This is a genomic window from Ruegeria arenilitoris, assembly GCF_013032445.1.
Taxonomy (GTDB): Bacteria; Pseudomonadota; Alphaproteobacteria; order Rhodobacterales; family Rhodobacteraceae; genus Ruegeria; species Ruegeria arenilitoris_F.
In genome coordinates, this window is the sequence record NZ_WQCA01000009.1 from 111,987 (window position 1) to 167,645 (window position 55,659).

General features: G+C 59.1%; 59 protein-coding genes (2 of these 59 running past the window's edge). 29 read left to right on the top strand and 30 right to left on the bottom strand.

Annotated features, from left to right (window positions below; translation table 11 throughout):
- The 5 genes from argH to GOW98_RS14635 all read left to right on the top strand — a co-directional run.
- Nucleotides 1–346: the end of an argininosuccinate lyase gene (argH, locus tag GOW98_RS14615; protein ID WP_170333308.1), read on the top strand. 1,043 nt of this gene lie to the left of the window's left edge; only the last 346 of its 1,389 coding nucleotides appear in the window; its start codon lies off the left edge, out of view; it ends in the stop codon at nt 344–346.
- Nucleotides 346–528 (top strand): argininosuccinate lyase, encoded by a 183-nt coding sequence (locus GOW98_RS14620; RefSeq protein ID WP_170333310.1) that lies wholly within the window; start codon nt 346–348, stop codon nt 526–528. Before argH ends, GOW98_RS14620 begins: the two co-directional genes overlap by 1 nt.
- 80 nt (nt 529–608) lie before the next feature.
- Entirely contained in the window at nt 609–758 is a 150-nt protein-coding gene (locus tag GOW98_RS14625; protein ID WP_170333313.1) for a hypothetical protein, read from the top strand.
- A gap of 65 nt (nt 759–823) precedes the next feature.
- Entirely contained in the window at nt 824–2,089 is a 1,266-nt protein-coding gene (gene lysA, locus GOW98_RS14630) for a diaminopimelate decarboxylase (RefSeq protein ID WP_170333316.1), read from the top strand.
- 36 nt (nt 2,090–2,125) lie between these two features.
- Nucleotides 2,126–4,663: a TIGR02302 family protein gene (locus tag GOW98_RS14635; RefSeq protein WP_367646853.1), complete on the top strand. Its 2,538-nt coding sequence runs from the start codon at nt 2,126–2,128 to the stop codon at nt 4,661–4,663.
- Between the two features lie 18 nt (nt 4,664–4,681).
- Here the strand turns inward: GOW98_RS14635 and GOW98_RS14640 are convergent, their stop codons facing one another.
- Complete coding sequence (locus GOW98_RS14640) at nt 4,682–5,485, bottom strand: zinc-ribbon domain-containing protein (protein ID WP_170333319.1); 804 nt, start codon at nt 5,483–5,485, stop codon at nt 4,682–4,684.
- 183 nt (nt 5,486–5,668) lie between these two features.
- On the opposite strand from GOW98_RS14640, the gene GOW98_RS14645 reads away from it, so the two are divergent.
- From GOW98_RS14645 to GOW98_RS14660, 4 genes are read left to right on the top strand one after another with little or no spacing between them, the layout of a single operon-like run.
- Nucleotides 5,669–6,346 carry a cell division ATP-binding protein FtsE gene (locus GOW98_RS14645; RefSeq protein WP_170333321.1) on the top strand — a complete coding sequence of 226 codons (678 nt, stop codon included), beginning with the start codon at nt 5,669–5,671 and terminating at the stop codon, nt 6,344–6,346.
- On the top strand, nt 6,343–7,242 hold the full coding sequence (locus GOW98_RS14650) for a cell division protein FtsX (RefSeq protein WP_170333324.1): 900 nt from the start codon (nt 6,343–6,345) through the stop codon (nt 7,240–7,242). The genes GOW98_RS14645 and GOW98_RS14650 overlap by 4 nt, the downstream gene beginning before the upstream one ends.
- Entirely contained in the window at nt 7,242–7,982 is a 741-nt protein-coding gene (locus GOW98_RS14655; protein WP_170333327.1) for a lysophospholipid acyltransferase family protein, read from the top strand. Before GOW98_RS14650 ends, GOW98_RS14655 begins: the two co-directional genes overlap by 1 nt.
- Nucleotides 7,969–8,574 carry a pyridoxamine 5'-phosphate oxidase family protein gene (locus GOW98_RS14660; RefSeq protein WP_170333330.1) on the top strand — a complete coding sequence of 202 codons (606 nt, stop codon included), beginning with the start codon at nt 7,969–7,971 and terminating at the stop codon, nt 8,572–8,574. Before GOW98_RS14655 ends, GOW98_RS14660 begins: the two co-directional genes overlap by 14 nt.
- Nucleotides 8,575–8,583: 9 nt before the next feature.
- Here the strand turns inward: GOW98_RS14660 and GOW98_RS14665 are convergent, their stop codons facing one another.
- Entirely contained in the window at nt 8,584–9,177 is a 594-nt protein-coding gene (locus GOW98_RS14665) for an NAD(P)H-dependent oxidoreductase (RefSeq protein ID WP_170333333.1), read from the bottom strand.
- Between the two features lie 100 nt (nt 9,178–9,277).
- Here GOW98_RS14665 and GOW98_RS14670 point away from each other — a divergent pair, with 100 nt between their 5' ends.
- Nucleotides 9,278–9,856, top strand: a complete 579-nt coding sequence (locus GOW98_RS14670; protein ID WP_170333335.1) for a TetR/AcrR family transcriptional regulator — start codon at nt 9,278–9,280, stop codon at nt 9,854–9,856.
- Between the two features lie 21 nt (nt 9,857–9,877).
- On the opposite strand, the gene lpdA is transcribed toward GOW98_RS14670, so the two are convergent.
- The 9 genes from lpdA to mdh form a co-directional block, all read right to left on the bottom strand.
- A complete protein-coding gene (lpdA, locus tag GOW98_RS14675) occupies nt 9,878–11,266 on the bottom strand; it encodes a dihydrolipoyl dehydrogenase (RefSeq protein WP_170333337.1) in 1,389 nt (462 codons plus the stop codon).
- A gap of 73 nt (nt 11,267–11,339) precedes the next feature.
- Nucleotides 11,340–11,609, bottom strand: a complete 270-nt coding sequence (locus GOW98_RS14680) for a hypothetical protein (protein ID WP_170333339.1) — start codon at nt 11,607–11,609, stop codon at nt 11,340–11,342.
- Nucleotides 11,610–11,611: 2 nt separating this feature from the next.
- On the bottom strand, nt 11,612–13,111 hold the full coding sequence (odhB, locus tag GOW98_RS14685) for a 2-oxoglutarate dehydrogenase complex dihydrolipoyllysine-residue succinyltransferase (RefSeq protein ID WP_170333341.1): 1,500 nt from the start codon (nt 13,109–13,111) through the stop codon (nt 11,612–11,614).
- Between the two features lie 3 nt (nt 13,112–13,114).
- A complete protein-coding gene (locus GOW98_RS14690) occupies nt 13,115–16,072 on the bottom strand; it encodes a 2-oxoglutarate dehydrogenase E1 component (protein ID WP_170333342.1) in 2,958 nt (985 codons plus the stop codon).
- Nucleotides 16,069–16,611 (bottom strand): DUF805 domain-containing protein, encoded by a 543-nt coding sequence (locus GOW98_RS14695; RefSeq protein ID WP_170333344.1) that lies wholly within the window; start codon nt 16,609–16,611, stop codon nt 16,069–16,071. Before GOW98_RS14695 ends, GOW98_RS14690 begins: the two co-directional genes overlap by 4 nt.
- Nucleotides 16,608–17,348, bottom strand: coding sequence for a hypothetical protein (locus GOW98_RS14700; protein ID WP_170333346.1), 741 nt, complete (start codon nt 17,346–17,348; stop codon nt 16,608–16,610). The genes GOW98_RS14695 and GOW98_RS14700 overlap by 4 nt, the downstream gene beginning before the upstream one ends.
- Nucleotides 17,349–18,230, bottom strand: coding sequence for a succinate--CoA ligase subunit alpha (gene sucD / locus GOW98_RS14705; protein ID WP_170333348.1), 882 nt, complete (start codon nt 18,228–18,230; stop codon nt 17,349–17,351). It lies immediately after the preceding gene.
- A gap of 85 nt (nt 18,231–18,315) precedes the next feature.
- Complete coding sequence (sucC, locus tag GOW98_RS14710; RefSeq protein ID WP_170333350.1) at nt 18,316–19,509, bottom strand: ADP-forming succinate--CoA ligase subunit beta; 1,194 nt, start codon at nt 19,507–19,509, stop codon at nt 18,316–18,318.
- A 324-nt stretch (nt 19,510–19,833) separates the two neighbouring features.
- Nucleotides 19,834–20,796 (bottom strand): malate dehydrogenase, encoded by a 963-nt coding sequence (gene mdh, locus GOW98_RS14715; protein WP_170333352.1) that lies wholly within the window; start codon nt 20,794–20,796, stop codon nt 19,834–19,836.
- A gap of 161 nt (nt 20,797–20,957) precedes the next feature.
- On the opposite strand from mdh, the gene GOW98_RS14720 reads away from it, so the two are divergent.
- Nucleotides 20,958–21,713 carry a sulfite exporter TauE/SafE family protein gene (locus GOW98_RS14720; RefSeq protein WP_170333355.1) on the top strand — a complete coding sequence of 252 codons (756 nt, stop codon included), beginning with the start codon at nt 20,958–20,960 and terminating at the stop codon, nt 21,711–21,713.
- On the opposite strand, the gene GOW98_RS14725 is transcribed toward GOW98_RS14720, so the two are convergent.
- On the bottom strand, nt 21,710–22,009 hold the full coding sequence (locus GOW98_RS14725) for a hypothetical protein (protein ID WP_170333357.1): 300 nt from the start codon (nt 22,007–22,009) through the stop codon (nt 21,710–21,712). The genes GOW98_RS14720 and GOW98_RS14725 overlap by 4 nt on opposite strands.
- Before the next feature lie 169 nt (nt 22,010–22,178).
- On the opposite strand from GOW98_RS14725, the gene GOW98_RS14730 reads away from it, so the two are divergent.
- The 10 genes from GOW98_RS14730 (at nt 22,179) to GOW98_RS14775 (ending at nt 29,452) form a co-directional block, all read left to right on the top strand.
- On the top strand, nt 22,179–23,036 hold the full coding sequence (locus GOW98_RS14730; RefSeq protein ID WP_170333359.1) for an HpcH/HpaI aldolase/citrate lyase family protein: 858 nt from the start codon (nt 22,179–22,181) through the stop codon (nt 23,034–23,036).
- Between the two features lie 6 nt (nt 23,037–23,042).
- Nucleotides 23,043–23,597 (top strand): NnrU family protein, encoded by a 555-nt coding sequence (locus GOW98_RS14735; protein WP_170333361.1) that lies wholly within the window; start codon nt 23,043–23,045, stop codon nt 23,595–23,597.
- A 12-nt stretch (nt 23,598–23,609) separates the two neighbouring features.
- Nucleotides 23,610–23,816 (top strand): DUF1737 domain-containing protein, encoded by a 207-nt coding sequence (locus GOW98_RS14740; RefSeq protein ID WP_170333363.1) that lies wholly within the window; start codon nt 23,610–23,612, stop codon nt 23,814–23,816.
- Nucleotides 23,816–24,844, top strand: a complete 1,029-nt coding sequence (locus GOW98_RS14745) for a MaoC family dehydratase (RefSeq protein WP_170333365.1) — start codon at nt 23,816–23,818, stop codon at nt 24,842–24,844. The genes GOW98_RS14740 and GOW98_RS14745 overlap by 1 nt, the downstream gene beginning before the upstream one ends.
- A gap of 55 nt (nt 24,845–24,899) precedes the next feature.
- Nucleotides 24,900–25,562 carry a DUF1194 domain-containing protein gene (locus GOW98_RS14750; protein ID WP_170333367.1) on the top strand — a complete coding sequence of 221 codons (663 nt, stop codon included), beginning with the start codon at nt 24,900–24,902 and terminating at the stop codon, nt 25,560–25,562.
- Nucleotides 25,563–25,775: 213 nt separating this feature from the next.
- On the top strand, nt 25,776–26,159 hold the full coding sequence (sdhC, locus tag GOW98_RS14755; RefSeq protein WP_170333370.1) for a succinate dehydrogenase, cytochrome b556 subunit: 384 nt from the start codon (nt 25,776–25,778) through the stop codon (nt 26,157–26,159).
- Nucleotides 26,160–26,170: 11 nt separating this feature from the next.
- Nucleotides 26,171–26,542, top strand: a complete 372-nt coding sequence (locus GOW98_RS14760) for a succinate dehydrogenase, hydrophobic membrane anchor protein (protein WP_170333372.1) — start codon at nt 26,171–26,173, stop codon at nt 26,540–26,542.
- A 25-nt stretch (nt 26,543–26,567) separates the two neighbouring features.
- The gene (gene sdhA, locus GOW98_RS14765) at nt 26,568–28,376 is read left to right on the top strand and encodes a succinate dehydrogenase flavoprotein subunit (protein ID WP_170333374.1); all 1,809 of its coding nucleotides are present in this window, start codon (nt 26,568–26,570) and stop codon (nt 28,374–28,376) included.
- Between the two features lie 12 nt (nt 28,377–28,388).
- On the top strand, nt 28,389–29,168 hold the full coding sequence (locus tag GOW98_RS14770; protein ID WP_170333376.1) for a succinate dehydrogenase iron-sulfur subunit: 780 nt from the start codon (nt 28,389–28,391) through the stop codon (nt 29,166–29,168).
- A gap of 137 nt (nt 29,169–29,305) precedes the next feature.
- Nucleotides 29,306–29,452: a hypothetical protein gene (locus tag GOW98_RS14775; protein ID WP_170333378.1), complete on the top strand. Its 147-nt coding sequence runs from the start codon at nt 29,306–29,308 to the stop codon at nt 29,450–29,452.
- Nucleotides 29,453–29,714: 262 nt separating this feature from the next.
- On the opposite strand, the gene deoD is transcribed toward GOW98_RS14775, so the two are convergent.
- The 3 genes from deoD to GOW98_RS14790 form a co-directional block, all read right to left on the bottom strand.
- The gene (gene deoD / locus GOW98_RS14780) at nt 29,715–30,428 is read right to left on the bottom strand and encodes a purine-nucleoside phosphorylase (protein WP_170333379.1); all 714 of its coding nucleotides are present in this window, start codon (nt 30,426–30,428) and stop codon (nt 29,715–29,717) included.
- Nucleotides 30,429–30,444: 16 nt separating this feature from the next.
- Nucleotides 30,445–30,762 carry an H-NS histone family protein gene (locus GOW98_RS14785; protein ID WP_170333381.1) on the bottom strand — a complete coding sequence of 106 codons (318 nt, stop codon included), beginning with the start codon at nt 30,760–30,762 and terminating at the stop codon, nt 30,445–30,447.
- A 124-nt stretch (nt 30,763–30,886) separates the two neighbouring features.
- Nucleotides 30,887–32,854, bottom strand: coding sequence for a protein meaA (locus GOW98_RS14790; RefSeq protein ID WP_170333383.1), 1,968 nt, complete (start codon nt 32,852–32,854; stop codon nt 30,887–30,889).
- A gap of 144 nt (nt 32,855–32,998) precedes the next feature.
- Here GOW98_RS14790 and GOW98_RS14795 point away from each other — a divergent pair, with 144 nt between their 5' ends.
- The 7 genes from GOW98_RS14795 (at nt 32,999) to GOW98_RS14825 (ending at nt 39,912) form a co-directional block, all read left to right on the top strand.
- Entirely contained in the window at nt 32,999–34,387 is a 1,389-nt protein-coding gene (locus tag GOW98_RS14795) for a 1-acyl-sn-glycerol-3-phosphate acyltransferase (RefSeq protein WP_170333385.1), read from the top strand.
- 114 nt (nt 34,388–34,501) lie between these two features.
- Complete coding sequence (gene ccrA, locus GOW98_RS14800; protein WP_170333386.1) at nt 34,502–35,788, top strand: crotonyl-CoA carboxylase/reductase; 1,287 nt, start codon at nt 34,502–34,504, stop codon at nt 35,786–35,788.
- A gap of 206 nt (nt 35,789–35,994) precedes the next feature.
- Nucleotides 35,995–36,213: a hypothetical protein gene (locus GOW98_RS14805; RefSeq protein WP_170333078.1), complete on the top strand. Its 219-nt coding sequence runs from the start codon at nt 35,995–35,997 to the stop codon at nt 36,211–36,213.
- Nucleotides 36,152–36,871 carry a helix-turn-helix transcriptional regulator gene (locus GOW98_RS14810; protein WP_170333388.1) on the top strand — a complete coding sequence of 240 codons (720 nt, stop codon included), beginning with the start codon at nt 36,152–36,154 and terminating at the stop codon, nt 36,869–36,871. The genes GOW98_RS14805 and GOW98_RS14810 overlap by 62 nt, the downstream gene beginning before the upstream one ends.
- An 84-nt stretch (nt 36,872–36,955) precedes the next feature.
- Complete coding sequence (locus GOW98_RS14815; protein ID WP_170333390.1) at nt 36,956–37,594, top strand: acyl-homoserine-lactone synthase; 639 nt, start codon at nt 36,956–36,958, stop codon at nt 37,592–37,594.
- A gap of 60 nt (nt 37,595–37,654) precedes the next feature.
- A complete protein-coding gene (locus GOW98_RS14820; RefSeq protein ID WP_170333392.1) occupies nt 37,655–39,187 on the top strand; it encodes an ATP-dependent DNA helicase in 1,533 nt (510 codons plus the stop codon).
- Entirely contained in the window at nt 39,184–39,912 is a 729-nt protein-coding gene (locus GOW98_RS14825; RefSeq protein WP_170333394.1) for an SDR family oxidoreductase, read from the top strand. Before GOW98_RS14820 ends, GOW98_RS14825 begins: the two co-directional genes overlap by 4 nt.
- Before the next feature lie 3 nt (nt 39,913–39,915).
- Here GOW98_RS14825 and GOW98_RS14830 read toward each other — a convergent pair whose 3' ends face one another.
- The 13 genes from GOW98_RS14830 to trpS form a co-directional block, all read right to left on the bottom strand.
- Complete coding sequence (locus GOW98_RS14830; protein ID WP_170333396.1) at nt 39,916–40,683, bottom strand: TIGR02186 family protein; 768 nt, start codon at nt 40,681–40,683, stop codon at nt 39,916–39,918.
- A 2-nt stretch (nt 40,684–40,685) separates the two neighbouring features.
- Entirely contained in the window at nt 40,686–41,606 is a 921-nt protein-coding gene (locus GOW98_RS14835) for a sulfite exporter TauE/SafE family protein (RefSeq protein ID WP_170333398.1), read from the bottom strand.
- A gap of 344 nt (nt 41,607–41,950) precedes the next feature.
- Nucleotides 41,951–42,961 carry an ABC transporter permease gene (locus GOW98_RS14840; RefSeq protein ID WP_170333400.1) on the bottom strand — a complete coding sequence of 337 codons (1,011 nt, stop codon included), beginning with the start codon at nt 42,959–42,961 and terminating at the stop codon, nt 41,951–41,953.
- The gene (locus tag GOW98_RS14845) at nt 42,961–44,055 is read right to left on the bottom strand and encodes an ABC transporter permease (RefSeq protein ID WP_170333402.1); all 1,095 of its coding nucleotides are present in this window, start codon (nt 44,053–44,055) and stop codon (nt 42,961–42,963) included. The genes GOW98_RS14840 and GOW98_RS14845 overlap by 1 nt, the downstream gene beginning before the upstream one ends.
- Nucleotide 44,056: 1 nt before the next feature.
- Entirely contained in the window at nt 44,057–45,586 is a 1,530-nt protein-coding gene (locus GOW98_RS14850) for an ABC transporter ATP-binding protein (RefSeq protein ID WP_170333405.1), read from the bottom strand.
- Between the two features lie 85 nt (nt 45,587–45,671).
- Nucleotides 45,672–46,670 (bottom strand): BMP family lipoprotein, encoded by a 999-nt coding sequence (locus GOW98_RS14855; protein WP_170333407.1) that lies wholly within the window; start codon nt 46,668–46,670, stop codon nt 45,672–45,674.
- 159 nt (nt 46,671–46,829) lie between these two features.
- On the bottom strand, nt 46,830–47,243 hold the full coding sequence (locus GOW98_RS14860; RefSeq protein ID WP_170333409.1) for a GNAT family N-acetyltransferase: 414 nt from the start codon (nt 47,241–47,243) through the stop codon (nt 46,830–46,832).
- Entirely contained in the window at nt 47,240–47,824 is a 585-nt protein-coding gene (tsaB, locus tag GOW98_RS14865) for a tRNA (adenosine(37)-N6)-threonylcarbamoyltransferase complex dimerization subunit type 1 TsaB (RefSeq protein WP_170333411.1), read from the bottom strand. The genes GOW98_RS14860 and tsaB overlap by 4 nt, the downstream gene beginning before the upstream one ends.
- Nucleotides 47,814–48,377 carry a NifU family protein gene (locus GOW98_RS14870; RefSeq protein WP_170333413.1) on the bottom strand — a complete coding sequence of 188 codons (564 nt, stop codon included), beginning with the start codon at nt 48,375–48,377 and terminating at the stop codon, nt 47,814–47,816. Before GOW98_RS14870 ends, tsaB begins: the two co-directional genes overlap by 11 nt.
- A 69-nt stretch (nt 48,378–48,446) precedes the next feature.
- The gene (locus GOW98_RS14875) at nt 48,447–49,040 is read right to left on the bottom strand and encodes a 2-hydroxychromene-2-carboxylate isomerase (RefSeq protein ID WP_170333415.1); all 594 of its coding nucleotides are present in this window, start codon (nt 49,038–49,040) and stop codon (nt 48,447–48,449) included.
- Nucleotides 49,041–49,049: 9 nt separating this feature from the next.
- Nucleotides 49,050–49,505 (bottom strand): universal stress protein, encoded by a 456-nt coding sequence (locus tag GOW98_RS14880; protein WP_170333417.1) that lies wholly within the window; start codon nt 49,503–49,505, stop codon nt 49,050–49,052.
- 61 nt (nt 49,506–49,566) lie between these two features.
- On the bottom strand, nt 49,567–50,430 hold the full coding sequence (locus GOW98_RS14885) for a branched-chain amino acid aminotransferase (RefSeq protein WP_170333419.1): 864 nt from the start codon (nt 50,428–50,430) through the stop codon (nt 49,567–49,569).
- A 59-nt stretch (nt 50,431–50,489) separates the two neighbouring features.
- On the bottom strand, nt 50,490–51,518 hold the full coding sequence (gene trpS, locus GOW98_RS14890; RefSeq protein WP_170333421.1) for a tryptophan--tRNA ligase: 1,029 nt from the start codon (nt 51,516–51,518) through the stop codon (nt 50,490–50,492).
- A gap of 86 nt (nt 51,519–51,604) precedes the next feature.
- Between trpS and GOW98_RS14895 the strand changes: the two genes are divergently transcribed.
- Nucleotides 51,605–52,291: a rhomboid family intramembrane serine protease gene (locus GOW98_RS14895; RefSeq protein WP_170333422.1), complete on the top strand. Its 687-nt coding sequence runs from the start codon at nt 51,605–51,607 to the stop codon at nt 52,289–52,291.
- On the opposite strand, the gene murJ is transcribed toward GOW98_RS14895, so the two are convergent.
- Together murJ and GOW98_RS14905 are read right to left on the bottom strand one after the other, a co-directional pair.
- Nucleotides 52,292–53,833, bottom strand: a complete 1,542-nt coding sequence (gene murJ / locus GOW98_RS14900; protein WP_170333424.1) for a murein biosynthesis integral membrane protein MurJ — start codon at nt 53,831–53,833, stop codon at nt 52,292–52,294. It abuts the gene before it with no gap.
- Nucleotides 53,830–55,659 carry the 3' portion of a [protein-PII] uridylyltransferase gene (locus tag GOW98_RS14905; protein ID WP_170333426.1) on the bottom strand. It continues 990 nt past the right edge of the window, so only the last 1,830 of its 2,820 coding nucleotides appear in the window; its start codon lies off the right edge, out of view; its stop codon occupies nt 53,830–53,832. The genes murJ and GOW98_RS14905 overlap by 4 nt, the downstream gene beginning before the upstream one ends.

Genomic DNA, 55,659 nt, shown 5'->3' on the forward strand with positions numbered 1-55,659 from the left:
AGGCATGGTCAAGGACATGACCGCCAACCGGGATAGTCTTGCCGCAGCTGCCGGTTCGGGCTTCTCGACCGCGACCGATCTGGCCGACTGGCTGGTGCGCGTGTTGGGCCTGCCGTTCCGCGATGCACACCATGTCACCGGGTCGCTGGTGGCAATGGCGGAAACCCAAGGTTGCGATCTGCCTGATCTCACGCTTGAGGACATGCAGTCGGTGCATGCAGATATCACTAATGACGTCTATTCTGTCCTTACCGTTGAAAACTCGGTAAACTCGCGCCAGTCCTACGGCGGTACGGCACCCGATCAGGTGCGTGCCCAGATCAAGCGATGGAAGGAGATGGCGTGATGCAAACACTACGTGTGATCCTGTTGATCGCGGCCGGGTTTGTGCTGGCCGCCTGCGGTGCTGATGGGGAACCAATACAGCCAACCGCCAGCTTGGGAGTCGGCGTTGGGTCGAGCGGCACACATGTTGGCGGCGGCGTCGGATTCTGGCGCGGCGGACTGGGCGTTTATCTGGGTGTTTGATCACTTTGCAATCAGCCTGCCGCATTTTTTATGCGGATTTCATAACCTGCCTTGAGCCGTACAATTCATAAGTCGACACCATGAAGTTTTTTGGCCTGATCCTTTCCTTAGCTGTTCTTGCGGCTTGCGATCCTTCCTACAAACCCCGCCCTGAGCCTCAGGCGAATTCGGGCGGGTCGGGCATTTCCATATCGGGCTACGGACGGGTCGGCGTGTCGACGACCAAGTGACGGAATTTACCCGACAGTGTGGAATCCATTGATCCGCTGGGCGGTTTTGGTCTAAGCGCGCAGTCATGGATCACTTTCTCTACCGCGACGGCGCGCTTTACGCCGAGGATGTACCAGTTTCCGAGATCGCAGCCGCGGTCGGAACCCCTTTCTACGTCTATTCAACGGCGACGCTGTTGCGGCATTTCAAGCTGTTTGATGACGCGCTCGAGGGTACGGATCATCTTGTCTGCTATGCGATGAAGGCCGCTAGCAACCAGGCGATACTGAGGACGCTGGCGCAGGCGGGCGCGGGGATGGATGTGGTCTCGGGCGGGGAATACCTGCGTGCCAAGGCCGCAGGAGTGCCCGGCGACAAGATCGTGTTCTCGGGCGTTGGTAAAACGGCAGATGAAATTCGCACCGCGCTGACCGGCGGCATCCGCCAGTTCAACGTCGAATCCGAGCCCGAGATGGAAGTGATCAACGCCATTGCTCTTGAGCTGGGTGTCGTTGCGCCGATCACTGTACGAGTAAACCCGGATGTGGATGCCAAAACCCACGCCAAGATCGCTACCGGCAAGTCAGAAAACAAGTTCGGCATCCCCATCGCCCGCGCATCCGAGGTTTATGCCCACGCCGCCACCCTGCCGGGGTTGGAGGTGATCGGCATCGACGTCCATATCGGTTCGCAATTGACCGAGCTTGAGCCGTTCGAACTGGCCTATACCAAGGTCGCCGAGCTGACCGAGCAGCTGCGCGCCGAAGGCCATAACATCCGCCGCCTCGATCTGGGCGGTGGCTTGGGCATTCCCTACACCCGCGCCAACGACGCGCCGCCGCTGCCGGTGGAATATGGCGCGCTGATCAAGAAGACTCTGGGCCATTTGGGTTGCGAGATCGAGATAGAGCCCGGCCGCCTGATCGCGGGCAATGCCGGTCTGATGGTCAGCAAGGTGATCTATGTGAAATCCGGTGAGGGCCGCGATTTCCTGATCCTCGACGGGGCCATGAACGACCTGATCCGCCCCGCGATGTACGAGGCGCACCACGATATCGTCGCTGTTCAAGAGCCCGAACCAGGCGTCGAACAGCAGCCCTACGATATTGTCGGCCCTGTCTGTGAAACCGGCGATACATTTGCCAAACAGCGCAACATGCCACCGCTTATGGCTAGTGATCTGGTCGCCTTCCGCAGCGCCGGGGCCTATGGTGCGGTGATGTCGAGCGAATACAACACCCGGCCCCTGATCCCCGAGGTTCTGGTGCATGGGGATCAATTTGCCGTAATTCGTGAACGGCCAACCTTTGACGAAATCATAAACCGCGATACCATACCCGAGTGGCTCTGACGCGATGACCGTGCGGGCCTGCTCAGGAGGCCCGCCTTGACCGCAAGACCGAACCTGCCGATCCCAAGATTTTCCCTGTGGCTGACGCATGCAGGGATGCTGGCCGAGCAGGTTTTACGCGCGTTTTGGCCGTTTTTCTCGGGTTTCATGGCCATTTTGGCCGTTTTGATGCTGGGGTTGCAAGACCATGTTCCGGTCGAACTGGTCTGGATCTTGGGCGCGTTGGCCCTTTTGGGGCTGCTTGCGACGCTGATCTTTGGCGTAAGGCGATTCCATCTGCCGTCACGGGCCGAGGCGTTGATGCGGCTGGATGCCTCACTGTCTGGCCGTCCGATTCAGGCGCTGATAGATGAACAGGCCATCGGCGCGATGGATGCGGATTCGGTTGCGCTTTGGCACGCGCACCAGACCCGTATGGCACAGCGGGCGGCGCAGGCCGATCCGGTCAAGCCTGATCTGCGGCTGGCTGACCGCGACCCCTATGCCCTGCGCTATTCTGCACTGCTGGCTCTGGTGATCGCATGCCTGTTCGGCTCGTTCTGGCGTATCGGGTCGGTGGCCGAAATGGCGCCGGGCGCAGCGATCGCAGGGCAGGGGCCCAGCTGGGAGGGTTGGGTCGAGCCGCCGCGTTACACCGGCCTGCCGACGCTCTATCTGGCGGATCAATCCGATCCGACGCTTTTTGTCCCTCAGGGCAGCCGCATTACCCTGCGGTTTTATGGCGAGGTCGGCGCCCATAGCCTGACGGAAACAACTACGCCCTTGGGCACTCAGAACGCGACTGAGCCGGAACAGGAATTTGTCGTCGAACGTTCGGGGCAGATGAAGATTGCGGGCCCGTCCGGGCGCGACTGGGCGCTGGACGTGGTTCAGGATACCGCGCCCAGCATTGGTGTCGCGGATGTGGCCGAGGCCGAGGCGGGCGGGCAGATGAAGCTGCCCTTTGCTGCCAGTGACGACTATGGCGTAGTGTCCGGCACCGCTACGATTGATCTGGACCTTGCTTCGGTAGATCGCCGCTATGGCCTGACCATAGCACCCGAGGCACGCGAGGTAATTGAGGTTGAACTGCCGATGCCGATCGCTGGCGACCGGGCCGATTTCACTGAGGATCTGATCGAAGATTTCTCGCAGCATCCCTGGGCGCATCTGCCGGTGACAATCACCCTGACAGCGCGGGATGCCGCAGACCAGGAAAGCCAGTCGGAATCCTATATGACCAAGCTGCCCGCGCGCAGGTTCTTTGATCCGCTGGCGGCTGCGGTGATCGAACAGCGCCGCGATTTGCTATGGTCGCGGGACAACGCGCCGCGGGTTGCCCAGTTACTGCGCGCGGTTTCGCACCTGCCCGAGGGGTTCTTCCGCTCGGATACCGCTTATCTGCGCCTGCGTGTCACTTTGCGTCGGCTTGAGGCACTCACTGAGTACGACCTTAAGCCCAAACAGCAGGAAGAGATCGCGCAAGCCCTGTGGGATCTGGCGGTCATTATCGAAGAGGGTACGCTGGCCGATGCACTTGAACGGATGCGCCGGGCGCAGGAGCGCCTGTCAGAGGCGATGAAGAACGGCGCCTCGGACGAGGAGATTGCTGAGCTGATGCAGGAGCTGCGCGAGGCGACGCAGGATTACATGCGTCAGTTGCAACGTCTGGCGCAGGAAAGCGGCGAGTTTGACGAAAACCAGCAGGGCCAGAACGGCGAGACCATGCAGATGACGCAGGACGACCTGCAACGGATGATGGACCGCATTCAGGAGCTGATGGAACAGGGCCGCATGGCCGAGGCGCAGCAGGCGTTGGAAGAGTTCCAGCAGATGATGGAAAACATGCGCGTCACTCAAGGTCAGGGTCAGGGCCAGCAATCCGAAGGCCAGCAGGCCATGGAGGGGTTGGCCGAAACCCTGCGCGAACAGCAGGGACTCAGCGATCAGGCTTTCCGTGATCTGCAGGAACAGTTCAACCCCGGTGCACAAGCAGGGGAAAGCCAGGGCAATGAGGGTCGCAGCGGCGGTCAGGGCCGGGGGCAAAGCCATGAAGGCCAGGGCGGACGCGGTTCGGATCAAGATGGCGGCAGCCAACAGGGTCAGGGATCACTGGCTGACCGCCAGCAAGCGTTGCGTGACGAATTGGGCCGTCAGCAGCAGAACCTACCCGGTGCGGGTACGCAGGAAGGCGAGGATGCGCGCGAGGCGCTGGGCCGTGCGGGCCGAGCCATGGACGAAGCCGAAGAGGCATTGCGCGGCGATGATCTGGCCGAAGCCATTGATCGCCAGTCGGAAGCTATGGAAGCGCTGCGCGAAGGTATGCGGTCTTTGGGCGAGGCATTGGCCCAGAACCAACAAAACCAGCCCGGTCAGGGGTCGCAGGAAGGCGACATGCAAGCCAATAACCGCGATCCTCTGGGCCGCAGTCCGGGGGCGAACGGGACAATCTCAACCGATGAAAGTCTGTTGCAGGGCGAAGATGTCTATCGCCGCGCCCGTGAATTGCTGGACGAAATCCGCCGTCGTACCGGTGAGACGGACCGACCTCAGATCGAGCTGGAATACCTCAAGCGGCTGCTGGAGCGGTTCTAGCCTAGCTTCGTAACGGTGTCAGTTCTGCGCCGTACCCGCGGTCTGCGCCTCTAGCCACAACCGGGCCTGATCCACCATCGTTACATAAGGTTCCAGGATTGGGTCTGCCTGTGGGACGGCCTCACTGATCTGTTGTGCGTTTCCATAGATCAATATCAGGACAACCCCGATAATCACGATCAAAGAAAACCCACGCATGAACCCACCTGATTTGCGCGGGGCAGTGTCCTCTGCCGCGGTTACGTCGCTGCGCAGGCTGGAATTGATCGCTTCGACATCCGGCAACGCTTCCTTCTGACCCGCATCTTCTGCGGTTTCTGTTGCCGTCAACTCTTTATCAGCGCGTTCCGGGGCGGGTTCGGGTGGGGTATCCAGCGCCAGATCGGGTTGAGTCTCAAGGCTACTGCTTTCCTGAGCGCGCAGATCAGCCTCTCGGGCGGCTTCTTCCTGAAGGATGCTGGCAACCGCCGGATCGACGCTACCGGTCGCGGCAGGCTCTTCGGGTTCGGGCACAACCTCGGGCTCTGGTGCAGCCGTGGGTTCGGGCGTGGGCTCAGGTTCTGGCGCGGACCTGGGCTTGATGTCTACCTTCACTTCGGTGGTGGATGCAGCCGCCGGCTCGGCAGGTGTGGGGTCGGGTTCTGCTGCGGCGGGTGAGTCTTCAGCAACTGGTACGGTCGTCGCGGGCGCGGCTTCGCCTGAGTACTTGGGTTGAAACCAGGTGTTCTCGCAGTTTGAACACTGAACGTCGCGGCCTTCTTCCGGAATGACCTCGTCTGGCACCTCATATTGGGCGCTGCAATTCGGACACGTAAGACGCATGCTGCCTCCTGGTCGGGACTTCGACCTGATAATTGTTTTTTGAGCGATGATATTCAGTTAAGACCTGACCGCAAAGGGTGTTTTCCGTTTCGCAGCATAAATGTCACCAATTCGACCCGGTGCAGGCATTGAAACCACAACCGCGCTCGGGCAAGAAGGGCGGCAACTAAAACGGGGGCCCTTGTGATCGAGCTGGAAAATGTCAGCTACACCTATGGTGGTGGTGAATTGCTGAGCAATGTGTCCCTGCAGCTGCAACCGGGATCGTTTCACTTTTTGACCGGCCCATCGGGTGCAGGCAAGACCACACTGCTCAAGCTATGCTACGGTGCGCTACTGCCCACGTCCGGGCAGCTGAGTGCTTTCGACCAGGACGTGGCTCGGCTGGATCGGGACCAGATGGCCTTGTTGCGTCGCCGGATCGGGGTTGTGTATCAGGACTGCCGGTTTCTTGATCACATGACCGTAGTGGAAAACGTGGCTCTGCCGTTGATGGTGTCAGGACAGGCTGAAACTGCGAAGCGAGAAGACCTGAGCGAATTGCTGTCATGGGTGGGGCTGGGCGCCCGGTTGGATGCCCACCCGCCGGAATTGTCGGGTGGTGAACGACAGCGCGCCGCTCTTGCCCGTGCGGTTATCCTATCACCCGATGTGGTTTTGGCCGATGAACCGACTGGTAACGTGGATTGGGAAATGTCCCAGCGCCTGCTGCGCCTGTTGGTCGAGTTGAACAGGATGGGCAAGACCGTGCTGATCGCCACTCATGACCTGAGCTTGATCCGTGCTGCCAAAAGTCAGGTGCAGGCCCGTGTGCTGAGAATTTCACAGCGTCAGGTCCAGCTTGCGGGGGCAGATCTATGAGCAAGGGGATGATCCGCAACCTGTTACGACGGGATGCCCGCGCTGATCGGGTCGTACCGCCCACTGGCTATACCGCCCATCTGACCCTGTTCGTGTCCGGCGCGATGGGCTTTCTGGCGGTTTTCGCGTTGGCCCTATCTTTGGCTTCGGGACGGCTGGCTGATCGCTGGGCGACGGAACTGGCGGGGACCGCTACTTTGCGCGTTAACGCTCCTGCCGACCAGTTGGCAGCCCAAACCGAAGCCGCTTTGACTGTTCTGAGCCAAACCCCCGGCGTCGCCTCGGCCCGCGCGTTGACGACCGAGGAGCAGGCCGCGCTGCTGTCCCCGTGGTTCGGCCCTGATCTGCCGCTGGACTCGCTGCCCATACCACAGCTGATCGAGATCATCGAAGGCGAGCCCGGGCTGGACGCCACCGGCCTGCGCCTGCGCCTTGGGGCCGAAGTGCCGGGTGCCGTACTGGACGACCACACCCGTTGGCGCGAGCCGCTGGTGGATGCAGCCATGTCGTTGCGTCGGTTGGGTTGGGTTTCGATCCTGCTGATTGGTGGAGCGACTGCGGCCATGATCACACTCGCTGCCAACGCGTCGCTGGCGGCCAACGCCCAAATCATTGAGGTGCTTCGTCTGGTAGGTGCCCGCGACAGCTTTATTGCCAGGGCCTTTGTGCGACGCTTTACCTATCGCGCCTTTTTTGGTGCTGTGGTCGGCGTTTTGCTGGGCATGACGGGCGTGCTGCTGTTGCCTGAAGCCTCAACCGAGGGCGGTTTTCTGACAGGTCTTGGGTTTCAAGGGATAGGTTGGATATTACCTGTGTTAATCCCTCTGCTTGGCGCAACCGTTGCTTTTTTGGCCACCTGGACCGCCGCCAGTCGTAAATTGAAGGAGCTTTCGTGATGTCCACAGCGTTTCAATGGGTCCGTTCGCTGATTTTCATGATCGTGATTTACGCTTGGATGCTGGTCCTGGGCATCGTGTTTGCCCCTTATGCATTGTTCGCCAAAAGTGGCGCGCTGCGGGCCTGCAAGACCTATGCCCGCACAACCATGTGGCTGGCCCGCTGGATGGTGGGCATTCGCACCGAGGTCCGTGGAGCCGTGCCCACGGGTGAGGTTGTGGTTGGAGCCAAGCACCAATCCTTTCTCGATATCATCATAATTTTCGATGCGGTGCCCCACGGCAAGTTCATCATGAAGAGAGAACTGCTCTGGACGCCGATCATCGGCATGTATGCGCGGCGACTTGGCTGTATCCCGGTCGATCGTGGTAAAAAGGGCGCTGCGGTAGCCAAGATGGTCAAGGACGTCTCGAAGGAATTCACCGAACCCGGTCAGCTGGTTATCTACCCGCAGGGCACCCGTGTCGCGCCGGGGGTGCACATTCCCTACAAGGTGGGCACAGCGGTTTTGTATGAAGGGCTTGGGTTCCCCTGCATTCCGGTGGCGACCAATGCCGGCGTCTTCTGGCCGCGCACAGGCGTTCTGCGCAAACCCGGTCTGGCGATTGTCGATTTTCTCGATCCGATCGAACCGGGAGTCGGGCGCAGGGATTTCCTGCGGCGGCTGGAAGACGTGATCGAAACGCGGTCTGATGCATTGATGAAAGAAGTGGGGTTTGACCCGGATGGAGTTCATTGAAGATATCGAAACGCTCGAAGGGCTGTATGGCACGCCCGCAGCGCCCTCGCTGCGCAAGGTGGCTCATAGCCTGACACCGCTGTACCGCAAATGGATCATGGCTTCGCGGCTTTGCATTCTGAGTACGGTCGGCCCCGAAGGGACCGATGGCAGCCCGCGCGGCGACGATGGCCCGGTCGTTCTCGAGCTTGATCCTAACACGCTGGCCTTGCCGGACTGGCGTGGCAACAACCGGTTGGATTCCCTGCGTAATATCGTGCGTGATCCGCGTGTGGCGCTGATGTTTCTGGTGCCGGGTTCCAACAACGTTGTCCGCGTAAACGGACAGGCGCGACTAACGGCAGATTCTGCCCTGCGTGCCCGGTTCGAAAAGAACGGAAAACAACCCGCAACTGTTGCCGTCATCGAAATTTCTGAGATCTACACGCAATGCGCCCGCGCGATGATGCGGGCGCGGACGTGGAGCGTGGGCGATGAAAGCGCCGACCTGCCCACTATTGGCGAGATTTTGGCGGAAGTTAGCGAGGGAGATGAAGGTGGCGCGCGCTACGACTCTGAATGGGGTGCACGCGCCGCAAGAACGATGTGGTGAACACGACCACTAGATCGCTGCCGCGCCAATTTTTGCAACTTTAGAATTCCAGCGCTCAACACTGCCGGGCTTTGGATAGCTGGCACCTGCGAAATAGGTGAAACGGGTTGGCTTGAATCCGACAAAGCCCAGAATCTGGTCGCGGACCTGTCGAATAAGTGCCTGCCGATATATCAGCCGCATGAACCAACCCGGCGTGTCAGAGGTAAGGATGACACGTGCCGTACGTCCGGTCAGCATTGGGGCGGGGAATCCAATCTTGGTCGTGTTCCGTGTGTCGAACGTTCGACCCGGAATGAATACCCGGTCAATCAAACCTTTCAGCTTTGCCGGAAGTCCGCCCCACCACATCGGTGTTGTCAGTACAAGGTGCTCGCTCCATTCGATATCTTGAAGCACCTGTTCCAGTACGGGTTCCAACGGTTTGAAGTCGTGGTAATTGCCCTGACCGAAGTCGTGATCGAATTGCAAATCGCTCAGGTGAACCATCCGGACATCGTGTCCACGCTCTTGGGCGGCGTCTTTGTAAGTTTGAGCAAAAGTTCGGGACAAGCTGCTTTCTGCAGGGTGTCCGTCAAGGATGAGGATTTTCTTGCGCTGCATCGAGATTCTCCAAAAATGACTGCGGTCATTTTATAGAGTTAAAAAGTGACCGCGGTCAATAAAAATTTGACCACGGTCAAAACCTGTGCAATCTGGGCTAATGCAAAAGACAGTTCAAAAACGCACGCTAAAGACGCGAGCTCGCCTGATCACAGCCTCTGAAGAAGTCGCAAAAGAATGTGGTTACGAAGCTTTAAGGGTAGAGCAAGTTGTTCAGGCCGCTGGTGTAGCGAAAGGTACTTTCTTCGCGCATTTTCGCGACAAAGATGCGTTGATGGAAATCCTGATGGCGGAAAAGCTGAATGCTTGTTTGGATCAGGCCGAAGCAGGAAGCTCCCCGAAAACAGTAGCAGAGATCATCCATGCGCTGGAACCGGTTCACAGTTTCATGACATCCGAACGATACGTGTTTGACTTGCTGATCAGGTATTCAGGTGCGACGGCCATCTCAGAAATAGGACCGGTCGCCTATTGTTTTGAGCGGTATTTTCGCGTTGTGATGTTGTGGCTCGATGATGCGCACGTCCGCAAGGATGTCTCAACGGACCTTTTGGCCGAAGGCGTGCAGGCCTTTGCGATCCAAGCTATGTCACTGAAGTTCTGCGCGCTGCATTCCGCACAGACATTCACGGATAGGCTGGAAGTGTATCTGGATGCTTGGTTGACCCCGGTCGCATGATCCCAACCGGGGTCGGTTTCTTTAACTGTGGATCGGACCGTCGCCACAGGCCAGCGCGGCCTCGCGCACCGCTTCGGAATATGTCGGGTGGGCGTGGCAGGTCAGGGCTAGATCCTCGGCTGAGGCACCGAATTCCATCGCGACGCAGACCTCGTGGATCAGGTCACCCGCTGCCGGGCCAATAATGTGGCAGCCCAGAATGCGGTCGGTTTCCTTGTCGGCCAGAATCTTGACGAACCCGTCGGCAGCAAAGTTCGCCTTGGCGCGGCCATTGCCCATGAACATGAACTTGCCGACCTTGTAAGCGCGATCTGCGGCCTTGAGCGTTTCTTCGGTCTCGCCGACATTCGCCACTTCGGGCCATGTATAGATCACGCCCGGGATGACGCCATAGTTTACGTGGCCATGCTTGCCCGCGACCTGCTCGGCGGCGGCCATGCCTTCATCCTCGGCCTTGTGGGCCAGCATCGGGCCTTCGGTGACGTCACCGATGGCATAGATGCCCGGCACGTTGGTCTGCCAGTCGGCGCCAACTTTGATCTGACCGCGCGGGGTCATTTCAACGCCCAGAGCCTCAAGCCCCAGCCCGTCTGAGAATGGCTTACGGCCGGTGGCAACCAGAACGGTGTCGGCGTCGATAACGTGTTCACTGTCATCCTTGCGCAGCTTGTAGGTGACCTTGGCCTTGGTCTTGGTGGCTTCGGTCTTTTGAACCGCCGCACCCATGACGAACTTCAGGCCCTGCTTTTTCAGGATACGCTGGAAGGTCTTCTGCACCTCGGGGTCCATGCCCGGAGTAATCACGTCGAGGAATTCGATGACGGTGACCTCGGCCCCCAGACGTTGATAGACCGAGCCCAGTTCCAGACCGATCACACCCGCACCGATGACAACCATCTTTTTCGGAATCTTGCCCAGTGACAGCGCACCGGTCGAGGTTACGACGACCTTTTCATCGACCTCAACACCCGGCAACGACGCTGGCTCGGACCCCGATGCGATGATGATGTTTTTGGCAGAGTGAATCTCATCGCCCACCTTCACCTGACCGGCAGCCGGGATCGAGCCCCAACCCTTGAGCCAGTCGATCTTGTTCTTCTTGAACAGGAACTCGATGCCCTTGGTGTTGCCCTCGATGGTTTCTTCCTTGTAGGCCTGCATCTGTTTCCAATCGACCGAGGGGCTTTTGCCCTTCAGGCCCATCTTGGCAAAGTTATGCTCGGCCTCATGCAGTTGATGGCTGGCGTGCAACAGAGCCTTGGACGGGATGCAGCCTACGTTCAGACAGGTGCCGCCCAGGGTTTCACGCCCTTCGACAACAGCGGTTTTCAGGCCCAGCTGGGCGCAGCGGATGGCGCAGACATAGCCGCCGGGGCCGGCGCCGATTACGATGACGTCATAGTTTGCCATTATACTCTCCTAAGTCGACCGGATTGACCGGTGGCTGCATGATCCGGTGTGACCGGAACATGCGGTGCGTTCTTCAAACCGGTTCCAGCAGCTTGATCGTGATATGCGCAATGCCGCCGCGTTCGTGGTGCATCGCCAGCTCTTCGGATCCGAAAAAGGCCCGCGCCTTGTCCAGGTTCGTGACCTCGAACATGGCGATGGCGTGATCTGCCTGATCCGGGTCACGCCAGACATGCAGGTCGCGGATGCCCGCAGCCTTGCGCATCGGCTTGTCCTCGCGGAATACTTTCAGCCAGGCGTCGAAATCGGCCACATCGGCCTGCCACAATACATGCGTTGCCATCATTACAGATCCATCAGCAGTCGGCGCGGATCTTCCAGCGCCTCTTTCACACGAACAAGGAAAGTCACCGCACCCTTGCCGTCAACGATCCGGTGGTCATAGGACAGCGCCAGATACATCATCGGACGGATCACGACCTGACCGTTGATCGCCATAGGGCGGTCCTGGATCTTGTGCATGCCCAGAATACCCGACTGCGGGGGGTTCAGGATCGGCGACGACATCAGCGAGCCATAAACACCACCGTTCGAGATGGTGAAGGTGCCGCCCTGCATTTCGGCCATCGAAAGTTTGCCGTCACGGGCGCGCTTGCCTTTTTCGGCGATGGCTTTCTCGATCGCTGCGAAGGACATGCTGTCGGCATCGCGGATGACCGGAACCACCAGACCAGTGGGCGTACCGGCAGCAACGCCCATGTGGACGAAGTTCTTGTAGACGATGTCGGTGCCGTCGATCTCGGCGTTCACCTCGGGCACTTCTTTCAGCGCGTGGCAGCAGGCCTTGGTGAAGAAGGACATAAAGCCCAGACGCACGCCGTGCTTCTTCTCGAACTGCTCTTTGTACTGGTTGCGCAGGGCCATCACTTCGGTCATGTCCACCTCGTTATAGGTGGTCAGCATGGCGGCGGTGTTCTGGCTGTCTTTCAAGCGCTTGGCGATGGTCTGGCGCAGGCGGGTCATCTTGACTCGTTCCTCGCGTGCCGAATCCTCGGCGGCCACAGGCGCGCGCGGTGCAGGCGCAGGGGCCGCAGCCGGAGCCGCAGCGGTTGCCACCGCACGGGCCACGTCCTCTTTCATGATGCGGCCATCGCGACCGGTGCCGGTGACCTGGCCAGCGGACAGACCAGCCTCGGCCATCGCTTTTTCGGCCGACGGCGCATTGGCCACGTCTTTGCCTGCGGTGGCGGCTGCCGGAGCGGCGGCTGCGGCCGGAGCAGCGGCAGGGGCGGCAACGGCGCCTGCTCCCGAGATCACCGCCAACTTGGCCGAGGCATTCACCGTGGCCCCTTCCGGAGCTACGATTTCTGCCAGAACGCCAGCGGCCGGGGCAGGAACCTCGACGGACACTTTGTCGGTTTCAAGCTCGCACAGCATTTCATCCTGTGCGACGGCATCGCCTACCTGTTTGAACCAGGTGGATACGGTGGCTTCGGTAACCGACTCGCCCAGGGTGGGCACCATCACATCAACGCTGCCTGCGCCTGCGGCCGGGGCGGCCTCGGATGCGGGGGCAGCAGTTGGCGCGGGGGCCGGGGTTGCACCTTCGCCTGCGGCAATGGTCGCCAGCAGGGCATCAACGCCAACGGTTTCACCTTCTGCGGCCACGATTTCACCCATCACGCCTGCTGCCGGCGCGGGGACTTCGACGGTTACCTTGTCAGTTTCAAGCTCACAGAGCATCTCATCCACGGCCACGGCATCACCGGGTTTCTTGAACCAGGTCGCAACGGTGGCTTCGGTGACGGATTCGCCAAGCGTGGGAACACGAACTTCAATGGTCATCGTTTACTTTCCTTCGATGCTCAGCGCTTCGTTCACGAGCGCTTCTTGTTGGGCTTTGTGTTGGCTGGCCAGACCCGTCGCAGGCGAAGCCGAGGTGGCGCGACCGACATAACGGGGCCGTGTGTGCTTGGCCTTGATGCGGGTCAGGACCCATTCGATATTGGGTTCGATAAAGGTCCAGGCACCCTGGTTCTTGGGCTCTTCCTGACACCAGATGATCTCGGCACCCTTGAAGCGCTCAAGCTCAGCGATCAGCGAATGCGCCGGGAACGGGTAGTATTGCTCGATCCGCATCAGGTAGACATCGTCGATGCCACGCGCGTCACGCTCTTCCAACAGGTCGTAGTAGACCTTGCCGGAACACATCACGACACGCTTGATCTTGTCGTCCTTGACCAGCTTGGTCTCGGAATTGCCCTGCTGCGCATCATCCCACAGCACCCGGTGGAAGCTGGAGCCGGTGGTGAACTCTTCGGCCTTGCTGACGGCCAGCTTGTGGCGCAGCAGCGACTTCGGCGTCACTAGGATCAGCGGCTTGCGGAAGGTGCGGTGCAACTGACGGCGCAGGATGTGGAAGTAGTTCGCAGGCGTAGTGCAGTTCGCCACGATCCAGTTGTCCTGACCGCACATTTGCAGGAAGCGTTCCAGACGCGCCGAGCTGTGTTCCGGACCTTGGCCTTCGAACCCGTGCGGCAGCAGACAGACCAGACCGGACATCCGCAGCCATTTGCTTTCGCCCGAACTGATAAACTGGTCGAACATGATCTGCGCGCCGTTGGCGAAGTCACCGAACTGGGCCTCCCACAGGGTCAGCGCGTTGGGTTCGGCCAGCGAATAGCCGTATTCGAAACCCAGCACCGCGTATTCCGACAGCATCGAGTCGATCACTTCGTATTTCGACTGACCGGCGCGGATGTTGTTCAGCGGATAGTACCGTTCTTCGCTTTCCTGGTGGACAAAGCCCGAGTGACGCTGGCTGAACGTGCCGCGTGTCGCGTCCTGACCGGACAGGCGAACCGGGAAACCTTCAGTCAGCAGCGATCCAAAGGCCAGTGCTTCACCGGTGGCCCAGTCAAAGCCCTTGCCGCTGTCGAACATCTGTTTCTTGTGGTCCAGAAGACGGCCCACGGTCTTGTGCAGGGCAATATCCTCAGGCGCGTGGGTCAGCGCATTGCCGATCTCGGCCATGGTTTCCGGCGCGATCGCGGTTTCGCCGCGCACGTATTCTTCTTTGTTCTTGTCCAGATGAGACCAGCGCCCGTCCAGCCAGTCGGCCTTGTTGGGCTTATAGTCCTTGCCGGCGTCGAACTCATCGTTCAGATGCGCCTGGAAGGCGGCTTTCATGTCCTCGATCTCACCCTCGGGGATCAGACCATCCTTGACCAGTCGTTCGGTGTACAACGACAGGGTGGTCTTATGCGTCTTGATTTTCTTGTACATGATCGGGTTGGTGAACATGGGCTCGTCGCCCTCGTTGTGACCAAACCGGCGGTAGCAGAAGATGTCGATGACCACGTCCTTGTGGAACTTCTGGCGGAACTCGGTTGCGACCTTGGCGGCATGCACTACGGCCTCGGGGTCGTCACCGTTCACGTGGAAGATCGGCGCCTCAACCATCAGCGCGATATCCGTCGGATACGGGCTGGAGCGCGAGAAGTGTGGTGCGGTGGTGAAACCGATCTGGTTGTTGACCACGATATGCATGGTGCCGCCGGTCTTGTGCCCGCGCAGACCCGATAGTCCAAAACCTTCGGCCACAACACCTTGACCGGCAAAGGCCGCGTCACCGTGCAACAGGATGCCCATCACGGCCGTGCGGTCAGTGTCTTTCAACTGATCCTGCTTGGCGCGAACCTTGCCCAGCACAACGGGGTTCACCGCCTCGAGGTGCGAGGGGTTCGCGGTCAGCGACAAGTGCACGCTGTTGCCATCGAACTCCCGGTCGCTGGACGCGCCGAGGTGGTATTTCACGTCGCCCGAGCCATCCACGTCTTCGGGCTTGAAGCTGCCGCCCTGGAATTCGTTGAAGATTGCGCGATAGGGTTTGCTCATCACGTTGGCGAGGATGTTCAAACGACCGCGGTGCGGCATCCCGATGACGATGTCCTTGATCCCCAAGGCGCCGCCGCGTTTGATGATCTGCTCCATCGCGGGGATCAGCGCCTCCCCGCCGTCCAGACCGAACCGCTTGGTGCCCATGTATTTGACGTGCAGGAATTTCTCGAAACCTTCGGCCTCGACCATCTTGTTCAGGATCGCCTTGCGGCCTTCCTTGGTGAACGCGATTTCCTTGCCATAGCCTTCGATCCGTTCCTTCAGCCAAGCGGCCTGTTCGGGATCAGAGATGTGCATGTATTGCAGCGCGAAAGTACCGCAATAGGTCCGTTTCACGATCTCGACGATCTGGCGCATCGAAGCCATCTGCAGGCCCAGCACGTTGTCGATAAAGATCGGCCGGTCCATGTCGGCTTCGGTAAAGCCGTAGGTCTTGGGGTCCAGCTCAGGATGTGTGCTGGCGGCGCGCATACCCAGCGGGTCCAGATTGGCGGCCAGATGGCCCCGGATCCGATAGGCCCGGATCAGCATCAGCGCCCGCAGACTGTCCAGCACCGCGCGTTTGATCTGGTCGTCGCTGACCTGAACGCCCTTGTCCGCCGCCTTGTCCTTGATCTTCTTGCCCGCGGCCTTTGCGTCGATCTCGGCCCATTCGCCGGTCAGCGCGCCGGTCAGATCATCCGCAGGCATTGGCGGCCAGTCGGTGCGCGCCCAAGACGGCCCCTCGGCCTCTTTCTGAACGTCCGGCGTGGCGTCGCCCATGGCCTTGAAGAACTCGGCCCAAGCGGCATCGACCGCCCCGGGGTTCTTGGTGTACTGGGCATAAAGCTGCTCCAGATACTCGGCATTGTGCCCCTGCATAAAGCTTGAGGCGTGGAACGCGGAATTGGGCGTATGTTCGGTCATTGGGCTACCTCATATGGGTTGGGACCGTATTGGTTGGTGCCTGGTTGAGACGGGCGGGTCAGCCACCACAGAACCAGGAGGGGCGACACAAACAGGATCAGCAGTGTCGGAAGGACGACCAGCAAAGTGGCGCGGGTGAACAGGATATCCAGATTGCCGCCATGCTGGAAACTGGAGGCAAGGCCGATGCCAAAGACCAGAACGGCCCCGGCACCTAGGATCAGCAGGATCGGCAGCAAGGCATACAGCCCGCTGCGCCCGGTATCATGCATCCGCCGCCACGCGACAGCCAGATGCGGAAAGAACACAATCAGGCTGACGATGCTTTGCACCGGCTGCGAGGACGTGGCGGTGACAGATTTCACCTCATCGCTCTGGCTGACCGAGACCTGAGTGAAGAACTGCCAGTCGATGATCCCGGCGATAATGCTCCAGATCACGATGAACAGGAAAAAGAACCAATATTCGGGTCGCGAGGCACGGCCCGAAAAGGTGAAGAACTTGGAGAAACAGGTTCGGATGGCGTCGGAGAAGGTCATCGGCTCACCGACCATCTGGCTATGAATTCAGTGCCGCCAAATATCGAGCCAGCATTGAGGCTCGGGCCAGCTACGACCAATATCCCCAAATCCGGTTCGTTTTCATTCGGGCCATACGTAATTTTCATGGATAAATTCCGGCCTTCACCGATCATTTTTTCAAACGAGATTGAGTTGTCTTGAGTGAACCCGAGACGTTGTGGCCAGTCGACCATGCCACCGACATAGGTAAAGCTACAGGCCCGTTTCGGTTTCTCTTGAGTCTCTACATAGTAATTCGGGTTTCCGGGGTGGATTAGAACACTCGTGAATGAGATTTTTCTCAAATTGTTGAGTGTTGACAAAGTTCTGTTTTTTTCAGCTGGAAAGTTTGCGGGATCAGGGACGTAGGTTGAGCCAGCCGCACGTTCTAGTCTTCTTCTATAGCTCATGTGTCCCGCAACGGTGTCCAAGTCTGTACCGTCAGCCACGGCAAATCCATGGTCAAGCAAACTATCGGCAATTGGCTCGTCTGATTGAACAAGGATTCGGCATAGCTCGGCCAATTCGACACCAAACGCGTCTTCATTGGCAGCTTGAACTTGGCTTTGCATGGTGAGCGCAGACAACGTTATGACTGCCACGCATACCCACTTCACCGTCATGAGCTGAGGCCAATTACTGTCAAAGGGCAGGCGCTTTCCGCCCGCCCTTGAATCGAGCAATGCCCTCAAAGCATATGCCCAGTACTTGGTCACTTACCCAATCGCTTCCAGCACAGCCTCACCCAGCTGCGCCGGGCTTTCGGCCACGACGATACCGGCCGAGCGCATGGCTTCGATCTTGTCTTCGGCACCGCCTTTACCGCCAGCAACAATCGCGCCAGCATGGCCCATGCGGCGGCCCGGAGGGGCTGTGCGGCCTGCGATGAAACCGGCAGTGGGTTTCCTGCGGCCTTTCTTGGCCTCATCCGCCAGGAACTGTGCGGCTTCTTCCTCGGCCGAGCCGCCGATCTCACCGATCATGATGATCGACTCGGTTTCGTCATCGGCCAGGAACCATTCCAGCACGTCGATATGCTCGGTGCCTTTGATCGGGTCACCGCCGATGCCCACGCAGGTGGACTGGCCCAGACCCACATCGGTGGTCTGCTTGACGGCCTCATAGGTCAGGGTGCCCGAACGCGACACAACGCCGACCGAGCCACGCTTGTGGATGTGGCCGGGCATGATGCCGATCTTGCAGGCGTCGGGTGTGATGACACCGGGGCAGTTCGGGCCAACAAGGCGCGATTTGCTGCCTTCCAGCGCGCGCTTCACCTTCATCATGTCCAGAACCGGGATGCCTTCGGTGATGCAGACGATCACTTCCATCTCGGCATCAATCGCTTCGAGGATCGAGTCAGCCGCAAACGGCGGCGGAACATAGATCACGCTGGCGTTGGCTTCGGTCACGTGCTTGGCTTCGTGGACCGAGTTGAACACGGGCAGGTCAAGATGTGTCATCCCACCTTTGCCGGGGGTCACGCCGCCGACCATCTTGGTGCCATAGGCAATGGCCTGTTCAGAGTGGAATGTGCCCTGCGAGCCGGTAAAGCCCTGACAGATCACTTTGGTATTTTCGTCGATGAGGACTGCCATTTGGCGTTCTCCTTTGTTAGGCGGGCCTCAGCCTGCCAGAATTCTTCGGAAAGGCGGGCCAAAAGCCCGCCCCACGGAATTGGGATTAGCCTTTGACGGCCTTCACGATCTTCTCGGCGCCGTCTTTCAGGTTGTCCGCCGCGATCACGTCCAGGCCAGAGGTGTTGATGATTTCTTTGCCTTTCTCGACGTTCGTGCCTTCCAGACGCACGACCAGCGGAACCTTCAGGCCGACCTCTTTCACCGCGGCGACAACGCCCTCGGCGATGACGTCACAGCGCATGATGCCGCCGAAGATGTTGACCAGAATGCCTTTGACGTTTTCGTCCGAGGTAATGATCTTGAACGCCTCAGTGACTTTCTCTTTGGTCGCACCGCCGCCCACGTCGAGGAAGTTGGCAGGCTCGGCACCATACAGCTTGATGATGTCCATGGTTGCCATTGCCAGACCGGCGCCGTTGACCATACAACCGATCTCACCATCCAGCGCGATGTAGTTCAGGTCGTACTTGGAGGCTTCCAGTTCCTTGGGGTCTTCCTCGGTCTCGTCGCGCAGTTCGGCGATGTCGGGGTGGCGGTAGATCGCGTTTCCGTCAAAGCCCAGCTTGGCGTCCAGCACCTTGAGGTCGCCGCCTTCGGCCACGATCAGCGGGTTGATTTCCAGCATCTCCATGTCCTTCTCAACGAAGGCTTGATACAGCTGACCCATCAGCTTGACGCACTGTTTAACCTGCGCGCCTTCCAGACCCAGCGAGAAGGCGATGCGGCGACCGTGATAGGGCTGATACCCGGTGACCGGATCAACCGAGAAGGACAGGATTTTCTCGGGCGTGGATTCGGCCACTTCTTCGATGTCCATGCCACCTTCGGTCGAGCATACGAACGAGATGCGGCTGGTCTGGCGGTCCACCAGCAGGGCCAGGTACAATTCGCGCTCGATGCCGGAACCGGCCTCGATATAGATACGGTTGACCTGCTTGCCTGCGGGGCCGGTCTGATGCGTGACCAGCGTGCGGCCCAGCATCTTTTTGGCTTCTTCGGCGGCTTCTTCCACCGACTTGGTCAGACGCACGCCGCCTTTTTCACCGGCGTCGGCTTCTTTGAAGCTGCCTTTGCCGCGTCCACCTGCGTGGATCTGCGCTTTGACAACCCACAGGGGGCCGTCCAGTGCACCGGCTGCGGTTTTGGCTTCCTCGGCGCGCAGAACCGCGCGACCTTCGGAGACCGGGGCGCCATAGCTGCGAAGAATAGCTTTGGCCTGATATTCGTGAATGTTCATCGAAATTGTCCCGTCTGACTACGATTAAACTGTTATAGAGGTGTCTATGGGGCATTTATAAAGGGTTTTTTGACGTCGGTGCGGATTTTCGTGTAGTTTTTTTGTATTTGTGATCACAGGTTTTTGGGGTGTGATCACAAACTGACTTTGGTGCTGTTGTTGATTCGATGTCAAAGATAGAGAGAGCCAAAAACGTATTCAAAAAAAGCCGTTTGCGACGTTTGCGCCAACATACTCGACCTAAGGTCAACTTTGCCCGGCCGGCGGGTCCATAAAAAAACCGGCCCGTTGCAGGGGCCGGTTTCAGCATTCAGGATTACGGCTTTAGGCCAGCGAGCTGTCGATGCCTTTGCACGCTTCGATCAGACCCTTCACGGCGTTGACCGAGTTGTCGAAACCGGCCTGCTCTTCTTCGTTCAGCTTGATGTCGACGACACGCTCGATGCCGCCAGCGCCGATCACCGTGGGCACGCCGACATACATGCCTTCAACACCCAGTTCGCCGTCACAGTATGCGGCGCAGGGCAGAACGCGTTTCTGGTCTTTCAGGTAGGCTTCCGCCATTTCGATCGCTGATGTGGCCGGAGCATAGAAAGCCGAGCCAGTTTTCAGCAGGCCAACGATCTCGGCGCCGCCGTCACGAGTGCGCTGTACGATGGCGTCCAGTTTTTCCTGTGTGGTCCAGCCCATTTCTACCAGATCGGGCAGCGGGATACCGGCAACGGTCGAATAACGCACCGACGGAACCATGGTGTCGCCGTGGCCACCCAGAACAAATGCGGTCACGTCGCGCATCGAGACGTTGAACTCTTCCGACAGGAAATGCGCAAAACGGCCCGAGTCCAGAACGCCCGCCATGCCGCAGACCTTGTTGTGCGGCAGGCCCGAGAACTCGCGCAGAGCCCAGACCATTGCGTCCAGCGGGTTGGTGATGCAGATGACGAATGCGTTGGGTGCATTGGCGGCGATGCCTTCGCCGACCGATTTCATGACTTTCAGGTTGATGCCCAGCAGGTCATCGCGGCTCATGCCCGGCTTGCGCGGCACACCAGCAGTCACGATGCAGACGTCTGCGCCTGCGATGTCCTCGTAGGACTGCGTGCCCTTCAGCTTGGCGTCGAACCCTTCGGAAGGGCCGGATTCAGCGATGTCCAGCGCTTTGCCTTCCGGGGTACCTTCGGCGATGTCGAACAGGACGACGTCACCAAGTTCTTTCATTGCAGCGAGGTGGGCGAGCGTGCCGCCGATCTGACCTGCGCCGATCAGCGCGATCTTGGGTCTGGCCATTTGGAAAATCTCCGGTCGGTTTTGAAATCGCGGTTGTGCTAGTCGGTAAATGGCTTTCGCGCAAGGGTTATGCGGCGCGGCATGCAACCGCATACAGTTTGCACTATGTCTGGTGATTGCGCTAAACGGCCTGTTAGACAAGCCTATTCACGGGATGCCGCATGTTCGAATTGGACCTGATGTTTTTTGCTGTGGCGATCCCTGCGGTGATCTTTGCCGGTATCTCGAAGGGCGGGTTCGGCTCGGGCGTGGCCTTTGCGTCGTCATCGATTCTGGCGTTGATCCTCACGCCCGGACAGGCGTTGGCGCTGATGTTGCCGATCCTGATGGTGATTGATGTGGTCACTCTGGGGCCCTATTGGAAACGCTGGAGCTGGCCCGATTCACGTCTGCTGATCCTAGGGGCCGTCCCGGGTGTTGTGCTGGGCGCGTGGCTGTATCGCGTGACCGATGACGACCTGTTGCGGCTGCTGATCGGTGGGATCTCGGTAGGTTTCGTGATCTGGCATATGGCGCAGAGCAAGGGCCTGATCCGCGGTTTTGCCAATCGCCTGCCAGCCCCTGCCGGGCTGTTTGCGGGTCTGGTCGCGGGATTCACCAGTTTTGTCAGCCACGCAGGTGGCCCGCCCGCCGCCGTCTATCTGCTGTCTCAGCGCCTGTCGAAGACCGAGTTTCAGGCGTCCACCGTGCTGGTGTTCTGGGTCATCAACGGCGCGAAGTTCATCCCCTACGCCTATCTGGGCCTGTTCACCTGGCACACGGCGCTGGCGGATCTGCTGTTGGCCCCGTTTGCCATCCTTGGCGCGTGGCTGGGCGTCCGGGCGCATTTCATGCTGTCAGAGCGCCTGTTCTTTGGCATCGCCTATGTGCTGCTGACCCTAACCGGCAGCAAACTGATCTGGGACGCGCTGACCTAGACATTGGGTGGCAGTGCCTCAGCCATCTCTTCATAGGCTTGGCCCGTTGCGATCAGGCAGGTCATCCCGTCGGGAAGGGTCACCGCAATGGTCCAACTGCCGGTCTGGTCCGAGGCATAGACCTCCATCACCGCGCCCTGCCGGGCAATGCCAAGGCCGCGGCGCGTCTCGCCATAGGTTTCGACCAGACGTTTGACCACATCCTCGCGCGGGGCACAGGTGCGGGCCTGTACCTGTTGCGCGGCCAGAACCATGTTTCCAAGGCCCATCGTCATTTTGAAGAACGTCTTTTTCATCTCTCACCCCTTTCGATTCCATCTACAAACAGGGTGCGACCGGGGGAAAGAAATCTGGTTAAAACTCCGCGCGTTGCGTCATGTATGCTGCGTTGCGGCAAATTTCCTCTTGAACTTTCCGGCAAAAAATGGCCCATTCCGCGCAACATTCTTTCAAAGGGAGAGGCCAATGGACCCCCGTCAGCGCCCCTATCGTTCCGTTCTCTATATCCCCGGTTCGCGTGACCGGGCGCTGGATAAGGCGCGCACCTTGCCTGTGGATGCGATCATCTTTGACCTTGAAGACGCGGTCTCGTCGGATGAAAAGCCCAACGCGCGTGAAACCCTCAAGGCGGCTCTGGCGGCCGGGGGCTATGGCTCGCGGGTCAAGATCGTGCGGATCAACGGGCTGGATACCGAGTGGGGCCGGGCCGATGCCGAGGCTGTGCGCGAGATGGATGCCGATGCGGTGCTGCTGCCCAAGGTGAATTCCGCAGCTGATGTGAACGAACTGGCCGCGATCACCAGGGACATGCCGATCTGGGCGATGATGGAAACCCCGCGCGGGATGCTGAACGCGCCCGAGATTGCTGCGCACCCGCTGATGGCCGGGTTTGTAATGGGCACTAACGATCTGGCCAAGGAATTGCAGACGCGTTTCCGCCCGGATCGCCTGCCGATGATGACCTCTCTGGGCCTGTGCCTGCTGGCCGCCAAGGCCGAAGGTCTGATCATCGTCGACGGCGTCTATAACGCGTTCAAGGATGGCGAAGGTCTGGCCGCCGAATGTGAACAGGGCCGTGACATGGGCTTTGACGGCAAGACGCTGATCCACCCGGCTCAGGTGGATATCACCAATGCGGCATATGCCCCGTCGGATATCGAAATCGATCTGGCCCGCCGTCAGATTGCGGCCTTTGAAGAGGTCGAGTCGCAGGGGCAGGGCGTCGCTGTCGTGGATGGGAAGATTGTTGAAAATCTGCATGTTGTAACTGCCCGCGAAATTCTGGCAAAAGCGGAGGCGATTTCAGCTTTGCAAGCGGGGTAAGCCAGCATGGGCTTTGTTCTTCTGATCCTTGGGGTGGCACTTTGGTGGGCTGCCCACCTGTTCAAACGTGTCATGCCGGCACAACGTGCGGCCATGGGCAATGGTGGCAAGGGCGCGGTGGCGCTGGCGCTGGTTGCAGCGATACTGCTGATGATCTTCGGCTATCGCATGACCGATTTTATCTATGTCTGGGCGCCGCCAACCTTCCTGATCCATGTGAATAACCTGCTGGTTCTCTTCGCATTCTTCCTGATGAGCCCTGCAGGCCAAAAGGGGCGTTTGCTGAACAAGCTGCGCCATCCGATGCTGGGGGGCTTCAAGCTGTGGGCTTTTGCGCATTTGCTGGTGAACGGCGATCTGGCCTCGATCATTTTGTTTGGTGGTTTGCTGGCTTGGGCTGTGGTCGAAGTGATCGTCATTAACAAGTCCGAGCCTGAATGGACTCCCGGAGAGCCCGGAACCTATGGAAAAGACGCGATGTTTTTCGTGGCGTCGATCATTCTGTTGGGGATTGTCGGCTATATCCACGGGCTTGTCGGTCCGTCCCCGTTTGGATCGTAAGGAGCGGATAGGATGACAAAACTCTACCGTCTGTTGACCGAAGAAGACACTTCCGCCTTCTGCCACAAAGTGTCGGATGCGCTGGCAAAGGGGTGGGAGCTGTATGGCGACCCGTCCTATGCCTATGACGAAAACAGCCGCATGATGCGCTGTGCGCAGGCCGTGACCAAAGAGGTCGAGGCCGACTATTCCCCCGAAATGAAACTGGGACAGCAATAATGGCAAAAACCAATCCGGGCCGCTTTTTCGAGGATTACTCCGTCGGACAGGTACTGCATCACGCAGTGCCACGCACCGTAACCGACGGCGAACGTGCTTTGTATCATGCGCTCTATCCGGCGCGGCATGCGCTTTATTCCTCGGACGAGTTCGCCCGGGCTAGTGGTCTGCCGCAAAGCCCGATTGACGATCTGGCAGCTTTCCACGTGGTGTTTGGCAAAACCGTTCCCGATATCTCTCTGAACGCGGTTGCCAATCTGGGCTATGCCGAGGGGCGCTGGCTGAAACCGGTCTATTCCGGCGACACGCTGCGGTCTGAATCCGAAGTGATCGGCGTCAAGCAGAACTCAAATGGCAAAACCGGCGTGGTTTGGGTGCGCACACGCGGTCTGAACCAACGCGATGAGGTGGTGATCGAATATGTGCGCTGGGTGATGGTGCGCAAAGCGCATGTCGATGCCCCCGCGCCCGAGGCAGTGGTGCCAGACCTGAAAAAGGTTTTGGAGCCGGGCGATCTGGTGGTACCGGAGGGCCTCGATTTCTCAAACTATGACTTTGTGCAATCCGGTGAAGCCCATCGCTGGGGCGATTACGAGATCGGCGAAACCATCGACCACGTCGATGGTGTAACCGTCGAAGAGGCTGAACATATGCTGGCCACCCGCCTGTGGCAGAACACGGCCAAGGTGCATTTCGATCTGACCTTCCGCCCCGATGGCCGGTTGATCTATGGCGGCCACGTGATCTCGATGGCGCGTACCCTGTCGTTCAACGGTCTGGCCAATGCGCAGATGATCGTCGGTCTGAACGGTGGGGCCCATGCCAACCCGTGCTTCTCGGGCGATACGATCAAGGCGTGGTCCGAGGTTCTGGACAAGGCCGAAACCGGTGTTCCCGGTGTGGGTGCCGTCCGCCTGCGTCTCGTTGCCACCAAGGGCGGCGCACCCTTTGAACTGAAAGGGGAAGATGGTCGCTACAAGCCCGACGTCCTGCTGGATCTGGATTACTGGGCGTTGATGCCGGTCTGACGGCAGCCCACATTGATTTGATCGCAGCCTGCAACAATCATGCTAGGCTGCGATCATGGTTCTGATCCGCCCCCTTGCTGCCTGCCTGTTCCTGACGCCACCTGCATTGGCGTGTGATCTTGCGCTGGCCTTGGCAGTTGATGTGTCCGGGTCGGTCGATACCAGTGAATACCGGATTCAAATGGACGGTCTGGCCGCAGGACTGCGCGACCCCCTTGTGTCCGAGGCGCTAGTGCGTGGACAGGCGCAGTTGATGCTGGTGCAATGGACCGGAGCCTCGCGCCAGAAGGTCACGATCCCCTGGACCCGGATCGACAGTTTCGACACGCTTGAACGGTTTGCAGATCAGGTGGCCGCCGACCCTCGCGTCTGGCGCAACTTCTCGACCGCGATCGGAGAGGCGCTTGAGATGACCCTGTCCAGTTTTGACGACGTGTCCGAGTGCACGCGCCACCTGATCGACATCTCCGGCGACGGGGTGTCAAACGAAGGTATTGAGCCAACCAAAGTGCACGGCGTACTTCGCACCCGCGGTGTCACGGTCAACGCCATCGCAATCGAAGAAAGCGAGCCGGATTTGACCGCTTATTTCTTTGAAAACGTCATCGTTGGCGAAGGGGCTTTTGTAGTCTCGGCTTCCGGTTTTGCGGACTATCCCGAACGGATTCGAAAAAAGCTTTTGCGCGAAGTGACGAAGCAATCCGCTGCTTTGGAGTGAGCATCGAAGATTCGTGATCACAATGATTGCGACCTTGTGGCGCTAACATTGATTTGACTGTATAAGTTTTGTGATCACGGTAATATTTTGTGTGATCACAATTTTCTGAAATCTGCGGTTTTGTACTCATTTTACCTGTTTTTGCGCTCGCAGCACGTGACAGATTGGCAAAAACAGGTAAAACGACGGGTAGCCAACGAAAGAGGAGCCGACATGGCCGATGTCAATCGGGGCAACCGCCCGCTCTCGCCACATATTATGATTTATCGCCCCCAGATGACGTCCACGTCCTCGATCATGGTTCGTTTGACCGGCATCGGGGTGTTCGCCGTCGCAATTCTGGTCGTTTGGTGGCTACTGGCCGCTTCGACTTCGGAAAGCGCGTTTGCGGGGATCGACGGATTTCTGCGCAGCTGGTTCGGTGACCTCATCCTGACGGCTGCGACCTGGGGGCTGTGGTACCACACGCTGGGCCGTCTGCGGCACGTCATCTGGGATTTCGGCTATTGTCTTGACATCGAGACCGCCGAGAAACTGGGGCTGGGTATGTTCGTCGGCGCGACCATCCTGACCCTGATCACCGTACTTGTGGTTTAAGGAGGCGGCACATGCGATATCTGACTGACCGCAAGCGCGCGCAGGGTCTGGGTGCAGGCAAGTCCGGCACACTCACCCATTGGCGGACCATGGTTCGGGCGATGATCCTGACCGTATTGGTCCCGATCTTCATCTTCACTTTCGGCGCTGGCATTGGCGGAACCCACGAAGAAGTTGTGGCTTATTTCAGCCGTCCGTTCCCGGCGCTTGTCACGGCGCTCACGCTGATCGTGGGGCTGCTGCAACTGATGTACGAGGCGCAGGAAGCGATCGAGGACTATGTGCACGGCGTCATGGAGAAAGTCTCTCTCGCTGCAATGTGGGCTCTGGGCTACACGCTGATGGCTGCCGGGCTGTTTGCCCTGGTCAAGCTGGCCCTGTGATGATGCGCGGTAAGGAACAAGAACAATGACAGCAGCATATGAATATGAAACCCACGAATACGACGTCGTCGTCGTAGGCGCAGGTGGTGCGGGTCTGCGGGCGACACTGGGCATGGCAGAGCAAGGTCTGCGCACGGCTTGTGTCACCAAGGTTTTCCCGACCCGTTCGCACACGGTTGCAGCGCAGGGCGGTATCGCCGCCTCACTGTCCAACATGGGTCCGGACCACTGGCAGTGGCACATGTACGACACCGTCAAGGGCTCGGACTGGTTGGGTGATACCGACGCGATGGAATACCTCGCGCGTGAGGCACCTAAGGCCGTGTATGAGTTGGAGCACTATGGCGTGCCCTTCAGCCGGACCGAAGAAGGCAAGATCTATCAGCGCCCGTTCGGTGGCCACACCACCGAATTTGGCGAAGGCCCCGCTGTTCAGCGAACCTGTGCCGCCGCCGACCGGACCGGCCACGCGATCCTGCATACGCTGTACGGCCAGTCGCTGAAGAACAACGCCGAGTTCTACATCGAGTACTTTGCCATCGACCTGATCATGTCCGAGGATGGGCAGTGTCAGGGTGTTGTCTGCTGGAAGCTAGACGACGGCACGATGCACGTGTTCAACGCCAAGATGGTTGTTCTGGCAACCGGCGGTTACGGTCGCGCCTATTTCAGCGCAACCTCAGCCCATACCTGCACCGGTGACGGTGGCGGCATGGTCGCCCGCGCGGGTCTGGCGCTGCAGGACATGGAATTCGTTCAGTTCCACCCGACCGGCATCTACGGCTCGGGCTGTCTGATCACAGAAGGCGCGCGTGGAGAGGGTGGCTACCTGACCAACTCGGAAGGCGAACGGTTCATGGAGCGTTACGCGCCCCAGTACAAGGACCTTGCACCGCGCGACTATGTCTCTCGTTCGATGACCATGGAAATCCGCGAAGGTCGCGGCCATGGCGAGAATGGTGATCATATCCACCTGAACCTCAGCCACCTGCCAGCCGAAGCGCTGGCCGAACGTCTGCCGGGTATCTCAGAGTCGGCGCGCGTCTTTGCGGGTGTCGATGTCACCAAGGAACCGATCCCGGTTCTGCCGACCGTGCACTATAACATGGGCGGTATCCCGACCAACTATTGGGGTGAAGTTCTGAACCCAACTGCTGATAACCCGACCGGTGTCGTCCCGGGCCTGATGGCAGTAGGTGAGGCCGGATGTGCTTCGGTCCACGGTGCGAACCGTCTTGGTTCGAACTCGCTGATCGACCTTGTGGTGTTTGGCCGTGCGGCTGCGATCCGGGCGGGTGAGGTTGTTGACGCGAAAGCTCCGAACCCGGTTCTGAACCAAGCGTCAGTCGATAAAGCGTTTGACCGGTTTGATGCGGTGCGCAACGCCAGTGGCGCGATCCCGACCGCCGATCTGCGGCTTGAGATGCAGCGCACCATGCAGGAAGACGCGGCTGTGTTCCGGACCGCCAAGACTATGGCGGAAGGCGTCGAGAAGATGACGGTGATTGCCGCCAAGATGGATGACCTGAAGGTTACTGACCGCTCACTGGTCTGGAACAGCGACCTGATGGAGTCGCTGGAACTGACCAACCTGATGCCAAGTGCTTTGGCCACCATCGTCGGTGCCGAGGCGCGTAAGGAGTCTCGCGGCGCGCACGCGCATGAGGACTTCACCGAGCGTGATGACGAAAACTGGCGCGTTCACACGGTCAGCCGTGTTGAGGGCAACAAGGTCGACCTCAGCTATCGTCCGGTCATCGTTGACCCGCTGACCACCGAAGACGAAGGCGGCATCAGCCTCAAGAAAATCGCGCCCAAGGCGCGGACGTTCTAAGGAGAGGAACTTATGGTACAACTGACCCTCCCCAAGAATTCGCGCATCACGACGGGCAAAACCTGGCCTAAGCCGGAAGGCGCGACCAATGTTCGGAAATTCCAGATCTATCGCTGGAACCCGGAAGACGGGAAAAACCCACAGCTTGACACCTATTTCGTCGACATGGACAGCTGCGGCCCGATGGTTCTGGACGCGCTGATCAAGATCAAGAACGAGATTGATCCGACCCTGACCTTCCGTCGGTCGTGCCGCGAGGGCATCTGTGGTTCCTGCGCGATGAATATCGACGGGATCAATACGCTAGCCTGTATCTATGGCATGGATGAGATCAAGGGCGACGTGAAGATCTATCCGCTGCCGCATATGCCGGTGGTCAAGGACCTGATCCCTGACCTGACGCATTTCTACGCCCAGCACGCATCCATCATGCCATGGCTGGAAACCAAGACCAATCGCCCCGCGAAAGAGTGGAAGCAGTCGATCGAAGACCGCAAGAAACTGGACGGTCTGTATGAATGTGTGATGTGCGCCAGCTGCTCGACTTCATGCCCGAGCTACTGGTGGAACGGCGACCGTTATCTCGGGCCCGCCGCGCTGCTGCACGCCTATCGCTGGATCATCGACAGCCGAGATGAAGCCACGGGTGAACGTCTGGATGAGCTGGAAGATCCGTTCAAGCTGTATCGTTGCCACACAATCATGAACTGCGCCAAGACCTGCCCGAAAGGTCTGAACCCAGCCAAGGCGATTGCCGAGATCAAAAAGATGATGATCGAACGCGGCGTTTAAGCGACGCATAAGAAACAGCACTTGCCGCATTGCGGCAAGTGCATGGCGAGATTGCAAAACTATGCAATGCAAGCCGCCCTGGTCAGGTCTATCCTGCCTGCAGGGAGGAGTGATGGAACCGAAACGGGATCGCTCCGATGCAAGAACAAAAAGCAGAAATCACCAAAGCAGCCGAAGCTCTGGCTTTGTTGGAACAGGCTTGGGCCTATTACACACCAGAAGCGGTGCATGTTTCCGAAGAGCAGCACGAACCTGAATTGCTCGAATACGCAAACGCCGCCTGACGCTTGAATTTACGCAGAGATTGGGCAATGCATAGACATGCCCATTCTGTTGCTTTTACTTGCCGCTGGTGTGTTCGCCTATTTCGTCTGGCGGTCGCGGACGTCTTCTTTGACGCGAGATTGCCGATGGCGACAACATCGTAAGGAAGGTGTATGGATTTGCGCCTATTGCGGGGCGCGACAAGAGGGGGCGAACTCTCCGACAATCTGCCGGCAAGACAAGCAGTAAAACAACAGGGCGTTGTCACGCCCTGTTTTTTGTTTAAGCGTCGTCGGGAAAAGCCGCCTGCAGAGCGATTTCGACCATATCGCCAAAGCTGCTTTCGCGTTCTGACGAGGGCAGAGCCTCGCCGGTCAGCAGGTGATCGGATACGGTCAGAACGGCCAGAGCCCGGCAGTTGTGACGTGCGGCAAGTATGTATAGCTCTGCGGCCTCCATCTCGACCCCCAGAATGCCGTGTCGCACCATCTGTTCGTTCAAATCAGGGCGTTCGTCGTAAAAGACGTCGGACGAATAAATCCCACCGACATGGGTCGGTGTGTCCTTGGCTTCGGCTGCCTTGGCTGCTGCTTGCAGCAGGCCCCAATCGGCACAGGGGGCAAAGTTCAGCTCTTTCAGGATGCCGCGTGATGGCGTGCTGAGGGTAGTCGACGTCATTGCCAGAATCACGTCGCGGATCTTAACGCTTTCCTGCATTCCGCCGCAGGACCCGATGCGGATCAGGGTTTTAGCGCCATAATCGCGGATCAGCTCGTTGGCATAAATCGATAGCGACGGCATGCCCATGCCGCTGCCCTGGATAGTGACCGGGTTCCCTTTCCAGGATCCGGTATAACCCAGCATCCCGCGCACGTTATTGACCAGTTTTGCATCCTGCAAAAAAGTCTCTGCCGCCCATTTTGCCCGATACGGATCGCCCGGCATTAAAACGGTTTCTGCGATTTCACCTTTTTCGGCGCCGATATGAATTGTCATTCCCGACCCAATTCCCTCAGATTTCCAAATCCGAGATATCAGCACCGGCTTTCAAAGCGTCGTGAACCCATTGCGGTTTACGCCCACGGCCCGACCAGGTTTGTTCCGGGTTTTCCGGGTTTTTGTATTTTGCACTTGATTTTGGGCCCTTAGCCGATTTGGTCCCGTCTGTTGAAAGTTCAGAAAGTGAAAATCCAAATTCTGCGGCGGCTTTTTCTGCGGCTTTCAAAGCTTCTTTGCGTTCGCGTTTTTCGGCACTTTTAAGTGCAATTTCCACCTGATCACGTAGTTCCAACAGTTCTTTACGCGACATATTCTCAAGGCTGATCGCCATTTCATTCTCCATTCCGAAAAACACCAACAGTGGGCGTAATAGCCCATTGTAAGTCCAATGTCGGTAAATAACTATCCCTTACCAAAAGGCAATAGAAACGGAGATAACAAAGAAATTACGGGCGTTATTCAGCCGCAATGTTCTTTGGGTCCACCAGTGTAACGATATCGCCCATGATTGCATTCAGCTCAAAATTCTTGGGCGTATAGATTTTGGAAACACCCATTGCTTTAAGTTTGGCCGCATCGTCATCGGGAATGATCCCTCCGACGATCACGGGAACATCGTCCAAACCGGCTTCGCGCAGGCGGGTCATGACATCCTGCACCAGCGGGATATGGCTGCCAGACAGGATCGACAGGCCGATCACGTGGGCCTTGTCTTCGATCGCGGCTGCAATGATTTCCTCGGGCGTCAGGCGGATGCCCTCATAGCTGATATCCATGCCGCAATCGCGGGCGCGGAAGGCAATCTGTTCGGCACCGTTGGAGTGACCGTCCAGACCCGGTTTGCCGACCAGGAACTTCAGGCGGCGGCCCAGATTGTCGCTGACGGCATCCACGGCCGCGCGCAGGTCGTCGAGGCCTTCGGTCTTGTTCGACACCGATCCCGAAACACCGGTCGGGCCGCGATAGGTACCGTAGACCTTGCGCATTTCCTCGGCCCATTCGCCGGTGGTGACGCCCGCCTTGGCGGCAGCAATCGACGGCTCCATGACGTTGGCACCGGTTTTAGCTGCTTCGCGCAGGGCGGCCAGAGCCGCCGTGACAGCTGCGTCGTCACGCTCAGACCGCCATTCGTTCAACCGGGCGATCTGTTCCTGTTCCACCGCTGGGTCGACGACCATGATACCGCCGTCCTCGGTTTGCAGCGGCGAGGGCTCCCCCTCGGTCCATTTGTTCACGCCGACCACAACGGTTTCATTACGTTCGATCCGGTTCAGACGTTCCGCATTCGAATCGACCAGACGCGACTTCATGTATTCGATCGAGGCAACCGCGCCGCCCATCGAATCCAAGTTTGCAAGCTCGGCCCGCGCGCCCTCTTTCAATTCCTCGACTTTGGCGTCCACGGCTGGGTTGCCGTCGAACAGGTCGCCATATTCCAGAAGGTCCGTTTCATAGGCCAGAATCTGTTGCATCCGCATCGACCATTGCTGATCCCACGGGCGGGGCAGGCCAAGCGCTTCGTTCCACGCAGGCAATTGCACCGCACGGGCGCGGGCCTTTTTCGAAAGGGTCACAGCCAGCATCTCGATCAGGATGCGGTAGACGTTGTTTTCAGGCTGTTGTTCGGTTAGGCCCAGCGAGTTCACCTGAACGCCATAGCGGAAGCGACGGAACTTGGGATCTTCGACGCCATATCGATCTTTCAGAATTTCATCCCAAAGATCGACAAAGGCGCGCATTTTGCACATTTCCGTAACAAAGCGAATACCGGCATTCACGAAGAACGAAATTCGCCCACAGAGCGCCGGGAAGTCCTCGGCCGGGACGCGGGGGCGCAATTCGTCCAACACGGCAATGGCGGTAGCCAGAGCATAGGCCAGCTCCTGTTCGGGTGTCGCACCAGCCTCTTGCAGGTGATAGGAACACACGTTCATCGGGTTCCATTTCGGTACGTTGGTATAGCAATACTCGGCCACGTCTGCGATCATCTTCAGCGACGGTTTTGGCGGACAAACGTAAGTACCGCGGCTGAGATATTCCTTGATCAGGTCGTTCTGTACGGTGCCTTGCAGCTTGGACACATCCGCGCCCTGTTCTTCGGCCACTGCGATGTATAGCGCCAGCAGCCAAGGGGCCGTGGCGTTGATCGTCATCGAGGTGTTCATCTGCTCCAGCGGAATCTGGTCGAACAGAACCCGCATGTCGCCCAGATGGCTGATCGGCACGCCCACCTTGCCGACCTCACCTCGCGCCAGCGTATGGTCGCTGTCATACCCGGTCTGAGTCGGCAGATCGAAGGCCACCGAAAGACCAGTCTGACCCTTAGCCAGATTGCCGCGATACAGCGCGTTTGACGCCTTGGCGGTGGAATGACCGGCATAGGTTCGGATGAGCCAGGGGCGATCTTTCTGCGTCTGCGTCATAGCGGGACCTCGTGCTTTGCGTGGGCAAGAAAATTACGTTCAAGCGTTCTAAAGCGCAATTTTCGGGATATGTCAATTCGCTGCGTCGCGGCATATATGGTTCTTCAGATTGTAGGTGCCACGGTTTGGTGGCAGGGTGCGCGCATGACTCAGACCGTGGAACTTCCGCTTTGGCTGTTTTTGCTGATCCTGGTGTTTGCCGCGGTCACGCTGGCGTCGCATTTTCTGTTCCCATCGGTGCGCTGGTTTTTCCGCCGCCGCCTTGAGCGCGCGGTCAAACGTCTGAACACACGGCTGCAGCGGCCCATCCAACCGTTCAAGCTGGCGCGGCGGCACGACATGATTCAGCGTCTGATCTATGACCCTCAGGTTGGGCAGGCCGTTCAGAATTATGCGCGCGAGGAAAGGGTGCCCGAAGCCGTGGCCTTTGAAACCGCCCGTCGCTATGCGCGCGAGATTGTCCCGTCCTTTTCAGCCGTGGCGTATTTCAGCGTCGCCATTCGTCTGACCCGGATGCTGAGTAATGCGTTCTATAACGTGCGGCTCAGCTATATGGATGAAAAGGCCATCGCGGATATCGACCCCGATGCAACTGTCGTATTCGTCATGAATCACCGCAGCAACATGGACTATGTGCTGGTCACCTATCTGGCGGCGCAGCAATCGGCCCTGTCCTATGCGGTGGGTGAATGGGCGCGGGTCTGGCCACTCAGCCGCCTGATCCGGGCGATGGGTGCTTATTTTATTCGTCGCAAATCGGGCAGTGAGCTATATCGGCAGGTGCTGGCCTGCTACGTGCGCCACGCGACCGAGGCGGGGGTAACGCAGGCGATATTCCCCGAAGGGGGCCTCAGCCTGACCGGTGCGCTGGGGCGGCCCAAGCTCGGCCTGCTGAAATACATCATCGACGCAAGCGATCCCAAGGGGCGTGATGTGGTCTTTGTTCCAGTCGCCCTGAATTATGACCGGGTGCTTGAGGATACTATCCTGACCAAGGCCGCGCTGGGTAATGAACGCCGGTTTCGCGCCCGCATTGGGGTGATCACATGGTGGATCCTCAAACAGATCGGGCGGCGGCTGGTTGGACGCTATCAGCGATTTGGCGTGGCTTCGGTGCGGTACGGGCGGCCGGTATCGCTGCGGACGTTTCGGGCGGATCACGACGCTAACCTGATGACGGATCTGGCGCGCGATTTGATGACAGGCATCAGGGCGGCGATTCCACTGGTTCCGGGGCCTGCTGCGTGCTGGCTGGTGCGCGAGAAGGGTGAAATCCCTGAAGAAGACGCTGTGCAATTGATCGATCACCTATTGCGACGCAACGGAACAACTGCGCCGTTGGAGCACACAGCAATCGAGGCGAGTATCCAACAATTGGTCGATCGGCGTATCCTGAAACGCGAGAACGGGAAAATATCTGCGTCAGGTCAAAGGGTTGACCTGTTGGACTATTATGCGGCCTCGGCGCCATTGGACGCTAAAACGGGTTTTTCTGCGCCCGCAAAAGAAATTTCTGCGCCCGCTGGGTCATAAAATTACAAAATACGCTCAAAATATGTTGCAATATTTCTCTCCGGCCAATATCTCATCGTTTAGAGCCCGCGATTCTGCATCGCGGCAAGGGTTTTGAATATAAAGGAGGCCAACATGGCTCTGGACACCGACAGCGGTATCGCATCTTACGACGCGCCGGAAAAAGACCTCTATGAGATGGGTGAAATCCCTCCGATGGGGTTTGTGCCCAAGAAAATGTACGCATGGGCGATCCGCAAGGAACGCCACGGCGAGCCGGACACCGCGATGGTGCAGGAAGTTGTGGACGTCCCCGAACTGGACAGCCACGAGGTTCTGGTTCTGGTGATGGCAGCAGGCGTGAACTACAACGGCGTCTGGGCGTCGCTGGGCAAGCCGATCTCGCCGTTTGACGGCCACAAGGCACCCTATCACATCGCCGGTTCGGATGCGTCGGGCATCGTCTGGGCGGTGGGGTCGAAAGTGACCCGCTGGAAAGTCGGTGATGAAGTTGTCATCCACTGCAACCAGGACGACGGCGACGACGAGCACTGCAACGGTGGCGACCCGATGTATTCGGACAGCCAACGGATTTGGGGCTATGAGACGCCGGACGGATCGTTCGCGCAGTTCACTAACGTTCAGGCGCAGCAGCTGATGCCGCGTCCCAAGCACCTGACCTGGGAAGAAAGCGCCTGCTACACGCTGACGCTGGCAACCGCCTACCGGATGCTGTTCGGACATGAGCCGCACGACCTGAAGCCGGGTCAGAACGTTCTGGTCTGGGGGGCATCGGGCGGTCTGGGTTCTTATGCGATCCAGCTGATCAACACTGCAGGCGCAAACGCGATCGGTGTGATCTCGGACGAAAGCAAGCGTGACTTCGTCATGGGTCTGGGCGCCAAGGGCGTTCTGAACCGCAAGGACTTCAACTGCTGGGGTCAGCTGCCCACGGTGAACACGCCCGAATATGCCGAGTGGTTCAAAGAGGCCCGCAAATTCGGCAAGGCCATCTGGGACATCACCGGCAAGGGCGTGAACGTCGACATGGTGTTCGAACACCCGGGCGAAAGCACCTTCCCGGTTTCGACCTTCGTCGTCAAAAAGGGCGGCATGGTCGTGATCTGCGCCGGCACCACCGGTTATAACCTGACCTTCGACGTGCGCTACATGTGGATGCACCAGAAGCGCCTGCAGGGTTCGCACTTTGCGCACCTGAAACAGGCCGCCGCCGCCAACCAGCTGATGGTCGAGCGTCGTCTGGACCCCTGCATGTCGGAAGTGTTCTCATGGAACGAACTGCCCGAGGCGCACATGAAGATGATGCGCAACGAACATAAGCCGGGCAACATGTCAGTCCTGGTTCAGGCGCCGCAGACCGGTATGCGCACTCTGGAAGAGGTTCTGGACGCACGCGGTTGAATCGCAGGTAAATAAATCTCAGGCGCCCGCGAATCGGTTTATCGGTTCGCGGGCGCTGCCTTTTTGTGAATAGGTCTATTCTTTTCAGTGTCTTAACGGGGAAAATCCCGCTTTTTTTGGGGAGTAGAAACCAGTGAATAGGCTAAAAAACATCATACATGTTATGGTTGTGTTAACCCTTCGTTAACTGTTTCGGAGAGACTCTAATGGCGCAGAATGAGTGGATACTGGACGTTTTGTCGGACCTCAACGCCTTCGCCGTTGAGAACGGTTTGATCGCGCTTGCTGAGCAGTTGGATGATACCAAGCTGATCGCCGCAGCCGAGATCGCGTCCATGAAGGCTGAGGTACGGGCGCCCGCGGATGGGAACAAAACTCGATATGAGCCAGGTCCTAGGGGACTTGGAAAACACCAGCACGCTTGACGAACTCAGCGATGTCGCCGTCCGACTGCGCGACAGACTGAAAGTCGAACATCTAATCTACCATTGGGTCGATGGCGCCGGGGATCAATACGGCTATACGACCTATCCCGACGCCTGGGCCGAACGGTACCAGGAGAAAAACTATCACAGGATCGATCCAGTCATACTGGGCTGTTTTCAGCGGTTTCATCCGGTTGATTGGAAAACGTTGGATTGGTCAGGCAAGGTGGCGAAAGCCTTCTTGCAGGATTCTCAAAACCATGGAGTCGGCAATCAGGGTTACTCGATCCCGATCCGCGGCCCGAAGGGGCAATTTGCCTTGTTCACTTTGAACCATTCCTGCGATGATGAAACCTGGCAAAGGTTCATTGAACGCCATGGCCGCGAACTGATCCTGATCGCGCACTATTTCAATCGCAAGGCGCTGGAATTCGAACGTGACCGCCAACCTGACTCATCCCGTGGCCTTTCTCCGCGAGAAGTGGATGCGATGACCCTGCTTGCGCTGGGCTACAGCCGGGCGCAGGTTGCTCATTCACTGTCCATTTCCGAGCATACGCTGCGGGTCTATATCGAAAGCGCTCGTGCCAAACTTGGCGCGCAGAACACGACCCACGCTATCGCCATGGCGCTCAGCCGGGGATTAATAGTGGTTTAACGGGCGCGCGCACTCAGAACCGGAAATTAACTATGACTTCGTACCCCCTTTGTTCCTGCACAGGACGACAAGGGGAAAAAAGTCATGTTGCGCTATTTGTTTGCCGACGAGCTGCACAAGTATCCGGATCTGGCCAGGGGCATGTTTCTTGACCGTGCCGATCAGTTCAAAACCCGGCTGGGCTGGGACGTACACGTCAACGAAAAAGGAGAAGAGCGGGATCAGTACGATGACCTGAACCCCTTATATGTCATATGGGAAGAAGAGGATGGCAGCCACGGTGGTTCGATGCGCGTGCTGCCGACCACTGGCCCCGTTATGGTAAATGAAGTGTTCGGGCACTTGACTGGTGGAAAACCGATTTGCAGCCCCATGATTTGGGAGGTGACCCGGTTTTGCCTGTCCCGCACAGCCAGCCCGCATACAGCAGGGGCCATCATGCTCAGCGGTGGAGAAATAATGGAGGGATTCGGGCTGACCCACATTGCCGGTGTCTTCGATGCGCGCATGATTCGAATCTACCGTCTGATCGGGTCTTCGCCTGTTGTTCTCGGCTCTGAAGGGAAGGGGCGCGACCAGATTTCGGTGGGGCTGTGGCCCTATTCGGCTGAGGATTGCAACCGTGTGGCCGAACGTGCGGGCATCCCGCGCGAGTTGTCCAGGCTGTGGTTAAAAACGGCTTTCGGGACCGCCAGACAGCATAGGTTCGCCCTGTCAGCCTGACCGGAGGAAATCTCCAATCCCTCTCTGGTGATAGCTGGCGCGGCCCTGTAGGGTCGCGCCATGTCTATGCCCCCAGTGACCTTTTCCGAAGATCAGGCCGCCGCCTATGACAGCATCGCCGAGATGCTGAGATCAGCTGGCGTCGACCTGGAAGATGACGCCCTTCTGAAATTACCGGGTGCGGGAAAATCTGGTGTCATGGCGGTGATCGGTAAGGCGGGGTCAGGCAAAACCCTGCTGCTGGCCCAGCTATATAAGGCACTGGCCGAAACCGGTGTGCAAATCGTGTCGGGGGATTTCGAAAGCCGCAAGGCGAAAGAAAAGCGCAGCCTTGCAATCCTTGCCCCAACGAACAAAGCCGCCAGCGTATTGCGTTTGCGCGGTGTCCCGGCGACGACGATTCATCGTATCCTCTACACCCCGGTCTATGACCCGGAATATGAACGCATTGCCGAATGGCTGGCGGGCAATGACGACCGACCCGAGATCGAAGGCCTCACTGACGAGGCGCTGGATCGCGCTGCAGCTTTCTATGAGAACAACAAATCCATTCCCGGTGCGCTGGCCGCTGCCGGGTTGCGTGGCTCGGATTTCATCACTGGCTGGAAACGTCGGGATGAGCCATTGGATATAGGCTTCGTCGATGAAGCCTCGATGCTAGACGACCGGCAGTTCGAGGACCTGCAGGAGATATTCCCAACCCTTCTGCTGTTTGGCGATCCGGCCCAACTGGCCCCGGTCAATCAATCTGGCAGTATGGTGTTTGAAGCTCTGCCGGAACCGCGCAAGCAGATTTTGCACCGGGTACACCGACAAGATGCGGACAATCCAATTCTGGACCTCGCCCACGCGCTGGCAGACCCTCAGATGGGATTTGAAGACTTCGAACGACTTATCGAGCAGACTGCCCGACAAGATGACCGGGTGATCTGGGGCCAGCGAGTCGAGGTTGATCTGATGGCGCGCAGCCCGGTTCTGGTTTGGCGCAACGCCACACGCATTCGTTTGATTCAGGCCTTCCGGCATGTCCACGGCGCGCCGGATACTGAATTGCTGGAAGGCGAGCCGCTGATCTGCGACGGGATCGAACTGCCGCTGAAACACCGCAAGAAGCGGCTGGACCTTGAGGCGCGCGGGCTGATCAAGGGCGCTCAGGTGATCTATCTAGGTCCCGGGCGCAAGCCGGGGTTTTCCCGCCTGCATGTGATGGGGGCAGAAGACCCGCAAGTCAGCGCCGCCTCTATCGTCAAGATTGAGATGCCCGACGAAGAGGAACCATTCATCCCCTATGCCGCGCGGATGGGGGCAACTTTTCTGCATGGCGCGGCGGTGACCATCCACAAGGCGCAGGGCTCGCAATGGGACACGGTACAGGTCTTTGCACCGGACATCTACGCCGCTGCCCGCATGGGTCGGACCGAGGCTGGGCAGCCGTTGTGGAAGCGTTTGGCCTATGTGGCCATCACTCGCGCGCAAGAGCGTCTGATCTGGGTGGTTCGCAACCGGTTGGCCAAACCTACCTATCCGTTGCGTGTGGATGACCTGCGCGCTGTTCCGGCGGCATCGCTGACATTGGAGGCTGAGGAGACATGAGCACCATCATTGTAACCGGCGCAAGCTCGGGCATCGGGCGGGCCACGGCGGAACTGTTCCTGGCTGAGGGCTGGACGGTTGGTTTGCTGGCCCGCAGTGCGGATAAACTGCACGAGATGGCTTCGGGCCACGACACTGCCATCCCTCTGGTCGCAGATGTGACCGACCCGGATGCGGTTCAGGCTGCGTTCCAAATCTTTCAGAACAAGGCCGGCCGTCTGGACGTGCTGTTCAACAATGCTGGTATCTTTGCGCCCGGAGGCACGATTGACGAGATCGCGCTGGAGGACTGGTACCAAAGCGTCAACGTCAACCTGAACGGCATGTTCCTGAGCGCACGCGAGGCGTTTCGGATCATGCGCCACCAGTTACCGCAAGGCGGGCGCATCATCAATAACGGCTCGATTGCCGCGTATGTGCCGCGTCCGAACTCGGTGCATTATTCGGCGACAAAACATGCAATCACCGGCCTGACCCGCAGCCTATCTCTGGACGGGCGGGACTTTGGGATTGCCTGCGGTCAGATCGATATTGGCAATGCGCGCACGCAGATGGTGCAGGGTCTGGTGGATGCAGCCGTTGAGGCCGGGCAGCAACCCGACCCAACCATGGCTGTCGAGGACGCTGCACGTTCGGTGCTGCATATGGCTAACCTGCCGCCCGAGGCCAATGTGCAGTTCATGACCGTAATGGCCACGACGATGCCCTATATAGGCCGCGGGTAGGCGTCAGTTTTCACGAAGCAACCGGAATGCTGTCGATGCGCCCCAACCGGCCGCAATGGCGATGACCAGCGACATTAGCCCGTACCAGACCGGCTGCTGGCGCGACATGTTATAGAGGAATCGCTCCAACCCCACCTTGCGCACGTCGATTGTAGTCTCGAACTGCGAGATGACCTGCTTGCCCCGGGTCAGGAAGATACGGGCCTTGTAATCGCCTTCGGTCAGGTCGGCGGGCATTGCGATCGAGGTTCGGAACAGCGTCTGTTCGTCCACCGCCACAGTGTTTTCGCGGATCGAATACAACCCCTCATCCTCGCGGATGCGCACCACGGCATCTGCAAAGGATTGCGCCCCGCGGATATGCATCGCCGCCCCGACCGAGCGGATAGCCCGTTCAATCGAGATGCGATAACGCAGGTCCTCGGTGTCCGAGAGGATGTCGTCCAGCGGCCCGCTGGTGGCAACCGCGTAAAAGCTGGGCGCGAGGTCGACAAGAACGCTGTCGGTATTAACCCAGATCCCCAGTTTGCGGGCCTTGCGCCGGACCATCACCGGGCTGGAAGGTCCTGCCACGGCCACGATCACCTCAAGCGGTGGGCCGGGCGGAATGGGTGTTTCCCGTTTGACGGCCCCAAAGATCAGTATTTCTGAGCCATCAAAGGTCGCGGTGATGGCAACGCGATCCTGGCTGAGACCCAGCACAACCTGCTCGTCCACCGCAAGGGCTGGGGTGCAGCACAGGATCAGAAGGGCAATCAGGCGTTTCAGCATGATCAGTGGCCCCCTTCACTGCCGAGGGAGTAGAGCTCGGACGGTTCAATCAGCAGGTCCAGCGCCAGCTTGCCGCAGACCACCAGCACCAATGCCGCCAGCAGCACCCGCAGCTGTTCTGCCGGCATCCGCGCGCCGATCACTGTGCCGATCTGTGCGCCCACGACACCCCCGACCAGCAACAAAACCGCCAGAACGATATCGACCGTGTAGTTCGTGGTGGCGTGCAGCATGGTGGTAAAGGCCGTCACGAAGATGATCTGGAACAGCGAGGTACCAACCACGACCTTGGTGGGCATTCCCAGCAAATAGATCATCGCTGGTACCATGATGAAGCCACCGCCGACACCCATGATCGCCGACAGCACGCCGACGCACAGCCCGACCATCATTGGCGGAATGACCGAGATATAGAGGCCAGAGGTGCGAAAGCGCATCTTGAACGGCATGGCGTGGACCCAGCCGCGCTGACGTCGTTTTGCAGGGGCTCCGCCGCCTTTTTTGGCCTTGCGCAGCGCCCGCAGGCTTTCGATAAACATCAGGCTGCCGACGACGCCAAGGAAGACGACGTAACACAGCGTCACCAGCAGATCGACCTGGCCCAGGCTTTTGAGATAGTTGAACACCACCACGCCAAGGGCCGCGCCCATTAACCCTCCGGTTAACAGGACCGTGCCCATCCTGAGGTCCACCGTCTTTCGTCGGAAATGCGCCAACACGCCGGAAAAGGACGAAGCGACGATCTGGTTGGCTTCGGTCGCGACGGCAACGGCGGGGGGGATGCCGATGAAGAACAGCAGTGGCGTCATCAGGAAGCCGCCGCCAACGCCGAACATGCCGGACAGGATACCGACCATCCCGCCCAGCCCCAACAGCAGAAAGGCATTGACGGAGACTTCGGCGATAGGAAGGTAAATCTGCATATGGAATTACCGGGAGAGTACCGTCGCGTCACATTGGGTGACCCGGCCAGTCTCAAACCATTTGGGTGAGGCGTTTATGCGGCGCGCTGGAGACAATCCCATCGGCCGCATGGCGAATATCGGACGCTTGGGCAAATACCCGAAAACCCGATTTGGCTGAAGAAAACGAGGGCACCCAGAAGGTGGACGCTCTTGTGTTTCCGGCACCCTTGTTTGGGAAGATCTGATGTCGGCTATCACAGGAAACACACTCATACCCCTTTAGAGCGGTTGCCGCATGCAAAATCAACTCTGCATGCGGCACTGCGGCGAACTGGACCGACAGGAGTCCAAAACTGGACCTGTCAGCGCTCTTTCACATAAGGCTCGCCCCCGGCGCGCGGCGGCACCGCTTTGCCAACGAACCCGGCCAGAATGACTACGGTCAGGATATAGGGCAAGGCGTCCATCACCTGCACCGGAATAACCACGCCACCCAGGTCGATATTCTGGAACCGCAGTGCAATCGCCTGCAACAGACCGAACAGAAGACAGGCCCACATCGCATGCCATGGCCGCCATTTCGCAAAGATCAGCGCAGCCAGCGCGATGAACCCGCGCCCGGCGGTCATTTCCTTCACGAATCCGGCCTGCAGGGCTGTGGCCAGGTAAGCTCCGGCAATTCCGCACAGAACGCCACAGATGGCGACTGCGGCAAATCGCAGGCCGACGACAGAAACACCAGCCGTGTCCACAGCGGCCGGGTTTTCACCCACAGCGCGCAGACGCAGGCCGAACCGAGTGCGGAACAAAATCCACCACGTCAACGGCACCATCAGAAAGGCCACATAGACCAGTATCGAATGACCCGAGAGCAGCTCGGAATAGACGAGATGCACGACATTTGCGTCCGACATCAGGTCGGAAACGGAACGCCCGGTCAGTTCTGCATCTGCGGGACCAATCGCATAAGGGAATTCGGCCGATTCAAAGCGACCACCGCCAAACAAGGACGGAGTACGCCCCCCCTGTTTGAACCAGCTTTGCGCGATCAGTACTGTCAGGCCCGAGGCCAGAAAGTTGATGGCTACACCTGAAATCAGCTGGTTGCCACGGAAGGTAATCGACGCCACTCCGTGCACCGCAGACAGGATCAGTGACGCCCCGACCCCGGCCAGCAGTCCTAGCCAGACCGATCCGGTCACAGCGGCCACCGCAGCCGAGAAAAACGCCGACATCAGCATCTTGCCTTCAAGACCAATGTCGAAAATGCCGGCGCGTTCGGAGTAAAGCCCCGCGAGACAGGCCAGCAACAGCGGGGTGGCCAGACGGATCGTCGAGTCGAGGATCTGGATGAGGGTAACAAAGAACTCCATCACTCCGCCCCCTTCCGCAGACTCAGGAACAGTTTTTCAAGCGGCATGCGCACCATGTTGTCCAATGCTCCGGTGAACAGGATGACCAGCGCCTGAATGACAACGATCAACTCGCGCGGGATCGAAGTCCAAAGCGCCAGTTCGGCACCGCCCTGATAAAGAAACCCGAACAGTAACGCGGCAAGGAACACGCCAAACGGGTGTGACCGCCCCATCAACGCCACGGCGATGCCGATAAAGCCCGCACCTTCGGTCGAGTTCAGAACCAGCCGTTCCGCCTCACCCATCACGTTGTTGATCGCCATCAGACCAGCCAGCGCGCCCGAGATCAGCATCGCCACGATGGTGATGCGCACCGGCGAAATCCCGGCATAGACAGCGCCGGTTTCCGAGTGGCCGTAAGCCCGGATTTCATAGCCCAGTCGGGTGCGCCAGATCAGCGCCCAGACCACGACGCATGCCAAGATAGCCACAAAGAACGAGATATTCGCAGGCGCACCCCGGAATACAGCGTTCTCAGCGGTTGAGAACATCGACTGGAAGGTTGGCAGGTGCACCGCTTCGGGGAAACGCGCCGTCGCCGGGTCTTGTGACCCCTGCGGGCGCATCACGTTGACCAGCATGTAGTTCAGGAAGGCGGCAGCGATGAAGTTGAACATGATCGTGGTGATCACGATATGGCTGCCGCGTTTGGCCTGCAGATAGGCCGGAATCGCCGCCCAGGCCGCACCGAACAGGGCCGCAGCGCAACCGGCGCCCAGCAGGGCGATGCTCCAATGCGGCCAGGGTATGTAGAGGCAGACCATGGCAACACCCAGCCCGCCCAGCATCGCCTGACCTTCACCACCGATGTTGAACAGCCGGGCGTGGAAGGCCACAGCCACCGCCAGCCCGGTGAACATGAAATTGGTCGCGTAATAGAGCGTATAGCCCCAGCCATAGGTCGATCCCAGCGCGCCGGTGACCATCAGGTTCACCGCCTCAACCGGGTTCTCACCGATGGCGAGGATCACCAGTGCCGATAGGATTGTGGCCAGTATCAGGCTGATCAGAGGGATCAGAACGACATCGGCCCATTTGGGCATTTTATTCATGTTACGCGGCCTCTCCCGCAACACCGGCCATCAGCAGGCCCAGTTCTTTTTCATCAGTTTCATGGGGCAGACGCTCGCCCATGATATGTCCGTCAAACATCACCGCGATCCGATCAGACAACGAGAAGATTTCTTCCAACTCGACCGAGACCAGCAGGATCGCCTTTCCCTGATCGCGCAGAGCGACGATCTGTTTGTGAATGAACTCGATCGCGCCGATATCCACACCACGGGTTGGCTGACCGACCAGCAACAGGTCGGGGTTCCTCTCGATCTCTCTCGCGACGACGATCTTCTGCTGGTTCCCGCCCGAGAAGCTTTTGGCGGTGAGCCAACCATTGGGCGGGCGCACGTCGAATTTCTCGATCTTGGCTTCGGTGTCGGCACGCAGGGCGGTGTTGTCCATGAAAATACCGCGCTGATAAGCCGGGTCGCGGTGATAGCCGAAGGCCACGTTTTCCCACGCATGGAAATCCATGATCAGACCTTCGCGCTGGCGGTCTTCCGGGACGTGGGCAATGTGCTGCGCACGACGGGCCTGTCCGTCTGAGCCCGCGCCGCTCAGCGCCAGAGGCGCGCCGTTCAGCTTGATCGAGCCCTGACCCGGGCGCATTCCGCCCAGAACTTCCAGCAGTTCCGATTGACCATTACCCGCAACACCGGCAATCCCGACGATTTCCCCGGCTCGTACGGTCAGGTCGATACCTTTGACCCGCTCAACGCCTGCGGAATCGAAAACGCGCAGGTTTTCGACCTCAAGAATGGGTTTGCCGGGCTTCGCAGGCACCTTGTCGACCTGCAGCAGTACCTTGCGACCGACCATCAGCTCAGCCAGTTCCTCGGGGCTGGTCTCGGCGGTTTTCACCGTCGCCGTCATCTGACCGCGCCGCATCACAGAAACAGTGTCGGTGTTTTCCATGATCTCGCGCAGTTTATGCGTAATCACGATGATCGTTTTCCCTTCGGCCCGCAGACGGTCGAGGATGCGGAAAAGCTGATCCGCCTCGGCCGGTGTCAGAACGCCGGTGGGTTCATCGAGGATCAGAATCTCGGCCTTACGGTACAGCGCCTTCAGGATCTCGACCCGCTGCTGCATCCCTACGCCGATCTCGTCGATGCGTTTGTCGGGGTCAACGAACAGTTCGTATTCTTCTTCCAGTTCTTTCAACTCTTTGCGGGCCTTGGCCAGAGACGGGGCCAGCAGCCCGCCATCCTCGGCGCCCAGAACGATGTTTTCCAGAACGGTGAAATTCTCGACCAGTTTGAAATGCTGAAACACCATCCCGATGCCCGCAGCAATCGCCGCCTGACTGTCAGGGATGTCGGTCTTGGTGCCGTTGATCCAAATCTCACCCTTATCGGCTTTGTAAAAACCGTAGAGAATGCTCATCAGCGTGGATTTGCCCGCACCGTTTTCACCGATGATCCCGTGGATCGTGCCAGGGGCGACGCTGATGGAAATGTCTTTGTTGGCCTGAACCGGCCCAAAGGCTTTGGAAATCCCTTTGAGCTCAATGGCGGGGACGGTCATGTCTTGTCCTCAGATTGCCGAAGGGCCGCGCGGATCGCGGCAGAGTGGATGCGAGGCGGAGGTTAAACCCCCGCCCCGCGCGATATCAGAACTGCAGTGCCGGGCAGCTGTCGTTCTCGTAATAGCTGACAACGCTGACATTGCCGTCGATGATGTCCTGACGGGCTTTTTCAACGGCTGCTTTCATCTCATCTGAGACCAGTTCAGCGTTGTTTTCGTCCATTGCGACGCCAACCCCTTCTTCGGCCAGACCCATGGCGAAGACACCGGTTTCCAGATTGTCGCCTGCGTTCATCGCGTCGTAAACGGCGACGTCAACACGCTTCAGCATCGAGGTCAGAACCTTGCCCGGGTGCAGGTGGTTCTGGTTGCTGTCCACGCCGATCGACAGGATGCCTTCGTCGGCTGCGGTTTGCAGAACACCAACGCCGGTGCCGCCAGCGGCAGCATAGACCACGTCAGCGCCCTGACTGATTTGCGCCTTGGTCAGCTCGGAGCCTTTCACCGGGTCATTCCAAGCCGCTGGGGTTGTGCCGGTCATGTTTGCAACCACGTTGATATCCGGGTTCACAGCTTTCGCACCTTGCGCGTAGCCGCAGCCGAAGTGGCGGATCAACGGAACATCCATACCGCCGATGAAACCGATGGTGCCGGATTCCGAGGCCATGGCGGCCATCATGCCAACCAGATACGAACCTTCATGCTCGGCAAAGCCAACCTGACGCAGGTTAGGCGCGTCCAGCCAGTTCACGTCGACCACGACAAATTTCGTATCGGGGTAATCACCGACAACCGTGCTGAGCGGATCGGCCATTGCGAAACCCATGGTGATGATCGGGCTCAGGCCAGCTTCGGCAAAGCGGCGCAGAGCCTGTTCGCGCTGGGCTTCGGACTGCAGTTCGATCTCACGGTAGGTGCCACCGGTTTCTTCGGCCCAACGTGACGCGCCGTTATGTGCAGCCTCGTTGAACGACTTGTCGAACTTGCCGCCCAAGTCAAAGATCAGGGCCGGTTCGGCCAAGGCCGCACCAGCAGTCAGCGCGACGGCGGCGGCAGCGCCCATCAAGGATTTCATCAGGGTCATTTCATACTCCCGTTGGTTATTGTCGGTTGGGGCCAAGATAGTCCCGTTTACCCACTGTGAGCGAGCATAACTGTTGTGATGGCGGGAATTAAGGGCGTTTGCAACAGGCTGGGTCAACTGATTTTTGACCGGCTGGTCGAAAAAACCGATTGCTGCCCCTCAGGTCAGGTCACATTCCATAACAATTGCGTCGATTTTTTCAGCGTTTTCGCGCAGATAGTAGCCTTTGCGCAGGCCGCATTGCGTGTATCCGCACCGATTATAGAGCGCGATGGCGGGGTGGTTGTCTGCCGCAACGTCCAGAAAGGCGCGGGTTGCGCCCAACTTTCGGGCTTTCGCGTGCCATTCGTGCATGGACTTCAGTGCCAGACCTTGTCGCTGGTGGCTGGGATGTGTGGCAATCGTTAACAACTCGGCCTCATCCGCGATGACCTGGAACAGGGCAAAAGACTCAGCAGTTCCAACGACATGGGTGAACCGGTTGTCCAGCAGATCGGCGAACTCACGGTCCATCCAGGGGCGCGACTGGGTAAAGGCCGCCGCGTGAGTATAGGCCAGGTCCTGCGGGGTCATCCGTCCAGCAAAACCGGAGGCGTGTCCTTTGACGGCGCCGCATCCGCAGGCCGTACATAAAGCGGGGCCGGGGGCGTGGTGACGCTCTGCCAGTTTTGCGCCGCCAGCCGAGCGATGGCCTGCACCTGCGCGTCTGCGTCACCGTTCAGGATCAGAGGTCCGAGTGATTCTGCCTTCTCCTGCGCCATCAACTCCGGGTTCTGCCCGGGCAGCGCGATATAGACCTGTTCGCGTGGGGCGTGGATTGCGGGCAGGCCATCTCCGACCTCAGCCAATGCGTCGAAGCCCGAAACGCCCACGGCCGGAATTCCAAGCCCCAGCGCCAGTCCCCGCGCAGCCGAGACCGAGATACGGATGCCGGTGAAATTTCCCGGACCGATCCCGACACCGATGGCCGTCAGGTCTCGCCATGTGCTGCCTGCTTCGGCCAGAACCTCTTCCAACAGCGGCATCAACCGCTCGGCCTGACCGCGTGTCATGGGTTCGGTGCGAGAGACGAGGATGCTGTCACCCCGCAACAAAGCGGCCGCGCAATGCGCGGCCGATGTATCAAATGCCAGAATCAGGGGATCAGACGGCAACGGGGCGCACCTCGGTCACCTCTGGGATGTAGTGGCGCAGCAGGTTTTCGATCCCCATTTTCAGCGTCAGGGTCGAGGACGGGCAACCCGCGCAGGCGCCCTGCATGTGCAGGTAAACAACACCGCGTTCAAACCCGTGGAAGGTGATGTCACCCCCATCCTGAGCCACCGCCGGACGCACGCGGCTGTCCAGCAGGTCTTTGATCTGGTTGACGATTTCCGCGTCTTCACCGGTATGTTCCGCGTGACCCGAAGCGGGCTGTGCATCCGAGCCCAGCACCGGCTGACCAGATTGGAAATGCTCCATCACCGCACCCAGAATGGCGGGCTTGATGTGATCCCACTGAACGTCGTCCGATTTGGTCACGGTCACGAAGTCATTGCCCAGGAACACGCCGGTCACTCCGCTAACTGCAAAGATGCGTTTGGCCAGGGGCGATCTTTCCCCGGCTTCCGCCGAAGGGAAGTCTGCGGTTCCGGCCTCCAGAACGATCTGGCCGGGCAAGAATTTCAGCGTTGCGGGGTTCGGCGTGGATTCGGTCTGGATGAACATGTCGCGGCTCCGTTTCAGTTGTGACTGATATGCGGGTCCGGGCCGGGGAAGTCAAGATTTGGAACCGTTCTAAATTTCACCCGCCAGTTGCATGGCTTCATCCAGTCGGTCATCGCCCCAGAACAGTTCATCCCCCACCAGAAAGCTGGGAGCTCCGAATATGCCCTTAGCCTGGGCCGTTTTCGTCTGTTCGATCAGGGCGGCCTTGATATCCGGGTCCTGACAGCGGGCCAGCGTTTCGGCAGGCAGGCTGGCCTGCGAAAGGCAATCAACCAGCACATCATCGTCCGAGATATTCAGCCCATCGACAAACTCCGCAGCATAAACGGCGCGGACAAACGCGGCCCTTTGCGGTTGGGCGTCAATCGACAACACAAGCCGCGCAGCCTTCAAGCCATTCTGTGGAAACGGATCTGGCCGGGCGAATGGCAGTCCGCGCCGGGCCGACAGCCGCTCCATATCGCGCCACATATAGCGCCCCTTGGCGGGGTAGATGTTGAACGGCGAATTGTCCCATCCCTGCGCGGCGAAAATCGGACCCAGCAGAAAGGGGTGCCATTCAACGGCGACGCCGTGCTGGGCTGCCAAATCCTCGATCCGCACCGCGCTGAGATAAGAATAGGTCGAGGCGAATTCGAACCAGAACTGGATGCTGCGCGACATGGGTGGGCCTCAGGTGATCTCTTCCAGCTTTTCTTTGCTCAGGTCGCCGGGAACGATGGTGATCGGGATCGGCAGGCTGCCCGAATTCTTGGTCAACTGCGTCACCAGCGGGCCGGGGCCTTTCTTTTCGACACCCGCACCGAGTACCAGCACCCCGATTTCAGGATCGGACTGAACGTGTTCGATGATTTGAGGAACCGGGTCTCCTTCGCGGATCGCCAGTTCCGGGTCAACGCCTTGCTTGTCCCGCATCCATTTTGCGAACACTTCATAGTGAGCGTGGATACGTTCGCGCGACTCTTCGCGCATCGTTTCGGCCACCCCGATCCAGTGATTAAACTCATCCGGGGGGATAACCGACAGGATGGTCACGCCGCCGCCCGTATGGGCTGCACGCATGGCGGCAAAGCGCATCGCGTTCAGGCATTCGCGGCTGTCATCCAGAACGACCAGAAATTTGCGCATAAAGTGTCCTCAGTTGTTTCAGGCGATCATGCCCGACCTATTGCGTGCTGGCAACCAGAGCCTAGCGCGTGCTTGCCGCCCAGTCCCAATACATCTCGCGCGCCCGGCGGACGATGGGGCCGACTTGATATTGGGTGTCTTGGATCGCGGTGACCGGGGTGATCTTGCTCATGTTGCCGGTCATGAAGACCTCATCCGCCTTGTGGAAATCCTCAAAGCTGAGGATGGCTTCGTGAACGGTCACGCCGTCCGCGCGCAGGTTCTTGATATGGCGGGCGCGGGTGATTCCGGCCAGAAAAGTGCCGTTGGGAGTGGGGGTGAAGACCTCGCCATCCCGGACCATGAAGATATTGGCGGTTGCGGTCTCGGCTACATGGCCCAGAGCGTCGGCAACCAGCGCATTGGAAAAACCGTTGGAGCGCGCCTCTTGCAGCATCCGCGCGTTATTGGGGTAAAGGCACCCGGCCTTGGCGTTCACGACCGAGGATTCCAGAACTGGGCGGCGGAACCGCGTATATCCCAGCGTGGCCGAGGCGGTTTCGGGGGCCATCGGAATCTCTTCCAGACAGATCGCAAAGCCGGTGCTGTTTTCCTGCGGGATGATGGCGGTCGCGTCGCCATCGATGCCCCAATACATTGGGCGGATGTAAACGGCAGATTCCGGGCCGAAGGCTTCCAGCCCTTCGCGGACGATCTCGACCATCTGTTCGGTCGTCACCGAGGGCGTCAACATCAGCGCCTCGGCGGATCGGTTCACGCGGGCGCAGTGCGCCTCAAGATCCGGGGCAACGCCGTCAAAGTAACGCGCGCCGTCAAAAACCGACGATCCCAGCCAAGCGCCGTGGTCAGCCGCCCGCATGATCGGGGCATTCCCGTCATGCCACTGACCTTCGAAATAGGTGCGGATATTCTTGCCGACTGCCATGACGCCCTCCCAAGCTTTTGCGCAAACCTAGGAAGACGTTAAGGCAAGGTCCAGAGCAATCAGCCCTGTTTTGCCCCTACCATACCCACGATTTCGTAGGTGTGCTGCAGGATCGGGGCAGCAATTGCCCGTGCCTTTTCCGCACCTTTGGCCAGAATCTGGTCGATTTCAGCCTCTTCACCCATCAAGCGGGCCATTTCAGACGAGATCGGCGCCAGTTTCGCAACCGCAAGTTCCGCCAGCATCGGTTTGAATTCACCGAACTGCTTGCCACCCATTTCTGCCAGAACCTGCTCGGGCGTCAGCTCGCTGAGCGCGGCATAGATGTTCACCAGGTTGCGCGCCTCGGGGCGCTCTGACAGGCCATCGATTTCCGAAGGCAGGGCATCCGGGTCTGTTTTGGCCTTGCGGATTTTCTTGGCGATCGTATCGGCGTCGTCGGTCATGTTAATGCGGCTCATATCTGACGGGTCGGATTTGGACATCTTTTTAGACCCGTCCCGCAGGCTCATGACGCGGGTCGCGGCCCCTTCGATCACCGGTTCGGTGATTGGGAAGAAATCGACGCCATAGTCATGGTTGAACTTGATCGCGATGTCGCGGGTCAGTTCCAGATGCTGTTTCTGATCTTCACCCACGGGAACATGTGTTGCGTGATAAGTCAGAATGTCCGCCGCCATCAGTGAGGGGTAGGCAAACAGACCCAGCGATGCGTTCTGCTGGTTTTTTCCCGCCTTGTCCTTCCACTGGGTCATCCGCTGCATCCAGCCCATACGGGCGACGCAGTTGAAGATCCACGCCAGTTGCGAATGCTCAGGCACCTGGCTTTGGTTGAACAGGATCGACATTTCCGGATCGAGCCCGGCAGCGATGAAGCCCGCGCAGAGTTCACGGGTCGAGTGCGCCAATTCCTTGGGGTCCTGCCAGACGGTGATCGCGTGCAGATCAACCATGCAATAGATGGTCTCCATCTCGGGCTGCTGCATATCCACAAACCGCTTGAGCGCACCCAGATAGTTGCCAAGGTGCAGGTTTCCCGAAGGCTGGATGCCGGAAAACACGCGCGGCGTGAACTTGGTTTCGGTCATCGAAGGGAACTCCCGTCTGGAAAAATAAGCCCCCGTCGCTTACCCATGAGGCCAAGGGACGTCAACAGCCGCGAAAGGCCAGCCCAATGAGCAGTGAGAATTATACACCCGCAGTGAACCCCCTGCCGCCGGTTGTGGTGGCTTTGGTGCTGTTCATCATGGGGGTCGAACTGGCCTTCACGCTTGGCGCACGCGGTCTGGTTGGCGGGCCGTCGGCGGTGGGTTGGCGGTTGGATGCGCTGCAAAGCTATTCTTTCTCGCCCGACATCTTCGACTGGATTATCGAGAACGGGCGCTGGCCGTTTGAACATGTGATCCGGTTCGTGACCTACCCGTTCGTATCGGGCAGCTTCACACAAGCCGTTTTTGTCTGCGTTTTCCTGCTGGCCATGGGTAAGATGGTGGCCGAGGTCTTTGGCGGGTTCCAGATGCTGATGGTCTTTGTGCTGTCCGGTGTGGGTGGCGCGCTGGCCTATGCCCTGCTGTTGGATCCCAGCTATCCGCTGGTCGGAGGGTTTCCCCCGGTCTATGGCCTGATCGGCGCCTTTACATGGCTGCTGTGGCGCAAACTGTCTTTGGTTGGCGAAAACCAGCACCGCGCCTTTGGCCTGATCGCAGCCCTGATGGGGATCCAACTGGTCTTTGGTCTGCTGTTCGGTGGCACCTCGGATTGGGTGGCCGATCTGGGTGGGTTTGCCACCGGATTTGGCCTGTCCTTCTTTCTGGCGCCGGGTGGCTGGGCGCGGATCGTGCGTCGCATTCGCCGCGATTGATCACGATCGGCGCAGGGCCTTTTTGAACTCGGATACTTCAAAAGCACCGAACAGATGGCCGAGGAAGAAATAGGAAGCGGCGGCAACTTTGATCAGAATGATCAGCGCCAAGTATCGCCAGCCGGGTAGGTCGAAGGTCCAGCCAAACAGGTGAATGGCGGCAAACAGCACAGCGCCCATCCCCAACGAGGCCGCAACGACGCGCCACGCCCGCCGCTTGAAGCGGGCGTCGAACCGGGCCTCTTCGCCCATGCGGCGTGCACCTAGGGTCAACAACCCAACCATCGCCCAACCGGCGGCCGAGGCCGCTATGGCCGGGGCAATCCAGCCCACCAGCGGATAAAGGCCAAAGGCAAGCACGGCATTCACGATCATGGCGACAATTGCATAGTGGAACGGGGATCGCGTATCCTCGCGCGCAAAATAGAGCGGTTGCAACAGTTTTTGCAGCATAAAGGCGGGCAGGCCGATACCATAGATGGCCACTGCCAGCGCCGTGGCCGCAGTGTCTTCGGCGCTGAACTGGCCACGCTCGAACAGGACCGAGACAATCGGGTTGGGCAAAACCACAAAGGCTACGGTCGAGGGGATGGTCAGCAGCAGGGTGAATTCACCGGCCCGGGAAAAGGCGTTGCGGGCACCGTCTTTGTCTCCGGCCCGCAGCCGCCGCGACAGGTCGGGCAGCAACACGATACCGACGGCTATTCCTACGACGCCCAGAGGAAGTTGATACAGTCGATCCGCCGCAAACAGCCAGCTGACCGCCTTTTCGGTTTTCGAAGCCACAAGCTGCCCCACCACCAGATTGACTTGCGTGACACCCATGGCCAAAGCCGCCGGAACGGCGATGCGCACCATATGGCGCATCTCGGGGCTGAGTTTCGGCAGGCCGGGGCGGATGCGAATACCGGCGCGTTCGGTCGCGACCCAAACCAATGTCAGTTGAGCAACCCCGGCCAGCGGAATGACGGTAATCAGCCAACGGATCACCTCACCGCCCATGGCTGCTGCGGCAATCAGGGCCGTGCAGGCAAAGATGTTCAGCAAAACAGGGGCAGCAGCGGCCGCGGCAAAGCGGCCGGTGGCGTTCAGTACGCCAGAAAACAGCGCCGCCAATGACATGAACAGGATGTAGGGGAAAACCACGTAACCGTAATCAACGGCCAGATCGAATCGTTCGTCGCCATGGAACCCCTCGGCTGTGATCCAGACCAAAGCGGGCATGAATACCATCGCCAGCCCGACCAGCGCCAAAACCGCCACGGCCAGCAGGTTGAACGCATCCTGCGCAAAGCCTTCGGCGTTTTCTCCGCCTTCTAAGCGCTTGGAAAACATCGGCACAAAGGCCGCGTTGAACGCGCCTTCGGCAAAGAAGCGGCGGAACATGTTAGGCAAGCGGAAGGCGGCGACAAAGGCGTCCATCACTGGCCCCGGCCCGATATAGGCGGTTAGCAGGATTTCCCGCAGGAAACCCAGGATACGGCTGGCCAGAGTCCAGAAGCCTACCGTGAACAGGCCCGAAAACAGCCGGATCTGCTTCATGAGGCCGCGCGCTCGGCGCCTTCGGTGATGGCTTTGCGCAGCTTGCCTTCAAGCGTGCGTTGCTTGCTGTCCGAATGGTATTTCAGCCCGAACATGTCCTTGACGTAGAACGTGTCCACCACCTGCTCGCCATATGTCGCGATCACCGCGTTAGCGATATAGACATTGGCGGCGGCCAGTGTGCGCGTCAGGTCATACAGCAGGCCGGGGCGGTCGCGGGTATCGACCTCGATGATCGTGTAAATCTCGGACCCGTCATTGTCGAAGGTGATGTGGGTCGGCACGTTGAACGCGCGTTCGCGTTTTTTGATCTTGTCGCGCGATTTCAGAGCCTCGCGGGCGACAACCTCGCCCTTCAGCGTCTTGTGGATCATTTGCGTCAGGCGCGGCAGGCGGCTGGCCTCGAACGGGTGGCCCTCGGCATCCTGAATCCAGAACGCATCGGTTACGTACCCGTCCTTGGTGGTGTAACTGCGCGCATCCACCACGTTGGCCCCGACCAGCGCCAGAGCCCCTGCGATCCGCGCAAAAATCCCTGGATGGTCGCCCATCGCAAAACAGGCGCGGGTGGCGTCGCGGTCCTCGTCGGGATGCAGGCGGATTTCCATCTCACCAGGGTCGCCGCTGTGTTCCAGTGCGCGCAGCATCTCAGCAAATTCCACATGGGTCGACAGGTTCAAACCCTGCCAATAGGGCGGGTAATGACGTCCGGTCTCGGCCTTGAGGTCCGCCTTGGACCAATCCGCCAGTTCGGCCCGCAGGACCTTTTTGGCCTCGGTGCCGCGGTTGGCGCGATTGAGGTCCTCCATCCCGGTTTCCAGCGCGCGCTTGGTTTCGGCGTGCAGGGCCCGCAGCAGAGTGGCCTTCCAGTTATTCCACGTGTCCGGCCCAACACCACGAATGTCGCAGACCGTCAGCACCGTCAGCAGGTCCAACCGTTTGACCGTTTTCACCGCCTTGGCGAAATCGCGCACGGTGCGCGGGTCCGAGATGTCTCGTTTCTGCGCCATATCCGACATCAGCAAGTGATACCGTACCAGCCATTCCACAGTTTCCGAATCCGCCTTATTCAAACCCAAACGCGGAGCAACCTTACGTGCAATTTGCGCACCGAGTATCGAGTGATCCTCAGGTCGTCCTTTAGCGATGTCATGCAGCAGCAACGCGACATAGAGAACTTTGCGGTTAACCCCGCCCTCGAGAATCGACGAGGCCAGCGGCAGTGATTCCACCAACTCTCCGCGTTCGATCTGGGCAAGGTTGGCGATACACTGGATGGTGTGCTCATCGACCGTATAGCTGTGATACATGTTGAACTGCATCATCGCCACGATGTGTTCGAACTCAGGCAGAAAGGCAGACAGAACACCCAGTTCATTCATTCGGCGCAGGGCACGCTCGGGGTTGCCGTGCTTCAGCATCAGATCAAGGAAGATGCGCTGCGCTTCTTTGTCTTCGCGCATCTCTTCGTCGATCAGATGAAGGTTAGCGCTGACCAATCGCATCGCATCCGGGTGGATCAACATACCCGTCCGCAGGCCCTCTTCAAACAGGCGCAGCATGTTCAGCTTGTCAGTCAGAAATGTATCGGCGTTGGCGATGTCCAGACGACCATGCACGACGGCATAGCCTGCTTTGACACGCGGGCGGCGACGAAAGATGCGCTCCAGTAGGGGGGCGCTCTTGATATGAGTCGCTTCCAGCTTTGTCAGGAAGATGCGTGTAAGTTCACCCACCCGCGTGGCTTCGCGGAAATAGCGCTGCATGAACACTTCGACGGCACGACGCCCAGCTCGGTCTTCATACCCCATGCGAGAGGCGACCTC

Excerpts from the sequence above, each read along its gene's own strand:
- GOW98_RS14620 (WP_170333310.1), top strand. The coding sequence starts at position 346 with ATGCAAACACTACGTGTGATCCTGTTGATCGCGGCCGGGTTTGTGCTG.
- GOW98_RS14625 (WP_170333313.1), top strand. The coding sequence starts at position 609 with ATGAAGTTTTTTGGCCTGATCCTTTCCTTAGCTGTTCTTGCGGCTTGC.
- lysA (WP_170333316.1), top strand. The coding sequence starts at position 824 with ATGGATCACTTTCTCTACCGCGACGGCGCGCTTTACGCCGAGGATGTA.
- GOW98_RS14640 (WP_170333319.1), bottom strand. The coding sequence starts at position 5,485 with ATGCGTCTTACGTGTCCGAATTGCAGCGCCCAATATGAGGTGCCAGAC.
- GOW98_RS14650 (WP_170333324.1), top strand. The coding sequence starts at position 6,343 with ATGAGCAAGGGGATGATCCGCAACCTGTTACGACGGGATGCCCGCGCT.
- GOW98_RS14655 (WP_170333327.1), top strand. The coding sequence starts at position 7,242 with ATGTCCACAGCGTTTCAATGGGTCCGTTCGCTGATTTTCATGATCGTG.
- GOW98_RS14660 (WP_170333330.1), top strand. The coding sequence starts at position 7,969 with ATGGAGTTCATTGAAGATATCGAAACGCTCGAAGGGCTGTATGGCACG.
- GOW98_RS14665 (WP_170333333.1), bottom strand. The coding sequence starts at position 9,177 with ATGCAGCGCAAGAAAATCCTCATCCTTGACGGACACCCTGCAGAAAGC.
- GOW98_RS14670 (WP_170333335.1), top strand. The coding sequence starts at position 9,278 with ATGCAAAAGACAGTTCAAAAACGCACGCTAAAGACGCGAGCTCGCCTG.
- lpdA (WP_170333337.1), bottom strand. The coding sequence starts at position 11,266 with ATGGCAAACTATGACGTCATCGTAATCGGCGCCGGCCCCGGCGGCTAT.
- GOW98_RS14680 (WP_170333339.1), bottom strand. The coding sequence starts at position 11,609 with ATGGCAACGCATGTATTGTGGCAGGCCGATGTGGCCGATTTCGACGCC.
- odhB (WP_170333341.1), bottom strand. The coding sequence starts at position 13,111 with ATGACCATTGAAGTTCGTGTTCCCACGCTTGGCGAATCCGTCACCGAA.
- GOW98_RS14690 (WP_170333342.1), bottom strand. The coding sequence starts at position 16,072 with ATGACCGAACATACGCCCAATTCCGCGTTCCACGCCTCAAGCTTTATG.
- GOW98_RS14695 (WP_170333344.1), bottom strand. The coding sequence starts at position 16,611 with ATGACCTTCTCCGACGCCATCCGAACCTGTTTCTCCAAGTTCTTCACC.
- sucD (WP_170333348.1), bottom strand. The coding sequence starts at position 18,230 with ATGGCAGTCCTCATCGACGAAAATACCAAAGTGATCTGTCAGGGCTTT.
- sucC (WP_170333350.1), bottom strand. The coding sequence starts at position 19,509 with ATGAACATTCACGAATATCAGGCCAAAGCTATTCTTCGCAGCTATGGC.
- mdh (WP_170333352.1), bottom strand. The coding sequence starts at position 20,796 with ATGGCCAGACCCAAGATCGCGCTGATCGGCGCAGGTCAGATCGGCGGC.
- GOW98_RS14720 (WP_170333355.1), top strand. The coding sequence starts at position 20,958 with ATGTTCGAATTGGACCTGATGTTTTTTGCTGTGGCGATCCCTGCGGTG.
- GOW98_RS14725 (WP_170333357.1), bottom strand. The coding sequence starts at position 22,009 with ATGAAAAAGACGTTCTTCAAAATGACGATGGGCCTTGGAAACATGGTT.
- GOW98_RS14730 (WP_170333359.1), top strand. The coding sequence starts at position 22,179 with ATGGACCCCCGTCAGCGCCCCTATCGTTCCGTTCTCTATATCCCCGGT.
- GOW98_RS14735 (WP_170333361.1), top strand. The coding sequence starts at position 23,043 with ATGGGCTTTGTTCTTCTGATCCTTGGGGTGGCACTTTGGTGGGCTGCC.
- GOW98_RS14740 (WP_170333363.1), top strand. The coding sequence starts at position 23,610 with ATGACAAAACTCTACCGTCTGTTGACCGAAGAAGACACTTCCGCCTTC.
- GOW98_RS14745 (WP_170333365.1), top strand. The coding sequence starts at position 23,816 with ATGGCAAAAACCAATCCGGGCCGCTTTTTCGAGGATTACTCCGTCGGA.
- GOW98_RS14750 (WP_170333367.1), top strand. The coding sequence starts at position 24,900 with ATGGTTCTGATCCGCCCCCTTGCTGCCTGCCTGTTCCTGACGCCACCT.
- sdhC (WP_170333370.1), top strand. The coding sequence starts at position 25,776 with ATGGCCGATGTCAATCGGGGCAACCGCCCGCTCTCGCCACATATTATG.
- GOW98_RS14760 (WP_170333372.1), top strand. The coding sequence starts at position 26,171 with ATGCGATATCTGACTGACCGCAAGCGCGCGCAGGGTCTGGGTGCAGGC.
- sdhA (WP_170333374.1), top strand. The coding sequence starts at position 26,568 with ATGACAGCAGCATATGAATATGAAACCCACGAATACGACGTCGTCGTC.
- GOW98_RS14770 (WP_170333376.1), top strand. The coding sequence starts at position 28,389 with ATGGTACAACTGACCCTCCCCAAGAATTCGCGCATCACGACGGGCAAA.
- GOW98_RS14775 (WP_170333378.1), top strand. The coding sequence starts at position 29,306 with ATGCAAGAACAAAAAGCAGAAATCACCAAAGCAGCCGAAGCTCTGGCT.
- deoD (WP_170333379.1), bottom strand. The coding sequence starts at position 30,428 with ATGACAATTCATATCGGCGCCGAAAAAGGTGAAATCGCAGAAACCGTT.
- GOW98_RS14785 (WP_170333381.1), bottom strand. The coding sequence starts at position 30,762 with ATGGCGATCAGCCTTGAGAATATGTCGCGTAAAGAACTGTTGGAACTA.
- GOW98_RS14790 (WP_170333383.1), bottom strand. The coding sequence starts at position 32,854 with ATGACGCAGACGCAGAAAGATCGCCCCTGGCTCATCCGAACCTATGCC.
- GOW98_RS14795 (WP_170333385.1), top strand. The coding sequence starts at position 32,999 with ATGACTCAGACCGTGGAACTTCCGCTTTGGCTGTTTTTGCTGATCCTG.
- ccrA (WP_170333386.1), top strand. The coding sequence starts at position 34,502 with ATGGCTCTGGACACCGACAGCGGTATCGCATCTTACGACGCGCCGGAA.
- GOW98_RS14805 (WP_170333078.1), top strand. The coding sequence starts at position 35,995 with ATGGCGCAGAATGAGTGGATACTGGACGTTTTGTCGGACCTCAACGCC.
- GOW98_RS14810 (WP_170333388.1), top strand. The coding sequence starts at position 36,152 with ATGGGAACAAAACTCGATATGAGCCAGGTCCTAGGGGACTTGGAAAAC.
- GOW98_RS14815 (WP_170333390.1), top strand. The coding sequence starts at position 36,956 with ATGTTGCGCTATTTGTTTGCCGACGAGCTGCACAAGTATCCGGATCTG.
- GOW98_RS14820 (WP_170333392.1), top strand. The coding sequence starts at position 37,655 with ATGTCTATGCCCCCAGTGACCTTTTCCGAAGATCAGGCCGCCGCCTAT.
- GOW98_RS14825 (WP_170333394.1), top strand. The coding sequence starts at position 39,184 with ATGAGCACCATCATTGTAACCGGCGCAAGCTCGGGCATCGGGCGGGCC.
- GOW98_RS14830 (WP_170333396.1), bottom strand. The coding sequence starts at position 40,683 with ATGCTGAAACGCCTGATTGCCCTTCTGATCCTGTGCTGCACCCCAGCC.
- GOW98_RS14835 (WP_170333398.1), bottom strand. The coding sequence starts at position 41,606 with ATGCAGATTTACCTTCCTATCGCCGAAGTCTCCGTCAATGCCTTTCTG.
- GOW98_RS14840 (WP_170333400.1), bottom strand. The coding sequence starts at position 42,961 with ATGGAGTTCTTTGTTACCCTCATCCAGATCCTCGACTCGACGATCCGT.
- GOW98_RS14845 (WP_170333402.1), bottom strand. The coding sequence starts at position 44,055 with ATGAATAAAATGCCCAAATGGGCCGATGTCGTTCTGATCCCTCTGATC.
- GOW98_RS14850 (WP_170333405.1), bottom strand. The coding sequence starts at position 45,586 with ATGACCGTCCCCGCCATTGAGCTCAAAGGGATTTCCAAAGCCTTTGGG.
- GOW98_RS14855 (WP_170333407.1), bottom strand. The coding sequence starts at position 46,670 with ATGACCCTGATGAAATCCTTGATGGGCGCTGCCGCCGCCGTCGCGCTG.
- GOW98_RS14860 (WP_170333409.1), bottom strand. The coding sequence starts at position 47,243 with ATGACCCCGCAGGACCTGGCCTATACTCACGCGGCGGCCTTTACCCAG.
- GOW98_RS14870 (WP_170333413.1), bottom strand. The coding sequence starts at position 48,377 with ATGTTCATCCAGACCGAATCCACGCCGAACCCCGCAACGCTGAAATTC.
- GOW98_RS14875 (WP_170333415.1), bottom strand. The coding sequence starts at position 49,040 with ATGTCGCGCAGCATCCAGTTCTGGTTCGAATTCGCCTCGACCTATTCT.
- GOW98_RS14880 (WP_170333417.1), bottom strand. The coding sequence starts at position 49,505 with ATGCGCAAATTTCTGGTCGTTCTGGATGACAGCCGCGAATGCCTGAAC.
- GOW98_RS14885 (WP_170333419.1), bottom strand. The coding sequence starts at position 50,430 with ATGGCAGTCGGCAAGAATATCCGCACCTATTTCGAAGGTCAGTGGCAT.
- trpS (WP_170333421.1), bottom strand. The coding sequence starts at position 51,518 with ATGACCGAAACCAAGTTCACGCCGCGCGTGTTTTCCGGCATCCAGCCT.
- GOW98_RS14895 (WP_170333422.1), top strand. The coding sequence starts at position 51,605 with ATGAGCAGTGAGAATTATACACCCGCAGTGAACCCCCTGCCGCCGGTT.
- murJ (WP_170333424.1), bottom strand. The coding sequence starts at position 53,833 with ATGAAGCAGATCCGGCTGTTTTCGGGCCTGTTCACGGTAGGCTTCTGG.